General features: G+C 69.2%; 46 protein-coding genes and 1 pseudogene (2 of these 47 running past the window's edge). 33 read left to right on the top strand and 14 right to left on the bottom strand.

Going from position 1 to position 57,671, the window contains the following annotated elements; all coding sequences use genetic code 11:
- The 8 genes from ACGFNP_RS22485 to ACGFNP_RS22450 form a co-directional block, all read left to right on the top strand.
- Positions 1-608, top strand: partial view of an amino acid adenylation domain-containing protein gene (locus ACGFNP_RS22485; RefSeq protein ID WP_393321513.1) — the 3' portion only. Its footprint begins 11,218 nt before the window's first position; only the last 608 of its 11,826 coding nucleotides appear in the window; the start codon falls outside the window, past its left edge; its stop codon occupies positions 606-608.
- Positions 605-8,542, top strand: coding sequence for an amino acid adenylation domain-containing protein (locus ACGFNP_RS22480; protein WP_393321510.1), 7,938 nt, complete (start codon positions 605-607; stop codon positions 8,540-8,542). The genes ACGFNP_RS22485 and ACGFNP_RS22480 overlap by 4 nt, the downstream gene beginning before the upstream one ends.
- Entirely contained in the window at positions 8,539-9,603 is a 1,065-nt protein-coding gene (locus tag ACGFNP_RS22475; protein WP_393321507.1) for a pyridoxal-phosphate dependent enzyme, read from the top strand. Before ACGFNP_RS22480 ends, ACGFNP_RS22475 begins: the two co-directional genes overlap by 4 nt.
- Entirely contained in the window at positions 9,600-10,508 is a 909-nt protein-coding gene (locus ACGFNP_RS22470) for a 4'-phosphopantetheinyl transferase family protein (protein ID WP_393321504.1), read from the top strand. Before ACGFNP_RS22475 ends, ACGFNP_RS22470 begins: the two co-directional genes overlap by 4 nt.
- 823 nt (positions 10,509-11,331) lie before the next feature.
- The gene (locus ACGFNP_RS22465; protein WP_358335966.1) at positions 11,332-11,904 is read left to right on the top strand and encodes an RICIN domain-containing protein; all 573 of its coding nucleotides are present in this window, start codon (positions 11,332-11,334) and stop codon (positions 11,902-11,904) included.
- 456 nt (positions 11,905-12,360) lie between these two features.
- On the top strand, positions 12,361-12,507 hold the full coding sequence (locus tag ACGFNP_RS22460) for a hypothetical protein (protein WP_393321501.1): 147 nt from the start codon (positions 12,361-12,363) through the stop codon (positions 12,505-12,507).
- A 42-nt stretch (positions 12,508-12,549) separates the two neighbouring features.
- Positions 12,550-13,044, top strand: coding sequence for a hypothetical protein (locus ACGFNP_RS22455; RefSeq protein ID WP_393321498.1), 495 nt, complete (start codon positions 12,550-12,552; stop codon positions 13,042-13,044).
- A gap of 126 nt (positions 13,045-13,170) precedes the next feature.
- Entirely contained in the window at positions 13,171-13,650 is a 480-nt protein-coding gene (locus ACGFNP_RS22450; protein ID WP_393321495.1) for a helix-turn-helix domain-containing protein, read from the top strand.
- Between the two features lie 525 nt (positions 13,651-14,175).
- Here the strand turns inward: ACGFNP_RS22450 and ACGFNP_RS22445 are convergent.
- Positions 14,176-16,254 (bottom strand): hypothetical protein, encoded by a 2,079-nt coding sequence (locus ACGFNP_RS22445; protein ID WP_393321492.1) that lies wholly within the window; start codon positions 16,252-16,254, stop codon positions 14,176-14,178.
- A gap of 128 nt (positions 16,255-16,382) precedes the next feature.
- Here ACGFNP_RS22445 and ACGFNP_RS22440 point away from each other — a divergent pair, with 128 nt between their 5' ends.
- Positions 16,383-16,736: a hypothetical protein gene (locus ACGFNP_RS22440; protein ID WP_393321489.1), complete on the top strand. Its 354-nt coding sequence runs from the start codon at positions 16,383-16,385 to the stop codon at positions 16,734-16,736.
- A 19-nt stretch (positions 16,737-16,755) separates the two neighbouring features.
- On the opposite strand, the gene ACGFNP_RS22435 is transcribed toward ACGFNP_RS22440, so the two are convergent.
- From ACGFNP_RS22435 to istA, 3 genes are all read right to left on the bottom strand, one after another.
- Positions 16,756-17,193: a hypothetical protein gene (locus ACGFNP_RS22435; RefSeq protein ID WP_393321486.1), complete on the bottom strand. Its 438-nt coding sequence runs from the start codon at positions 17,191-17,193 to the stop codon at positions 16,756-16,758.
- 207 nt (positions 17,194-17,400) lie between these two features.
- Complete coding sequence (locus ACGFNP_RS22430) at positions 17,401-17,625, bottom strand: hypothetical protein (RefSeq protein ID WP_393321483.1); 225 nt, start codon at positions 17,623-17,625, stop codon at positions 17,401-17,403.
- A gap of 481 nt (positions 17,626-18,106) precedes the next feature.
- Positions 18,107-19,318, bottom strand: a complete 1,212-nt coding sequence (istA, locus tag ACGFNP_RS22425; RefSeq protein ID WP_393321480.1) for an IS21 family transposase — start codon at positions 19,316-19,318, stop codon at positions 18,107-18,109.
- Positions 19,319-19,423: 105 nt separating this feature from the next.
- Here istA and ACGFNP_RS22420 point away from each other — a divergent pair, with 105 nt between their 5' ends.
- A complete protein-coding gene (locus ACGFNP_RS22420) occupies positions 19,424-19,717 on the top strand; it encodes a hypothetical protein (RefSeq protein WP_358335993.1) in 294 nt (97 codons plus the stop codon).
- Between the two features lie 190 nt (positions 19,718-19,907).
- Here the strand turns inward: ACGFNP_RS22420 and ACGFNP_RS22415 are convergent, their stop codons facing one another.
- A complete protein-coding gene (locus tag ACGFNP_RS22415) occupies positions 19,908-20,678 on the bottom strand; it encodes a recombinase family protein (RefSeq protein ID WP_393321477.1) in 771 nt (256 codons plus the stop codon).
- A gap of 136 nt (positions 20,679-20,814) precedes the next feature.
- Between ACGFNP_RS22415 and ACGFNP_RS22410 the strand changes: the two genes are divergently transcribed.
- From ACGFNP_RS22410 to mihF, 3 genes are all read left to right on the top strand, one after another.
- Entirely contained in the window at positions 20,815-21,870 is a 1,056-nt protein-coding gene (locus ACGFNP_RS22410; RefSeq protein ID WP_358335999.1) for a hypothetical protein, read from the top strand.
- Entirely contained in the window at positions 21,867-22,781 is a 915-nt protein-coding gene (locus ACGFNP_RS22405; protein ID WP_358336002.1) for a hypothetical protein, read from the top strand. Before ACGFNP_RS22410 ends, ACGFNP_RS22405 begins: the two co-directional genes overlap by 4 nt.
- Before the next feature lie 222 nt (positions 22,782-23,003).
- A complete protein-coding gene (gene mihF / locus ACGFNP_RS22400) occupies positions 23,004-23,315 on the top strand; it encodes an integration host factor, actinobacterial type (protein WP_393321473.1) in 312 nt (103 codons plus the stop codon).
- Between the two features lie 24 nt (positions 23,316-23,339).
- On the opposite strand, the gene ACGFNP_RS22395 is transcribed toward mihF, so the two are convergent.
- Positions 23,340-24,293, bottom strand: coding sequence for a recombinase family protein (locus tag ACGFNP_RS22395; RefSeq protein ID WP_393321470.1), 954 nt, complete (start codon positions 24,291-24,293; stop codon positions 23,340-23,342).
- A gap of 734 nt (positions 24,294-25,027) precedes the next feature.
- Here ACGFNP_RS22395 and ACGFNP_RS22390 point away from each other — a divergent pair.
- The gene (locus ACGFNP_RS22390) at positions 25,028-27,853 is read left to right on the top strand and encodes a BTAD domain-containing putative transcriptional regulator (RefSeq protein WP_358336010.1); all 2,826 of its coding nucleotides are present in this window, start codon (positions 25,028-25,030) and stop codon (positions 27,851-27,853) included.
- A gap of 4 nt (positions 27,854-27,857) precedes the next feature.
- Here the strand turns inward: ACGFNP_RS22390 and ACGFNP_RS22385 are convergent, their stop codons facing one another.
- Complete coding sequence (locus ACGFNP_RS22385; protein WP_393321466.1) at positions 27,858-28,052, bottom strand: hypothetical protein; 195 nt, start codon at positions 28,050-28,052, stop codon at positions 27,858-27,860.
- Positions 28,053-28,462: 410 nt separating this feature from the next.
- Between ACGFNP_RS22385 and ACGFNP_RS22380 the strand changes: the two genes are divergently transcribed.
- From ACGFNP_RS22380 to ACGFNP_RS22360, 5 genes are all read left to right on the top strand, one after another.
- On the top strand, positions 28,463-28,696 hold the full coding sequence (locus tag ACGFNP_RS22380) for a hypothetical protein (RefSeq protein WP_358336016.1): 234 nt from the start codon (positions 28,463-28,465) through the stop codon (positions 28,694-28,696).
- Positions 28,697-29,029: 333 nt separating this feature from the next.
- Positions 29,030-30,157, top strand: a complete 1,128-nt coding sequence (locus tag ACGFNP_RS22375; RefSeq protein ID WP_358336019.1) for an ATP-binding protein — start codon at positions 29,030-29,032, stop codon at positions 30,155-30,157.
- On the top strand, positions 30,150-31,271 hold the full coding sequence (locus tag ACGFNP_RS22370) for a hypothetical protein (RefSeq protein ID WP_393321462.1): 1,122 nt from the start codon (positions 30,150-30,152) through the stop codon (positions 31,269-31,271). The genes ACGFNP_RS22375 and ACGFNP_RS22370 overlap by 8 nt, the downstream gene beginning before the upstream one ends.
- On the top strand, positions 31,241-31,930 hold the full coding sequence (locus ACGFNP_RS22365) for a response regulator transcription factor (RefSeq protein ID WP_358336025.1): 690 nt from the start codon (positions 31,241-31,243) through the stop codon (positions 31,928-31,930). The genes ACGFNP_RS22370 and ACGFNP_RS22365 overlap by 31 nt, the downstream gene beginning before the upstream one ends.
- 502 nt (positions 31,931-32,432) lie before the next feature.
- Complete coding sequence (locus ACGFNP_RS22360; protein ID WP_393321458.1) at positions 32,433-34,424, top strand: BTAD domain-containing putative transcriptional regulator; 1,992 nt, start codon at positions 32,433-32,435, stop codon at positions 34,422-34,424.
- 514 nt (positions 34,425-34,938) lie between these two features.
- On the opposite strand, the gene ACGFNP_RS22355 is transcribed toward ACGFNP_RS22360, so the two are convergent.
- Complete coding sequence (locus ACGFNP_RS22355) at positions 34,939-36,252, bottom strand: alginate lyase family protein (protein WP_393321455.1); 1,314 nt, start codon at positions 36,250-36,252, stop codon at positions 34,939-34,941.
- A 1,163-nt stretch (positions 36,253-37,415) separates the two neighbouring features.
- Between ACGFNP_RS22355 and ACGFNP_RS22350 the strand changes: the two genes are divergently transcribed.
- On the top strand, positions 37,416-38,288 hold the full coding sequence (locus ACGFNP_RS22350; RefSeq protein ID WP_358336034.1) for a peptidoglycan DD-metalloendopeptidase family protein: 873 nt from the start codon (positions 37,416-37,418) through the stop codon (positions 38,286-38,288).
- Between the two features lie 147 nt (positions 38,289-38,435).
- Positions 38,436-38,990, top strand: a complete 555-nt coding sequence (locus tag ACGFNP_RS22345) for a histidine kinase dimerization/phospho-acceptor domain-containing protein (RefSeq protein ID WP_358336097.1) — start codon at positions 38,436-38,438, stop codon at positions 38,988-38,990.
- 16 nt (positions 38,991-39,006) lie between these two features.
- Here ACGFNP_RS22345 and ACGFNP_RS22340 read toward each other — a convergent pair whose 3' ends face one another.
- From ACGFNP_RS22340 to ACGFNP_RS22330, 3 genes and pseudogenes are all read right to left on the bottom strand, one after another.
- Positions 39,007-41,829 carry a BTAD domain-containing putative transcriptional regulator gene (locus ACGFNP_RS22340; RefSeq protein ID WP_358336037.1) on the bottom strand — a complete coding sequence of 941 codons (2,823 nt, stop codon included), beginning with the start codon at positions 41,827-41,829 and terminating at the stop codon, positions 39,007-39,009.
- A 47-nt stretch (positions 41,830-41,876) separates the two neighbouring features.
- Positions 41,877-41,975: pseudogene (locus tag ACGFNP_RS22335) on the bottom strand (hypothetical protein); the annotation flags it as partial.
- A gap of 195 nt (positions 41,976-42,170) precedes the next feature.
- Positions 42,171-42,293, bottom strand: a complete 123-nt coding sequence (locus ACGFNP_RS22330; protein ID WP_393321450.1) for a hypothetical protein — start codon at positions 42,291-42,293, stop codon at positions 42,171-42,173.
- A 181-nt stretch (positions 42,294-42,474) separates the two neighbouring features.
- Between ACGFNP_RS22330 and ACGFNP_RS22325 the strand changes: the two genes are divergently transcribed.
- From ACGFNP_RS22325 to ACGFNP_RS22315, 3 genes are all read left to right on the top strand, one after another.
- The gene (locus tag ACGFNP_RS22325; RefSeq protein WP_358336040.1) at positions 42,475-43,029 is read left to right on the top strand and encodes a dihydrofolate reductase family protein; all 555 of its coding nucleotides are present in this window, start codon (positions 42,475-42,477) and stop codon (positions 43,027-43,029) included.
- Positions 43,030-43,317: 288 nt separating this feature from the next.
- Positions 43,318-43,584: a hypothetical protein gene (locus ACGFNP_RS22320; RefSeq protein ID WP_393321447.1), complete on the top strand. Its 267-nt coding sequence runs from the start codon at positions 43,318-43,320 to the stop codon at positions 43,582-43,584.
- A 32-nt stretch (positions 43,585-43,616) separates the two neighbouring features.
- Entirely contained in the window at positions 43,617-44,309 is a 693-nt protein-coding gene (locus ACGFNP_RS22315) for a hypothetical protein (RefSeq protein WP_393321444.1), read from the top strand.
- A gap of 69 nt (positions 44,310-44,378) precedes the next feature.
- Here ACGFNP_RS22315 and ACGFNP_RS22310 read toward each other — a convergent pair whose 3' ends face one another.
- Positions 44,379-44,840 (bottom strand): hypothetical protein, encoded by a 462-nt coding sequence (locus tag ACGFNP_RS22310; protein WP_393321441.1) that lies wholly within the window; start codon positions 44,838-44,840, stop codon positions 44,379-44,381.
- A gap of 439 nt (positions 44,841-45,279) precedes the next feature.
- Here ACGFNP_RS22310 and ACGFNP_RS22305 point away from each other — a divergent pair, with 439 nt between their 5' ends.
- From ACGFNP_RS22305 to ACGFNP_RS22280, 6 genes are all read left to right on the top strand, one after another.
- Positions 45,280-45,732 carry a hypothetical protein gene (locus tag ACGFNP_RS22305; RefSeq protein ID WP_393321438.1) on the top strand — a complete coding sequence of 151 codons (453 nt, stop codon included), beginning with the start codon at positions 45,280-45,282 and terminating at the stop codon, positions 45,730-45,732.
- A 292-nt stretch (positions 45,733-46,024) separates the two neighbouring features.
- A complete protein-coding gene (locus tag ACGFNP_RS22300; protein WP_358336057.1) occupies positions 46,025-46,192 on the top strand; it encodes a hypothetical protein in 168 nt (55 codons plus the stop codon).
- A gap of 80 nt (positions 46,193-46,272) precedes the next feature.
- Entirely contained in the window at positions 46,273-48,735 is a 2,463-nt protein-coding gene (locus tag ACGFNP_RS22295; protein WP_358336060.1) for a DUF4135 domain-containing protein, read from the top strand.
- Entirely contained in the window at positions 48,732-50,000 is a 1,269-nt protein-coding gene (locus ACGFNP_RS22290; RefSeq protein ID WP_393321434.1) for a hypothetical protein, read from the top strand. Before ACGFNP_RS22295 ends, ACGFNP_RS22290 begins: the two co-directional genes overlap by 4 nt.
- A complete protein-coding gene (locus ACGFNP_RS22285; protein WP_393321431.1) occupies positions 49,997-51,208 on the top strand; it encodes a JmjC domain-containing protein in 1,212 nt (403 codons plus the stop codon). Before ACGFNP_RS22290 ends, ACGFNP_RS22285 begins: the two co-directional genes overlap by 4 nt.
- A complete protein-coding gene (locus tag ACGFNP_RS22280) occupies positions 51,180-52,541 on the top strand; it encodes a lanthionine synthetase C family protein (protein WP_358336069.1) in 1,362 nt (453 codons plus the stop codon). Before ACGFNP_RS22285 ends, ACGFNP_RS22280 begins: the two co-directional genes overlap by 29 nt.
- A 370-nt stretch (positions 52,542-52,911) precedes the next feature.
- Here ACGFNP_RS22280 and ACGFNP_RS22275 read toward each other — a convergent pair whose 3' ends face one another.
- Entirely contained in the window at positions 52,912-54,090 is a 1,179-nt protein-coding gene (locus ACGFNP_RS22275; protein ID WP_393321427.1) for a phospholipase A2, read from the bottom strand.
- A gap of 87 nt (positions 54,091-54,177) precedes the next feature.
- Between ACGFNP_RS22275 and ACGFNP_RS22270 the strand changes: the two genes are divergently transcribed.
- Both ACGFNP_RS22270 and ACGFNP_RS22265 read left to right on the top strand, forming a co-directional pair.
- On the top strand, positions 54,178-54,597 hold the full coding sequence (locus ACGFNP_RS22270; RefSeq protein WP_393321424.1) for a hypothetical protein: 420 nt from the start codon (positions 54,178-54,180) through the stop codon (positions 54,595-54,597).
- 678 nt (positions 54,598-55,275) lie between these two features.
- A complete protein-coding gene (locus tag ACGFNP_RS22265) occupies positions 55,276-55,917 on the top strand; it encodes a reverse transcriptase domain-containing protein (RefSeq protein WP_393321421.1) in 642 nt (213 codons plus the stop codon).
- On the opposite strand, the gene ACGFNP_RS22260 is transcribed toward ACGFNP_RS22265, so the two are convergent.
- The gene (locus ACGFNP_RS22260; protein WP_393321418.1) at positions 55,878-56,798 is read right to left on the bottom strand and encodes an IS3 family transposase; all 921 of its coding nucleotides are present in this window, start codon (positions 56,796-56,798) and stop codon (positions 55,878-55,880) included. The genes ACGFNP_RS22265 and ACGFNP_RS22260 overlap by 40 nt on opposite strands.
- Positions 56,799-57,338: 540 nt before the next feature.
- On the opposite strand from ACGFNP_RS22260, the gene ACGFNP_RS22255 reads away from it, so the two are divergent.
- Positions 57,339-57,671: the 5' end (the start) of a BTAD domain-containing putative transcriptional regulator gene (locus ACGFNP_RS22255; RefSeq protein WP_358339985.1), read on the top strand. 2,298 nt of this gene lie beyond the right edge of the window; 333 of the gene's 2,631 nt are visible here — the first part of the coding sequence; it begins with the start codon at positions 57,339-57,341; its stop codon lies off the right edge, out of view.

Here is a 57,671-nt window from a genome sequence, read left to right as displayed (position 1 = left end):
TCCGCGGCTTCCGGATCGAGCCCGGCGAGATCGAGGCCGTCCTGGCCACCTGCCCAGGGCTTCGTACCGGCGTCGTGGAGGCCAGACGCTCCCCGCTCGGCGACCTGCGGCTCGTCGGCTACGTCGTCGCCGAACCCGGCCTCACCCCCGCCGACCTGGCCGCCCACCTGCGCGAACGGCTGCCCGACTACATGGTGCCCGCCGCCTGGGTGGAGCTGCCCGCCCTGCCGTACACCCCGAACGGCAAGACCGACAGAAAGGCCCTGCCCGACCCCGACTGGAGCCGCCCCCAGCCCGCGAGCCGCTACACCTCGCCGCGGACCGAGATGGAGGAGTACGTCGCCGACCTATGGGCCACGGTCCTCGGCCTGGAACGGGTCGGCCGCGACGACGACTTCTTCGTCCTGGGCGGCAACTCGCTGCTCGCCTCGCGGGTGCTGCTGCGCCTGCGCGAGGCGTTCGACCTGCCCCTGTCCCTGCGTCAGATCTTCGAGGCGCGCACCGTGGCCGCGCTCGGCGAGCTCTTGGAGAACGCCATCACGGAGGAGATCTCCCACTGGACGCGGGAGCAGACGATGTCCCTGCTCGCCGAAGGAGACCAAGCATGACAACCACGATGCCGCCGGACGCCGGGCTCTTGGTGCGCCGCTACCTCGACCGGAGCCGGCGCTCCAGGCCCGCGCCCATCGTCGCCCGCACCGACCGTGACAGCCCGCCGCCACTGTCGGCCGGCCAGCGCCGCCTCTGGCTGCTCGACCGGATCCGCCCCGGCGGCACCGAGTACCTGGTCCCGGTGGCGCTGCGGCTGCGCGGCCCGCTGGACGCCGCCCGGCTGCGCGCCGCGCTCGACGGCCTGGCCGGCCGCCACGAGATCCTGCGCACCCGGTACGCGGAATCCGGCGGTGAGCCGTACCAGCTCGTCGATCCGCCCGGCCCGGTGCCGCTGACCAGCGTGAACCTGTCGGCGGAGCGGGAACTGCGGGTGCGCGGCATCCTCGCCGCGGGCACCCGCCGCCCGCGCCCCGCCCTGGACGCGCTGCTCGCGCAGGAGGGCGAACGGCCCTTCGACCTGGCCGCCGAGTGGCCGCTGCGCGCCGCGCTGTTCGCACTGCCGGGCGGCGAGCACGTGCTGCTGCTGACCGGCCACCACATCGCCGTGGACGGCGTCACCATGGACGTGCTGGTCGACGAGCTGTGCGCGGAGTACGCCGGCGGCGTCCCGGCCGCGCCCGCCCTGCAGTACGCCGACTACACCGACTGGCAGCGGGCGTTCCTGGCCGGTCCGGCCGCCGCCCGCCAGCTCGGCTACTGGACGCGGCGGCTGGCCGGCGTCGCCCCGCTGGAGCTGCCCGCCGACCGCACCCGCCCCGCCGAGTGGGACGCCGCGGGCGACGTCGTCACCTTCGATGTGCCCGCCGCCGAGGCCGCTGCCGCGCTGGCCGAGGGGGCGCGCCGCTCGGCGACGCCGTTCATGACGCTGCTCGCCGCCTTCTGGGCGGTCCTCGGCAGGTACGCGGGCACGGACGACGTCGCCGTCGGCACCCCCGTCGCCGGCCGGAGCAGGATGGAGTTCGAACGGCTGCCCGGCTACTTCGCCAACACGCTCGTGCTGCGCGGCGACCTGTCCGGCGAGCCGTCGTTCGGCGACCTGGTCGGCCAGGCGCTGACCGCCGTCACCGAAGCGTACGACCACCAGGATGTGCCCTTCGAGCGGATCGTCGAGGAGCTGCGCCCCGGCCGCGACCTGGCCGTCAACCCGCTGTTCCAGGCCCTGCTCACCTACCGCGAGGACACGGCGGCCGCTCGCGCCGCCGGGTCGCTGGCCGTCGTCGAGGAGCCGGTCGGCTGGTCGCCCGCCCGCGTGGACATCGCGCTCGACATCACCCTGCGGCCCGACGGGTCGCTGCGCGGCGCGCTCGTCTATCCGACGGCGCTGTTCACCCGGGCCACCGCCGAAGGGATGGCCGGGCACCTGGTCACGTTCCTGCGCCGGGCCGGCCGTGCCCCCGGCGTGCCCGTTCGCGAGATCGCCCTCACCTCCACGGCCGAACGCGAACGCCTGCTGACCGGCTGGAACGCCACCACCGTGAACCGGCCCGCGCACTGCCTGCCCGACAGGTTCGCCGCCCGCGCCGCTCGCGACCCCGGCGCCGTCGCCCTCGTCACCCCCGCCGGGACCATGACGTACGGGGAGCTCGACGCCGCCGCCGGGACCATGACGTATGGCGAGCTCGACGCCGCCGCCAACCGGCTCGCCCAGCTGCTGCGCTCGCGCGGCGCCGGACCCGAGAGCCGGGTCGCGGTCTGCCTCGACCGCTCGGCCGATCTGGTGATCGCGCTCCTCGCCACCGTCAAGGCGGGGGCCGCGTACGTGCCGATCGACCCCGAGTACCCGCGCGACCGGATCGCCTACCTCGTCACCGACTCGGCCGCCCACGTGGTGCTGACCAGCGCCGCGCACGCCCACCTGTGCCCGCCGGACGCCGTCGTCCTCGACGGGCTCGACCTGGCGGCGTTCCCCGCGACACCGCCGCCGGTGCCGCGCGACCCCGACGGCGCCGCATACGTCATCTACACCTCCGGCTCGACTGGGCGGCCCAAGGGCGTCGTCGTCTCCCACCGGGCCATCGCCAACCGGCTGGACTGGATGCAGGACGCCTACCGGCTGACCCCGGCCGACGCGGTGCTGCAGAAGACGCCGTTCGGGTTCGACGTGTCGGTGTGGGAGTTCTTCTGGCCGCTGGCCGAAGGTGCCCGGCTGGTCGTCGCCGCGCCCGGCGGGCACCGCGACGGGGCGTACCTGCGCGACCTGATCGTCGGCGAACAGGTGACGGTCTGCCACTTCGTGCCGTCCATGCTGCGGTCGTTCCTGGACGTGCCCGGCGTCGGGGCGTGCACCTCGCTGCGGGACGTCATGTGCAGCGGCGAGGCGCTGCCCGCCGACCTGGCCGGCCGCTTCCACGACCTGCTCGGCGCCCGCCTGCACAACCTGTACGGGCCCACCGAGGCGGCCGTGGACGTCACCGCCTGGGCGTGCCGGCCCGGGTGGGCCGAGGCGCGGGTGCCCATCGGCGGGCCCATCGACAACATCGCCGTGCACGTCCTGGACGAGGCGATGCGGCCCGCGCCGGTCGGCGTGCCGGGGGAGCTGCACATCGGCGGGGTCGGGCTGGCGCGGGGGTACCTGGGGCGGCCGGGACTGACGGCCGAGCGGTTCGTGCCGAACCCGTACGGGGCGGGGCGCCTTTACCGGACCGGTGACGTCGTGCGGCGGCGGGCCGACGGGACGCTCGACTACCTGGGGCGGCGGGACCATCAGGTGAAGATCCGGGGGCACCGGATCGAGCCGGGGGAGGTCGAGTCGGTGCTGCTGGAGCATCCGGGGGTGGGGGCGGCGGCCGTGATCGTTCGCGACGACCGGCTCCTGGCGTACGTGGTCGGCACCGCCTGCGCGGACGGTTCTCGTACGGACGGTTCTCGTGCGGCGGGGGCTGGTGGCGGAGGGCTGGACGGTCGGGAGGTGCGGGGGTGGCTGGCCGGGAGGTTGCCCGCCTACCTTGTGCCGGCGTTCGTGGTGACGCTGGACGCGCTGCCCGTCTCCGCGCACGGCAAGCTCGACCGCGACGCCCTTCCGGCGCCCCGGGCCGCCGAGGCGGAGGACGCGTTCGTGGCGCCCCGTGACCCGGCCGAGCGGGCCGCCGCCGGCGCCTGGGCCGCCGCGCTGGACCTGCCCGTTGTCGGTGTCCACGGGAACTTCTTCGAGCTGGGCGGCGACTCCATCCGGGCGCTGCGGGCCATCGCACTGCTGCGCGAGGCCGGCTGGGAGGCAGGCGTGCAGGACATGTTCCGGCACCAGACCCCCGCCGCCCTGGCCACTGTCATGACCCCCGGAACGTCCGCCGGACACGTCCCCTCGGCGCCCTTCGCCCACGTCCGTCCCGCTGACCGGGCGCTGCTGCCCTCGTCGGCGGCCGACGCGTACCCGCTCACCCAGGTGCAGGCCGGCATGCTGGTCGAGCTGGCCGCCGACGGCGAGCTGAGCCCGTACCACAACGTCACCTCCTACCTGGTACGCGACGACGGGCCGTTCTCGCTCGGGGCCCTGTCCACGGCCGCCGAGACGCTGGCCGCCCGGCACGACGTGCTGCGCACCTCCTTCGACCTGGTGGCGTACTCCGAGCCGATGCAGCTCGTGCACCCCGCCGCCCGTGCGCACATCACCGTCGAGGACCTCACCGCGCTGCCCCCCGCCGAACAGCGGGCCGCCGCGGACGCCGCGCTCGACCGGGAGCGGCGGCAGCCGTTCGACCTGGGGCGCGCGCCCCTGTGGCGGCTGTACGCGCAGCGGCTCGACGAGCGGCGATGGCGACTCGGCTGGGTGGAATGCCACCCGATCCTCGACGGCTGGAGCCACAACTCGCTGCTGACCGAACTGCTGGAGGTGTACCGGGCGGTCCGCGACGGCCGGCCGGTGCCCGAGCCGGCGTCGTGCGCGGTCCGGTTCGCCGACGCCGTCGGGCTGGAACGGGCCGCGCTCGCCTCGGCCGAGCAACGCGACTTCTGGGAGAGCCGGGTGCGCGGCTTCGAGCGGCTCCGGCTTCCCGAGGCGTGGACCGCGGCTTCCGCCGATGATCCGTTCCCCTACGACCTGCGGGTGCCGGTCGGGGAGCTGATGCTGGGGCTGCGTGCGCTGGCGAAGGCCGCCGGGGCGCCGCTCAAGAGCGTGTTCCTGGCCGCGCATGTGCGTGTCATGAGCATGGTGACCACACAGCGGGCGTTCCGCACCGGGCTCGGAGTGAACGGGCGGCCCGAGGTGGCCGGTGGGGATCGGGCGCGCGGCATGTTCCTGAACGTCGTCCCGTTCGCGACCGGCATCGGCCCGGCCACCTGGCGCGGGCTGGTGCGGGACGTGTTCGCGGAGGAGACGGCGCTGTGGCCGCACCGCCGCTTCCCCGCGCCGGAGATGCAGCGGCGGTGGAGCCCGGACGAGCCGCTGATCGACGTGCTGTTCAACTATCTCGACTTCCACGTGCTGGACCGGGAAGCGCTCGACCTGGCCGAGACCGACGACCGCAGCGCCACCGACTTCGCGCTGGTGGTGTCCACGGAACCCGGTGCGGTGGTGCTGTCCGCCTCGCCGCGCGCCGTCCGGCCGGCGTGGGGGGAGCGGCTGGCCGCGCTGTACGCGTCGGTGCTCGCGGCGATGGCGGCCGACCCGGACGGGGACGTGCAGGCCGACCTGCTCCCGCCGGCCGAACACCGCCTCGCCCTGGCCGGCGGGAACGCGCGGGCCGGCCTGCTCCCGCTGGCCGAACAGCGCCTCGCCCTGGCCGGTGGGGACGCCGCGCCGTTCCTGCCAGGGCTGTCGATCCACGAGCTCTTCGCCGCCCAGGCGGCCCGGACGCCGGACGCGATCGCGGTCGAGTTCGCTCCGGTCTCCTGCGGAGGCGGGCTGGAGCGGCTGACGTACGCGGAGCTCGACTGCGGAGACGGGCCGGAGCGGTTGACCTACACCGAGCTCGACGCCGCCGCGAACCGTCTGGCGCACCGGCTCGCCGGTCGCGGCGTGCAGCCCGGAGACGTCGTCGGGATCTGCCTGGACCGCTCGCCCCGCCTCATCGTGGCCGTCCTGGCCACGCTCAAGGCGGGCGGCGCGTACCTCGCCCTGGACGCCACTGACCCGCCCGCCCGGCTCGCCGAACTGCTGGCCGACGCGGCGCCCCGTCTCGTGATCACCTCCGCGGGCCTCGCGAGCGCCATCGGGCACCCGGACACGATCCTCCTCGGCGAGGCCATCGGCGGCAGCGACCCGGCTGGGCCGCCGCACGCGCCGGTCACGCCTGACGACCTGGCGTACCTGATCTACACCTCGGGCTCGACCGGCCGGCCCAAGGCCGTGGCAGTCCCGCACCGGGGCGTGATCCGGCTGGTCACCGGCCAGACCTACGCCGAGTTCGGCCCCGGGGAGACGCAGCTGCTGCACTCGCCGATCACGTTCGACGCCGCCACGTACGAGATCTGGGGCGCGCTGCTGCACGGCGGCCGGCTGGTCGTCGCGCCGCCCGGCCTGCTGGACGCCCGCGAGCTGCGCGAGGTGATCAGCCGGCATGGAGTGACCTGCACGTTTGTCACGCACGGACTGTTCAAGCTGATGGTGGACGGCGACCTGACCGGCCTGCGCGGCCTGCGCACCCTCATCACCGGCGGCGAGGCCGTCTCCGCCGAACACCTCGAACGCGCCCGCCGCGCCCTTCCAACCACCCGCCTGGTGAACGCGTACGGACCTACCGAAACCACCACGTTCGCCACCTGCCGTCCCCTCGATCCCGGCCGGCCGGTCACCGGGCCCGTCCCCATCGGCTCGGCCATCGCCCACACCACCGCGTACGTCCTTGACCACCTCAGCCGGCCGGTCCCTCTGGGCGTGCCGGGCGAGTTGCACATCGGTGGCCCCGGCGTGGCCCACGGCTACCTCGGCCGGCCGGCGCTCACCGCCGACCGGTTCGTCCCCGACCCCTACGGCCCCGAACCCGGCGCGCGGCTCTACCGCACCGGCGACCTGGCCCGGCTGCGGCCGGACGGCGGGTTCGACTTCCTGGGGCGGATGGACGACCAGCTCAAGATCCGTGGCCATCGCATCGAGCCGGGCGAGGTCGAGGCGGCCCTGAACCGGTATCCGGGCGTCCGCATGGCCGCCGTGGCCGCCCGCGAGATCACTCCGGGCGACCGGCGACTGGTCGGGTACGTCATGCCGGGCACCATCGACGTGTCACAGCTGCGCGCCCACCTCGGCGGGCTGCTGCCGGCGCACCTCGTGCCCGACCACCTGGTGGCGCTCGACGCGTTCCCGATGACGGCGAGTGGCAAGGTGGACCGCGCCGCCCTGCCCGCCCCCGGAGGGAGCCGTCCCGACCCGCGCACCGCGTCCGCGCCGCCCCGGGACGGGCTGGAACGTGCGGTGGCCGAGGCGTTCGCGGCCGTTCTGGGGGTGGTCGCCACCGACGACGGCGGCCACCTGTTCGGCGGACAGCGCGGCGGCGTGGACGCGATCGGCAGGGAGGACGACTTCCTGCAGCTCGGCGGGCACTCGCTGGCGGCCATGCGGGCGGCGGCGCGGCTTGAGGCGGGCGCGGGTGTCCGAGTGACGGCCCGCGACATCATGCTCCACCGCACGGTCGCCGCCCTCGCGACGGCTCTCGCCTCCCTTCCCAGAACGACGGCCGCCTCGCCTGGTACGGACACCATTCCGCAGGACTTGGCCGGGGCGACCGCCGGTGCGGACGCAGCGCCCTCGACCGACGGCGCGGGCGTGATGCCCTCGGTCGGTGGCGTGGGCGCGGTGCCCTTGACCGGCGGTATGGACGTGGCGCTCCTGACCGGTGGCGCGGACGCGGCGCCCTCGACCGGTGGCGCGGGCGCGGTGCTCTCGACCGGCGGTATGGACGTGGCGCTCTCGGTCGGTGGTGCGGGCGTGGTGCGGGAAGCACCGGGCCGGGCGGCAGTGTGGTTTCGGGCGTCGGGGGAGCGGGCGCCGCTGTTCGCCGTGCATCCGGGCGGCGGCAGCGTGCACTGGTACCGCGAGCTGTCCCGGCGGCTGCCAGGGGACCGCCCGTTTGTGGCGCTCCAGCATCCCGCGCTCGTGAACGAGGACGCCGCCGCCACCCCCGTCCGGCGGCTCGCGGAGGCATACCTGACCGAGGTGCGGGCCGCGCAGCCTGCGGGGCCGTACCGGCTGTTCGGGTGGTGCGGCGGGACCGGGGCCGTGTGGGAGATGGCGGCCCGGCTGCGCGACCTGGGCGAGGAGGTCGAGCTGCTGCTGCTCGACCCGTGCCTGCCCGCCGTCGACGAGCCGCTGCACCTGCGGCTGCTCAGACGCGGCGAAGCACTCCTCGCCGCTCTGGCCGACGGTAGCGACGGTGGCGCCGACAGCGACGGCAGCGCCGTCGGCGGCGATGGCGCTGGCGGCGACGGCAAGATGCGGGCCGAGCTGGCTGAGGTGCTGACGGCCGTCGTGGACGACAACGACGGGCGGCCGATCACCGAGAAGGATCTGCACGAGGACTGGGCGCCCCGGCTGCGGCTCTGGCGTGGCATGGCCGAGGCCGCCCAGCTCGACCGGCCCCGCCCCGCCGCCGTGCCCGTCGAGATCATGCTCACCGATGATCTGATGGGTGACGGGCACGACGCCAAGGGCGGCCTCACGCACGAGGCGTACCTGCGCGAATGGCGCCGGCTACGCGGCGGGGACGTGCCGGTCGGCCGGTTCCGGCACGGCCACTTGGACGTGATGGCCCCGCCGCACGTGGACGAACTGGCCGCCCACATCGCGCGCTGGCTTGACCGAGCAGATCAGACAGAGCAGGCACACCGAGCCGACCAGACGAGGCAGGCGCGCCTGGCCGATCAGACTGAGCAGGCGCAGAGAGCGGATCAGACGAGGCAGGCGCGCCTGGCCGATCAGACTGAGCAGGCGCACTGGGCCGGTCGGGCGGGTCAGACGGAGCAGGCGCACCGGGCCGACCGGGCGGGGGAGGCCCGATGAGCGCGCCGTCCCCCGCGGCCGTCTCCTCCGGGAGGGCGGCTCTCGGGACGCGGGGCGGGAGCGTGCGGGAGGAGCTGCGGCGGCTCGGGGCCGATACGCCGCCCACCCCGCTCGTCTGCGTCCGTGCCGAGGTGAAGGGCCGCCGGGTGACCGTACGGCTGAAGCTCGAAGGGGCCGGTACCTGGGGCTCCATCAAGGACCGTACCGCTCTCAGCCTGCTGCGTTCGGTCGCCGACCGGCTCGATGTGCCAGGCGCCGCCCTGGTCGAGTCCACATCCGGCAACCTCGGCGTCGCCCTGGCGTCCGCGGCCCGCGCGCTCGGGATCTCGTTCACCGCCGTGGTGGACCCCAGCCTGTCGCCCGTGCTGGCCGAACGGATGACTGGCCTGGGCGCCGTGCTGTCCGAGGTCAGCCGGCGCGACGCCCAGGGCGGCTACCTGTCGGCCCGCCTGGACCGGGTCGCCGGGCTGCTGGCCGCCGACCCCGCCCTGATCTGGACCGACCAGTACCACAACCCGGCCAACCCGCTGGCCCACTACCAGGGCACCGGCCCGGAGCTGCACAAGCAGGCACCCGGGTCGATGGACGCGGTGTTCGTGGCCGTGTCCACCGGCGGTACCCTCGCCGGGCTCGGCCGGTACCTGCGCGGGCGGCGGCCGAAAGCGCGGGTGATCGCGGTGGACGTGCCGGGGTCCCGGGTGTTCGCCGATCCGGCGGGCACCCGGCTGTTGACCGGTATCGGGGCGTCGCGGCCGTCGGCGTTCCTGCGGCCGGGGGACTGGGACGACGTCGTCATCGTGGACGACGCCGATGCCGTCTCCCACTGCCACGCCCTGGCCGAGACGACCGGGATCAGGCTCGGCGGCTCCAGCGGGGCCGTACTCGCCGCCTGCACCCGGTATCTGGCCGAACATCAGGAGATCACCTCCCCGGTCTGCGTCTGCCCCGACTCCGGCGGCAACTACACACAGACGCTGTACGCGCCCGCGTGGCTGGCGGACCGCGGCGTCGAGGTGACCCGCGACCTGCCCGCCGCGTTCTTCCTCCGGGAGCGCGCATGAGCGCCGCACCGGTGGAAGAAACCCCGGGGGACCTGCCCTTCTCGGCGCGGGCTGCCCTGTCCGTGCCCGCAGGAGCGCAGGTCGTGTCCGCAGGCACGCGGATCGTGTCCGCAGGAGCGCAGGTCGTGCCCGTGGGCACGCGGGTCGTGCGCGCCGGTGCGCCCGTCGTGAGTGTGTGGTGGGCGCGCGTCGAGGACACCAGGGACAGCCTCGCCGCGCTGCTCGACCCCGCCGAACGGGCCAGGTACGAGGAGTACCGCCGCCCCGCCGACCGTGCCAGGTTTCTCACCGCCGCCGCATTGCTGCGCCTGGTCGTCGGCCGGATGCTCGGCGTGGCCCCCGAACTGGTGCCTCTGGACCGGTCGTGTGACCGGTGCGGGCGACCGCACGGCCGGCCACGTCTGCCCGCCGGGACCGGCGCCCCGTCGTCGGCACCCCCCTCGGCCTCGACCCCCGTCCTGTCGGTTTCTCACGCCGGGGACTGTCTGGTCGTGGCCGTCGGCATCGGGGTCGATGCGGTCGGCGTGGACGTTGAGGCGATCGACCACACCCTCGACATCGGTGAACTCGTCGGCGTCGCCCTCACCGAGCTGGAGACCCGGGCTTTGGACGCGCTCGACCCGCCCAGCCGGCCGTCGGCGTTCCTGCGGCTCTGGACCAGGAAGGAGGCGGTGCTGAAAGCCCTGGGAGTAGGCCTCGACCACGCCCCCGACCAGGTGGACGTTCTCGGCACGGAAGAGCCGGTGCGCGTCCCGACCGAACAGGGGGAGGCGACGCTGCTGTCCCTCAACCCGCCCAGCGGATACCTCGCCAGCCTGGCGGTGATCCCCGGCCCGGTGCCGGTCGTCGAGCGCGACGGCACAGGCCTGCTCGCCGGCAGAACCCAGAAGGAGGACATCTTGTGATCAGCACAGTGGTCATCGTCGGGGGCAGGACCGGCCTGCGACAAAGGCTTCCATGGGGCGCTTCGCGCTAGAGGGGCTTAGGCGCGCCGGAGCCGCGACCTCTGGAGGACCTCCGCTTCGCTCCGGGCGCCCCATTTTGGGCGTGAGCTGCGCCCACGCGTCCCTGTTACCGCTCGAACCAACGGAGGATCTCATCGACCGGTGCATCGATCACCCTGGCATCCGCTGGAAGATCACGATCGTCGCCTGTTGGGGGCAGGTGTGCGTGCACCTGCGGACCTGATGGTGGCTTGCTCGAACACGGCGGTGCAGGTGGAAACCCGCAACGGGACGATCAACGAGGGTGGCCAACGAGGTGGCGGTCCCACAACTACCTCCGACCGTTCCAGCCCGAATGTGACGGTGAAGCCCTGCATCCCGCCAGGAAGCACCTGATGGGTAAATGCCGAGATCGCATCGGCCCGGAACAGGCTGAGGAACTCGTCGGGAAGCTCGTTGTTCTGGGCGTGTTCTATTTGTGGCGATAACCTGCTTGATCGCGTCAAGCTCGGCTTCGCGGGACGGTACATCGATGTCGGGACTCACCCGACGGACATCGGAAAGTGATCGAAGCCCGCGCCATCAAACAAGCCTCCGGAGCGAGGCGGAGGCCCTTCTACCTGTTGTTGACCTCACGGATGCCAGACCAGGCATAGTTCCACCAGCAGGCACGAGAGGGAACGTCGTTCGGTGCGCGTGGTTCCAGCGCTTGGAACCAGACGGCACGCCTCCAAGGCAGACACGCGATCAGCGTGTCAAAGGTCAAGGACTGCAAGGAGCGAACGTGCGCCGACTTCTCTTCACCGTCCTCACCGGGCTGGCCGTGCTGATGGTCCTGGCGATGACGCCGGCGGCCGATGCCGCCGTCTTCCCTTTCACAACGGTTCGCAACAACGCCATCGCGGTTCCCTCCAGGTGCATCGGCCCGTTCAACGGCGGTTCGGCCGACGGCACTCCCATCGTGTTGATGGACTGCAGTCAGCTCTGGCACGGCTTCGCGCCCGTCAGCTCGACGGACAACTCCATACGCCACTCCAGCGGGAAGTGCCTGAGCCTGGCCAACACGCAGAACCCGACCCCCGTCGGCACCTCGCTGGTGCTGCGGCAATGCGCCAACGGCCCCACAGGCGATCAGCAATGGACGTTCGTCGCGGTGCGCCCCGGTGCGCCCGACGGCCTCTGGGTCCTCCGCCAGCACTTCTTCGGCTTGTGCGTAGGTCCGTCCGGCGGCAGCACGGCGAGCGGTACCCGGCTGGTCACACAGAACTGCGCCTTCGCCGCCACCACACAGCAGTGGCTGCTGGAGGGTCTGCCGAACAGGTACGGCTTCTCCTACGACGACGGGACAACCCCCTGACCTGGGCGTACTGACGATCAAAAGGGCGCCGCGATGCCGGTCGAAGGCATCGCGGCGCTGCTCCCCTTCACACCGCCCAAAGCACGTCACCGCGCCCATCCCAACCACCCCGCCCTCGTCGGCCGAGGTCCCGGATGCCTCCCAATATGGCCCCATGCCGCGGACCACTGTCCACAGCCGGAATCCCCTCTGCGGGACGACACGAAGCGATGCAGAAAATGCGACATCGAGCGACGCAAGTCACAACCACGCCGGAGCACCGTCGCGCCACATCGGATACCGGTCTTGATCTCTTGGACCGAGAGCGAAGCGAGCCTGTAGCCGTTGTGAACGTCCGCGGGTGCGAGGGCCTGTCCGCTTGTGGCCACTCGGCCATTCTGGGGTGGACGGGTGGGGATGCAGCGCTGATGATGTTGGACAGTACTGTCATGATCATCGGCCGACTGGGAGAGCCGTATGAAGACCCGTACCTGGACTCGCCGTGCCGCCGCTTTGGCTGCCAGCCTGGCCGCCGTGCTGGCGCTGGGCATCACTCCTGCGCATGCGGATACCGTGATCCGCAAGCCGCAACAACCATCACCGCAAGGGTCCATGGCGCGGTAAGGCGCGGCGGTACATTGTCCCCCTGTCCGGCAGGACGGGGGGATGTTCCGTCTTCATGGCCACTCGTCCGGCGGCAACCTCCGCCGCCGGGGCGAGAACGTCTCGGCCTGGGAGGTCGAACGCATCCTCAACGGATGCCCCGGCGTCGCGGACAGTGCCGTAGTCGCCGTCCCGTCACAGCTGGGCGAGGATGACATCAAGATCATTGTCCGCACGGCCGAACCTCACGCGCTCACCGCCTCGCACGTGTACGACTGGTGCAGGGAGCGACTCGCGTACTACCAGGTCCCGCGCTACATCGAGATGGTCCGCGAGCTCCCTACGGCCCCACGCAACGGGTACGAAAAGGGCAACTGTCGCGATCGGCCGAGGTCATCTTCGACGCTGAAGCGCGACTGGAAGCAACCTCTGAGGCTTCGCGCGATGCGTCCACGCACACGAAACCGCCCCAGCCTGCCGATATTTCGGCAGACCAGAGACGGTCTGGTGGAACAGTGGAGGTGCTTACCGCTTACTCGAACACCGCACCGCAGGTAGACGAGGTACGCCAGGCATTGAGGGTTTTTCATCCCGCTTCTCGGAGTTGAAGGATAAAGATCGCTTTGACGAGCTGACCTGCGAGAAGGGGGCAGCATCGGAGTTTGCGCAGGATGCGCCTTCGCGGTGCCGGCCGCACGGCATGACGCCGGCACCCTTCCGCCCGACATCGTCTACGGCAGCGGCGCCGTCAACGAGATCCTGTTCGTCGAGTGGTGGCGGACGCGGAAGGAGAGCCTGTCCGCCGGCACCACCCTCGCCGACGCCGCCGAGAGGGTCGGCGTGAACGAGAAGACGTTCCGGACGGCGGTGCACGAGGCCGAGGCGGCGGGCGAACTCCCGGAGGTGGCGAAGGTCAGCGACCGCCGTTACGACGAGGACGCTCTGCTGGCGTGGTGGCAGGAGAAGACCTCCCCGGAGGCGGTGGCGAGCGCGGGAACCACCATGAAGGACCTCGCCGAGACGGCCGGGCTGAAGGTGGACCAGGTGCGCTACCAGGTGCGCAAGGCCGAGGAGGCGGGCATCCTGCCCGAAGGGGTGCGGCTGGCGAGCGGCAGGTTCAACAAGAAGGCGGGCCTGGCCTGGCTGGAGTCCCTCGGGCTGTAAGTCGGCGTTCAACAAGTACCGCTTACGGTTGTGGTTACGTTCGCGACGATTAGTGCGAGCAGTAGCGCATCCAGTAACTCGTCTTGTAGCGCGCCCATTGCGTTACGCATCTACTGTCTGTTCGCTACCATCGGGCTAGATGAGATCTGGTTCAATCCATCTCACCTGGTGTGAGTGCCCCCGCCGTAGCTGACAGGCCTGACGGGGGTCACCCTACTGCGGGATCAGGTAGCTGTTTCGGCTACCTGATCCTGTTGACCAACAGGTCTACGAGGATGAGCCCGGCCCGCACTGCGAGCTGCGCCCACTCCGTCCACCTCGACTGGTCGTTCTTCTTGCACCGTTTGCGCATCGTGCCCCTTTCCGGTTGATGGCGATCGGAAGGATCGGCGCCATCGTAAGCAGCCGACCCCCCGATTGACTGCTGCCGGGACCCGCTTGCGCAGCGGACAGGCAAGAGCTTAGACGTGCGCTCGCACGTCGGGGGCAATAACGCCTACTCGACGGCGCCTTTTAGCGCCGCTGTCAACCATCTCGCTCAGGTTCATGACCAGGCCCGTGAGTTGGTTCTTTCCAAGGCATCGCGCTCGGTGCCTCCAGTTGGAGCAAGACGCAATCCGATCTACTCCGGCACGATGGCCCGCCGTGGAGTACGCGGCGATGTTCCAGCGGGCAGAGACGTGCCCGCTCTGCACGCGCGTCATCCTGCTGAGCACGCGTGACGACCAGGAGGCGGCTGCAGCTCTGGCTCTGCACTTCCGCTGCGGGTGCGACGGATGACGGCGCTGGCCGTCCCCGCTCCCCACGACCTTCCCCGCTGTGACTCCCGCATCGCTTCAGGGATGCTGTCGGAGCTGATGGCGCTTGCGCCGGCAGTGCGGCGCCGCGCCCTTGCATGCTCGCACCGCCCGATCTCGTGCAGGTCCTGGCGGTCGCGGGGCGCGAGCTCGGCACCCCGTACGGCGTGTGGCTCGGCGACCCGGTCGGCTTCGTCGAGCAGGTGCTCGGTGAGGCGCTGTGGTCCAAGCAGCGGCAGATCCTCCAGGCGATCACCACGCACAAGAACGTGGCTGTGCCCGCCGGGTTCTTGCGTTTTAAGGCGATCATGCTGACTTCTTGAGCGCTGGGTGGCGGCGAGCTGGGGTGCTGGTGCGCCCTCGCGGCCGTCCCGGGCCCGCCTTGGAGGGTTTCGGAGGGGTAGCGGGGGTGCCGATGATCGGTAGTACGCGGGCGAAATCCCGGCGGACTCGTCTGGGTGAGAGCCTGCGGTGGTGGCGGCGTTCCCAAGGGTAGCGTTGATCTTGGGCGAGGCCGCGGGCGAGCAAGGAGCTGAGCATAAGCGGCGAGCAGCACCCAGGTCCAGCGTTCGGCCTGTTCCGGGTGGTGGGGGGCGACATCGGTCCAGCTCAGCACGCTTTTCAGGAACTTCAGGTAGTGCTCGATATCGAACCGGCGAAGATATGATCTCCAGCATCGGTCCAGGTCGGGGATGCCCTGGCCGGACCAGAACAGCCACATCGGCTTCGGGGTGGGCTTACGTCCACCGGGTAGCCGTTCGACCTGGACGCGGATGAGGGTTCCGGACAGGATCGGCGCTTCTGCTCGGTGGGCGAAGTGGTCCTTCTTGTCCAGCTTGGGGTGCAGGCCGTCCCAGGCGGTGACGGTGACCTGGCCGTAGTGCTCGTCGGTGAGGGTGAGCTGCTGGTCGGGCTCGCCCCAGGACTCGGGCCGGGCGCAGGAGAACTGTTCGCCGTGGCGGCGGGGTCGTCCCGCACGGCCGCCGTTGCCGGGCGGGCGGGGTGGCGGGTCACGGTAGAGCAGCCGGTCATTGCGGATGCGCACCAGCACTTCGATGTCGTCGTTGCCGTGCACGGTGTGCACCCCGCACAGCTGGTGGTGGGTCCCCTCCGGTAGGTCGGCGCAGCGCTGGGCGTGCTCGCCGGTCACATCGTGCTCGCCGTGCAGTTCGTAGACCAGCACCGCCAGGTCGTATCCGGCGTCGTGGACGAACAGCTTGCGCCCGGTGCCTCCTGCCGTGCGCAGCCGTGCAGCCATGGCGCGGATCTGCTCGGCGGCGGCCAGCGTCTGCGCCGGCCCGCCGGTGGGCACCCGGACCACGTCCATCGGCGCGACCCACGAGTCGTGCTCGAGGTTGAGCTGTGTCACATGCTGCCAGGCCCAGCCGGGCACCCCGCCATCCACCCCACCCGGCCCGGACAGGTGGTGCCACTCCCGTCCGGGGCTGGTCTCGGCGTACGGGCGCGGGTGGGTGCTGGCGTCCACGGCGAAGGTCAGCGGCCACTCGGGCGGGCGACAGGCCACCAGTAACTCGCCCACCCGTTCCGGATCGATCCGGCCTCTGGCCAGGGCGTCATACAGGCTGCCCCAGCTGCGGCGAAAGACCGGCTCCAGGCTCAGATACGGCAGCGAGGTGACCGTCGGCGCGGACAACACCGCGTCGGTGAGCTCGAATAGCGCGTCCGCGCGCATGGTCAGGCAGTCATACCAGCCCGCGCGGAACTCCCGCAGCCTCGCCGTGGACTCCGCCACCGGCGATGAACTCTTCGTCGCGGCCACTCCCGCTCGCAGCGGCGTTACCGTCATACTGGACTCCACGGCCATCGGTTTGATCTTCATTTCTTCGCAGAACAGAAGATCGGCGATGGCCGCTCTCATGTCACGACGGCGTGCCGCTCCGCCACCAGATCGTGATCAGCCAGGACGAGCGACCTGTGACGAAAGTCCGCCTGCTCAAGCAGACCCTCGGCTGGACCAAGCCCCGCCTGCGTGACCCGCACGCCGCCGACACCTGGACCTGGCTCATCCTCACCGCGCATACCCAGCTGCGCCTGGCCCGCGGCCTGGTGAGCGATCTACGCCGCCCGTGGGAGAAGCCCGCCGTCCCCGAGCGACTCACCCCCGCCCGCGTCCGCCGAGGGTTTCGCAACCTCCACACCAAGGCCCTGCCCCGGACCTGCGCCGGCGGGGCGTCGTGGGCAGTGGTCGGCCGGGTGCTCGGGGTGTCCAAGCAGGCCACCCAGCAGCTCGCGGGCCGTTTGCGCTGGGCGGTGTCAACGCGGCGTTGACCCGGCAGGGAACGGCGCGTCAGGACCACGTGTAGGAGACGGCGGAGAGTTCCGCGAACATGTCTCCACCGACTCTGAATGAGGCGATGTACTGCCCCTTGCCGATCCCCTTGCCGGATATGGACTTGAATTTCGTCGCGCTTGACCCGTTTGTCGAGCACTTGGTGTTGCCGAGGTTGAAATTGCCGCTACTGGCGAAACTCTTGTGCTTGGGGCGGAAGATCACCAGTTCGCCGTTCACACAGTACTTGGTGCTCTTCGAATAGGAGACAGTAGCCTTGATGACGTTTGTCGCCTTGTGGACCGTGAGGCAGACCTTGACGTTCGCTTTCGTCTTGCACGTGGTGACCGACTTCGGCTTCGAGGCGGGGTCGTCTGCCGACGCGGGCGTGGCAGTCAGGGCCGACATGGTGACGGCCAGTACTGAGACGCTGAGCGCTGTTCGGATCTTGGACATGCTGCTCCCTCTCCTGGTAGCGGAACGAGGAGTCATGCTAGGGATCAGCGGTATGTCGTCGGTATGCCGCGTCGCTCGCGGTGCAGCGTGGTCGGTGGCGCGGCACCCTGTACGTGACGGTCGGGTTGGGGCGGGCGTCGCAGATGCGGGTGTCCCGCCCCGGCTGGCGGCGGCGTCCGGGGCGCACGCGATCCGCGCCCTCGCGGGCTATCTCGAGACCACGCCGGAGCGGTCGAGTTCGATCAACCGGCCCGCTCCGCCACCGGCTTGAGGAGTGCTGATCCCGATGTCCGCCGACCTGTCGCCCGGCTGGAATCCGAACCAGGCTGCCCGCTCCCGCTGAACGCGCTGCGGGACGCCGGGTGGACGGTGGTGGTGCCCGCTGGTCGGCGTGCGGCCGATGGGAGCTCGCAGCCCACGAAGCGGCTTCACAACCGTTGGAAGGTTAAATCGCAAGGGGTTCGGCCTCGAAAAATTCGTTAGTTTGTTCGATATCATACCCATTGCTAATGGCCGCATCGTTCGTACTGCTGAACTTGTTGAAACTGCGTTCGAGATAATGGCCTGACAAGAAGGCGGCAGCCAGGTTGTGCGCCGGGCGCGGGCAGCGTGGAACAGGGTGGAGCCAGTCTTAGGGAACGAAGCGCGGGCTCGATGAGCATGCCATCCTCGCGGGCTACCTCCTCGGCGATGGAGGCACCGGCAAGGACATCAGGTTCACGCAGCAGCCGGGCCCCGCCCTGGACGAGTTCGCGGCCGTGGTCGAGTGGCTTGGCTGCCGCATGCAGAAGCTGAGCAGGCCCTACGACTACGCCGTGCGCGGGCTCACCGGCCGACATGCGGGCGTTTCCGCCGTTCGCGCCGCTCGACCTCGACCCGCGCCACATGACGGAGGTGGACTCGGCAAACCGGATCATCCGGGTGTTCGTGCTGTCGAGCGTCCCGCGTCCCGAACTGGCCCGCGCCTACTTCGACGCCATCGCCCGCCATCTGGAGGGCAATTGGCTCCTGGAGGTGATCGCAGCGCACGGGGACCCCGCCGAGCACACTGCGCACATAGCGCAGTGGTGGTTCCCGGGCCCGGCTGAGCCCGTCCCGGCGCGTCCGGTCGCGTCGTCTCCGTTGCAGCCCGCCATCCCGGCCTGACCTGGGGTGTGGCGCGGCCGCTGGGCCACGACATACGGGGCAGGCGGGGCCGCAACGCCATGTGGTCGCGGACCGCCCTCACTCCGATGACCTCGCCGTGGGTCCCGTGGACCTTGGAGCGCCGCAGCGGAACCCAGGTGACAAAGGCGGCGTCGAGCTCCTCGATCGAGGAGAATGCCCGCCCGGCCAGGACATGGTCACGGACGATGGCGACCTGCCGCTCGACCCGGCCTTTGCCGGTGGGCCGGCAGGCGGCCAGCACATCGGGGTCGAAGTCGTAGTGTCCAGCGAAGGCGACCGCCTCCGGATGCAACGGAACAGTCTCACCCGGGGCTACGTGGCGGCGGACCACCGTCTTGGTGCGGTCGTAGACGATCGACATCGGCACCCCGCCGAAATGCTCGAACGCCCGGCGGTGGCAGTCGAAGAAGCTCGCCAGATCCTGGCTGGTGGTGAAGCAGCAAAACGGGTCGCGCGAATAGGACAAGGTCATGTGGAACGAGTAGACCTTCCCGATGCCGACATGGGCCAAGATCTTGCCCTCGTCGCCCCAGTCCACCTGGGCCTGAGCCCCCGGCACCACCTCGAATCGGCGATGCAGTCCCGCCAGTTCGCCCGGGCTGATACCGAGTTCGGCCGCGATCCGCGGCCGCGCCTCCTGCAAGTAGATCTTGACGCGCTGGTAGTTGCCGGTGAATCCGTAGTCTGGCACCAGACGCTCGTGGATCACCGCCCCCTTGAGCAGGATCTCCGCCCGCAACATGGCGTCGATCAGCGGCGCGACCTCGTCCACCACCCGCTGCCGTGGCCGAGTGCTGGGTGCCCTCTTCGGCGGCACCATCGGAACCTCGCCCGACAGGTACTTGGCGACCGTCCGCCGGTTCAGCCCGGTCGCGGCCGCGATCTCCCGCAAGCTCATCGCGCCGGACTCATTCAGGCTGCGAAATCGCCTCAGTTCCAACCAGCGATGCGGGTCCAAGACCACATTTGTCGTGGTCGAACCGGGCGGGCTGGCCGCCTGAGCCGAGGCGCGGTAGTTGTCACAAAGGCAGGATTCCTGTCACCGCAGCTCTATCCTTGCCCGGTGATCAACCTTCAGATCCGTGGCGACGGGCCCGAGGTCATGGCGAGGACCAGACACGGCCTGTCTTGGAGCGATGCGTTGGCCAACCTCGACCGGGCCCAGTTTCCGATGTTCGGCCATCTGATCCCATATGGCGACACGATCTTCAATCATCGGCAGATCGATACCCTGCTGGACGAACTACTACGACTCCCCGCAGGGCTGATCACCGACGCCTTCGCCGAAGCGCTCCGCGAGCTGTGCAGCATGGCCCAAGAGGCACCACACCGCTATCTGTGGTTCGTCGGAGACTGACACGCCCCGCACCGGCGGTGACAGCCATCGAGCTTCGGCTCATGCGGTTGGCTGTTGGCGCTGGTGACAAGTAGCGCGCCGATTTGGTGACAACTACCGTGCCTCGATGCGTCCGGAGGCCCAGGCCAGCAGCCGCCTGCGGTGACAACTATCGCTGCGGCACGCCGCCGGGCGCCGTGAACGCGGCTGATCACCGGGACGTGTCCAGGGCACCGAACTCGGCGCGGGCGGCCTCGACGGCCTCGGGGTATGCCTGGCGTTTGTCGTGTTCGGCCAGGGCGCGGTAGATGCTGGCCAGGCTGGGGTTGCGGCCCTTGCGCTTGCCGGTGGGGATGATCAGATCGGGCTGGATCGACTCCACGGACTCGCCGGCGGCGCGGCGGCGGAGCACGGTGTGCAGCATGTCGTCGGTGATGACGGGTGGGCGGCCGCCGTGTTTGCCTTTGCGAGCGGCCGCGTCGAGGCCTTCGAGGGTGGCTTCGCGGACGTTCTCGCGTTCGGTCTCGGCCATCGCGGCGAAGAAGCCGAACAGGATGCGGCCCAGGCCGGTGGGGTCGTAGATGCCGGGCAGCGGCCCGGCGAGCATCTCCAGCACCAGGCTGTGTGCGGTGAGGTGGTCGGCCAGGGCGGTGAGCTCGGCGGCGTCGCGGCCCAGGCGTTTCATCTCATAGACGGTGAGGATGATGCGGCAGTACGGGGCGTGCGCCTTGATCTGGCGGGCCAGGGTTAGGCGGCCTCGAACTGGGGGCGGACCCGCATCCGGCTGCTGATCTTCTCGGCGAAGATCTTGTCCCGGCCGATGCCGTGCGCGGCCAGCGCGTCCAGCTGGGACTGCAGTTCCTGGGTGAGGGTGGAGCAGCGAGCTTAGCCCGATGCGGATGTCGGCGCTCGGAGTGTCCGGCGCGACGGTGGCCGGGGCCCGTTTATGAGAACCGCGTAGGCTCGCGAGGCACGTTCTCAACCAAGATCAACGCGGTTTTGGGGCTCATGCCACGATTTTACGGCCACCCTAGAAGACGCGGGCGGCGCGCAGCCGGACCGGCTCTTATCGGAACGGATATACCCGGAACATACCGGCTGGCGCTACATTTCGCGCCATGCGCGCGATCATCGCTGTGTTCCTCTGGCTCAACCCGCTATCCGCGGCGGTCCAGCCGAGATTCCCCGTGCCGATGGACTTGTGTGCGGCGGTCGACGAAGCCTTGGTCAAGCGGCTCGTGCCAGATGCAAAGGCGAGGCATGACGGGCTCGACTGCGCCTGGACGAGCCGAAGTGTGGGCCTGACGGTCAAATCGGTCAGTGCGAACGGGAAGACGCTGGACTACACCTCCGAGGCACTGCACGAGCTCCACACAATTGGTAAGGACGTGGAGCCGTGGGACCGCACCTCCGCGCAGGCGCACGAGGCCTATCGGAAGCGCCTGGCCGACGACCTCCGCCCGTCCCGGCTGACCATCTGGCAGGAGCCCGACATCGGGGTGACCGGCGACAGGCGGCGCGGCGTGACCACGACGGCGGCGCGTGCGGTGCAGGGCGTGGGCGATGAGGCCCACGAGGTCGATTACCTCACCCCCCGCACGAAGCGGCCGGAGCGCGTCTACGTCGTCTTCCGCGCCGGCAACCTCCTGCTGGAGGTCGCCTACACCGGGATCGACGGCCGCGTGAGCGCCGAGCGTCTGCGTCAGGGAGCGGTGTCGGTGAGCAGTCGCATGGCCGCCACGCTCGGCCGGATGAGCCCGCCGGAGCAGACGCCCGCGACAACACCCGGCACCTACGCGGAGACGCCGATTGCGTGCGCCATGCTCACTCCGGCACAGATCAAGCAACTGAAAGCCGGAGACATGAAAGCGACCGGCTACCAACCCGACCGCTGCGAGTGGGGGCTGATGTTCGCGGATCCGCTGTTGACAGTGCAGTTCTCGGCACCCCAGAGGGGTCCGGCGGGCGATGGCATCGCTCAGGCGAAGGAGATGTTCGCCGGATGGAGGACACAGGAGTCGACCGCCGCGGACATCGGCGACATCGGGGACGAGGCGTTCGCCTCCAAGTCTGCGGTGGTCTTCAGGAAGACCAACCTGATCGGTCTCGTCACGGCGACGCCCCGGGCCCGCGCCGAGCAGGCCGCCCGGTGGATCGTGGCGGCTCTGCCATGATCAGGATCCTCGCGGCCGTTCTCGTGCTGCTCACCGCCGCCTGCTCGGCGGATCCGGCGCCCGCCAGGCCCATGCAGGCGTCCAGCACGCCGCAGGCGGGACCCGGCAGGTATACCCGGACGCCGGATCCGTGCTCTCTGCTCACCGCTGAGGGGGTGGAGCGGTTGGTCCCGCTGGCCGAGCAGAGGTACGACAAAACGGAGTGCACCTGGTCGACCCCACGTCATCTTGCGCCGGCGAACTCGCACTACACGCTCACGCTCGTCGTCCACCTGGCCACCGACGTCGCGGCGGCGGGCACGTATCTGAAGGAGCAGACCGAATCCCGCCCCGCGTTCGGGAGGTTTTATGTCAAGGGGAAGGCATCCGCTGTTTCGGGGGTGGGTGATGAGGCGGTCACCCTTGAGACGTCAAGATCCACGCTCCTGGTCTACCGGCTCAGCAACGCGGTGATCACCATTCAGTACGGCAGGGCCGTACAGGATGAGGCCCTGCAGGCCGACCCGCGGCAACGTGACAACGCGAGGAAGGCGGCGCTGTGGGTGGCGCAGGCCATGGATCGGCCCGCGCCCGCCGTCAACCCGTCGGACGGGCGGTTCGCCGCGGCGCCGTACGCGTGCGCACTGCTCGAGGACGGCGTCCCCGTGTCGGCGACCGTGTGCAACGACGGCGGTGTGATCGTCCAGGTACGGCTCGCGCCGCCGTGGCAGGGCAAAAGCGGGATCGCCGTGGCCAAGGAGATGATGGCCCATTACAGAAGCAAGCCGTTCAAGCCTGTGAAGAGCCTCGGGGATGAGGCGTTCCTCAAGAAGGACATCATGTGGGTCCGGGTGAGCAACCTCGTGCTGAAGGTCGGTAACGGCACGAGAGCCGACGTCGCCCGGGTCCTGGATCGCCTGCCGCCACCGTGAGCTGATTTCAAGACCGGTGAGTGGCTGTCTCGATTCCTCTCTTGGAGCCATCAGTACGCGGGCAACACCACGATGGGCTGGCCTGCCAGTAGGAGTGGAACGGCGAACCGGGTTTAGTGTCACATCTGTTGACGCTGTGCGGGATGATGATCGGCGGCGGTCCCGTCGTGATCTCTGGCGGGAGCCACTGGCCAGCCGATATCTCTACAGGAGAGGTGCCTGATGGCCCTGTCGGCGATGACGGCGGAGCAGCGTGCGAAGGCGTTGGCGAAGGCGGCCCAGGCGCGTACGGCGCGTCGTGCGCTGTTGGCGGAGGTGGCGTCCGGCGCGGTGAGTGTGGCGGAGGTGTTCGAGCGAAGCGGGCAAGATCTGGTGGGCAGGACACGGGTGGCTCCGGTCCTGCGGGCCGTTCCCAGGTATGGGCCGGCCCGGGTCGCGGCGTTGTTGGCCACCTCCGGGGTGCAGGAGAAACAGCGTGTTGGCGCGCTGAACGACCAGCAGCGCGAGCGACTCTTGCGGGCTTTGATCAGATGACAGCGCCGAGACTGATCGTGCGAGCTATCGGAGCTCCGCGTTCGGGTGAGGTTGGCTCTGCAGGCGATGGCGAAGTTCGGCCTCCTGCGCCGTCAGCGCCTGGCCCGGGCGTCGGATGCGGGCCGGGCGGGGTCGGGGGATGTCTTCGCCTTGCAGGAGGGCGAAGTCGGCGTGGGCCGCCTCGACGGCTTCGGGGTAGGCCTGCTGCTTGGCGTGTTCGGCGAGTGCGCGGTAGATGCTGGCCGCGCTGGGGTTGCGGCCCTTGCGCTTACCGGTGGGGATGATCAGGTCACCTCGGATGGATTCCACCGTCTCGCCGGTGGCGCGGCGGCGCAGCACGGTGTGCAGCATGTCGTCGGTGATGACCGGGGGCCGGCCGCCGTGGTTGCCGTTGCGGGCGGCGGCATCGAGTCCTTCCAGGGTGGACTCGCGGATGGCTTCGCGTTCGGTCTCGGCCATCGCGGCGAAGAAGCCGAACAGCATCCGGCCCGGCCCGGACGGGTCGTAGATCCCGGCCAGCGGCCCGGCAAGCATCTCCAGGACCAGGCCATGCGCGGTCAGGTGGTCGGCCAGCGCGGTCAGCTCGGCGGCGTCGCGGCCCAGCCGCTTCATCTCATACACCGTCAGGATGACCCGGCAGTGCGGGGCGTGCGCCTTGATCTGCCGGGCCAGCGCGAGCGCCGCCTCGAACTGCGGGCGCACCTTCACCCGGGTCGAGATCTTCTCGGAGAAGATTTTCTCGCGACCGATCCCGTGCGCGGCCAGCGCGTCCAGTTGCGACTGCAGTTCCTGGGTGAGCGCGGAGCAGCGGGCGTAGCCGATCCGGATGTCCGCTGACGGCCCACTGAGCGGCGCGGGCGGTGGTGTGCCCGGCCGCCAGGGCTGGCCCGGGTTCCGGTCGGCCGGGGTGATCACCCGCAACAGCTTCGCCAGCCGGACCACCTTGGTGAACCGGCCGGTGTGGTAGGTGCCGGCCACCGCGCCCGAACGCGACCGGCACGGCGAATTCGGCGCTACCGCGCATCGCGGACACGGGTGACGCTCGACCTCATCAGCGTCACGGGTGTGTTCATCGGCGATAGCGGACAGATGGGCGGGTTCGCGGGGTTCCGGGGCCTGAGCCATGCCCCAGAGGCTCTCACAAACATTTCCCAAAATGCGAAGATCTGCCGCCTTGCATGAGAACGAGTTCTGAGAAGAGATCAGCCCCCTCCGGCGATCAAAACCGGCACCCTCGGGCCGTCTGGCGATCTTCTCTGACAATAGACCGTTTATGAGAGCGGGTCCGAGGGGTTGCCTGCCGGCGGCTGGCAGTCTTCAGTGGCGCGCAGGTGCCGGACTGCTTGGCTGCGGGTGAACGCGCCGGGTGCGGGACTAGCTCGCACGGCGCGTTCAAGTGGTCTCATCCGGCCGCCCCGGTGGAGCGGGCCGCGTACGGCGAAACTGTAGTAACTGCCCTGCTACTCGTTGGCGACATCGGGTCGATGATTCTCCTGACCAGCCGGTACGGATGCCATGGGGCAGTCCGGCCTCTGGTCTCTCCTGGTGATCGGTAGCCTGCAAGTCACATGTAAGCCTGCACGTCTAGACATACATATGTGAACTAAGACGCCGAAATTCGCGTGAAGACGGCGTTCCATCCGTCATCGCCGTGAACGAGCCCGATCATCTCGTTACAATGCCGACTCCGCTGAAGGATGGGAGCGCTCCGCATGGCGCTGGAGATCAGATTCCTCGGCCCGTGGCAGGTCCTGGCCGCTGACGAGCCGGTCCGGCTCGCCGGGCAACGACGAATCGGCGTGCTGGCCAGACTCGCCCTGGACGCCGGGCAGGTCGTACACGCCGAGCGGATCCTCACCGACATTTGGGGACAGAGCTCCGCGGCGACCGTGGCCAAACAACTCCACATCGTGATCTCCAAACTCCGCGAAACCCTCGGACCCCACACCACCGAAGAGATCATCCAGACCATGCCCGGCGGCTATCGGCTCGCGCTCGAACCCGACCACATCGACGCCCACCTGTTCACCCGCCTGGCCAAACGCGCCCGCACCGCCCAGGCGCAAGGGGGCAGGGCCGCCGCGGACGCCCTGTTCCGCACAGTCCTGCAGTTGTGGCGAGGCGAACCACTGGCCGGACTGACCGACCCCTGGGCACGAATCGAAGCCACCCGCCTGGAAGAAGAACACCGCACCGTCCTGGAAGACCACGCCGATCTCCGCCTCGCCGCTGGCGACCACCACGCGCTGGCCGCCGACCTGGCCGTACACGTGCGGGCCCACCCACTACGCGAACGCCCCGCCGCCCAACTCATGCTCGCCCTGCACCGTGCCGGCCGCCCATCCGAAGCGCTCGCCGTTTACCAGGACACCCGCCGGATCATGGTCTCCGAACTCGGCCTCGAACCCGGCGCCGAACTACGCCGCCTGCACCAGGCCGTCCTGGTCAAGGACCCCGTCCTCGACCTGACCACCCCGGCCCAACAGGTCACTCTCAGCGAGCCGTACATCCCGGCCGAACTGCCCGCCGACACCCACGCCTTCACCGCCCGCGCCACCGAGATCCACCGCCTGCGCACCGCACTCGGCCCAGCCGACAGCCCCACCCACGGGCCTGCCATCACCGTGATCGACGGACCCGGCGGCATCGGTAAATCCGCCCTGGCCGTTCACGTCGCCCACGCCATGGCCGCCCGGTTCACCGACGGCGTCATCTACCTCAACTTGCACGGATCCACCGCCGGACTCGACCCACTGACGCCGGCCCAAGCCCTGCGCCACCTGCTGCGCTCCCTCGGCCTGGACGGCGCCGCCGTCCCCGCCGACCTGGGCGAGGCCGCCGCCCGCTACCGCTCCCTGACCGCGACCTGCAACCTGCTGGTCATCCTGGACAACGCCCGCGATGTCCACCAGATCCGCCCGCTCATCCCCGCCGGCCCCGGCTGCCGGGTCCTGATCACCTGCCGGGACCCCCTGGCCACCCTGGACAACGCCCGCCACCTCCACCTGGGCACCCTGAACGCCGCCGACGCCGCCGCGCTATTGTCCCGCCTGGCCGGACCCGACCGAGTCCGCGCCGAACCGCACGCGGCCGAGCGGGTTGTCCAGCTGTGCGGCGGCTTCCCCCTCGCCCTGCGGATCGTCGGCGCCCGCCTGGCGGCCCGCCCCGACTGGACCCTGTCCGACCTGGAAGGACGGCTGGCCGACGCCACCCGCCGTCTGGACGTGCTGGAGTACGCCGACCTGGCCGTCCGCGCCAGCATCGCGGTCAGCCACCACCACCTCCGAGAAGAACCCGCCGGCCGTGACGCCGCCCACCTGCTGCCCCTGCTCGGCCTGCTCGGCCTGCCCACGCACACCCCCGCCGTCACCGCCACCCTGACCAGCTGGCCCCACCACCGCGCCGAAGCCGCCCTGGAACGCCTGCAGGACGCCCGCCTCCTCGAGGCCGCCGGGCCCGACCGCTACCAGTTCCACGACCTGGTCGGTCTATATGCCCGCGAACGGGCACACCAGGACCTGCCGGAGGAGGAACGCACCGCCGCCGTCCGGCGCGCGCTCCACCACTACCTGACCACCCTCTGGATGGCGAGCACCCTCCTCAACAAGGATCCCGTAGTGCGATGCCCCGTCGAGTTGCCCGACATCACCTTCAAGGAACCGGCCGAGGCGAGACGATGGGTCCAGGATGAGCGGGACAACCTGCTCGCCGCCGCGCAGCAGGCTTTGGCCGGCCCCGACCCGGCGACCGCCATCGGCCTGGCCATCGGACTCCACTGGCCTTTCTGCTACCAGGGCTGGCACACGCAACTGGCTGACATCTACGCGCACGCCATCGAGGTGGCCGATCGCATCGCGGCATGGGAGGACAAGGCCCAGCTCCGCAGCTTCCTGGGTTGGGTCTACCGGGACCAGGGCCGCTACGACGCCGCGATCGCGCAACTGAAGACGGCTCTCACCGACTGGGATCGCGCGGAACTGCCCCGAAGGAAGGTGGGAGCCCTCAGCAACCTCGGTGTCATCCACACGATCGTGGGCCGTCTCGACGACGCGCTCGCTTACCTGGAGTCGGCTCTGACGCTCAACGACGACGCCGAACGCCCTGGGGCCCCGGCCGTGCTCCGCAACAACCGGGTGCATGTCTACTACCGGCAGGGGCGCTTTGACGAGGCGATCGCCGAAGCACGCCAGTTGGTGGAGCTGTGGCCGAAGACGGACCCGCTCGCCGGTGCGGGCTCGGCACACGACTCGCTGGGCGACATCTACCTCCATGCCGGTCGGCTGACCGAGGCGGTGGACAGCTACACGACGGCCGCGCGGCGGTTCCGCGAGTCGGGATACCACCTGAAGGAAGCCAGGTCACGCTGGTGGTTCGGCATCGCGCTGCACGACCTCGAACGGCACGGCGAAGCACGGAAACAGTGGGAGGGCTCCGTCCGCCTCCTGCGCGACGCCCGCCTGCTCACGCCAGGGGAGGCGACCGAGATCCTCGCCCAGCCCGTGCCGGAAACACCCCAGCCGATCAAGAACATGCTCTGACCCTTCATTCCGGTGCGTGTCCCACGTTGGTGCGTACCCTGCTCGCGACCGCATGAGCACCCGCGACGAACCAGCCCGCCGACCACGCCGATCCGCCGCCGCTCGACACCATGGTCGAGGACGACGATGAAGGTAAGGAGGCATAGGTGCGGCTGCCGGTCGATCCGTCCGAACCCATGGCTTGCTGGCTGGCGATCATCTAGGCCAGCCTGCGACTTCCCCCGCTTTGCGCGAGGTTGCCGCAACCGTGGCGCCCGCGGGTGTGGTGGGCGGTCATCGTGGGGACGGACGATAACGGGGTGAGCACTGCGAGTGAAGGACACGCACAAGCCAGGCCGAACAACGCGAGCCCCGGCGGCCGGACCGCGACATTGGCGGGGCGCGCCCTGGCCATGAGCCGGTACGAGATACTCGCGCCGCACCTGCACGAGGAGGTGCCGCTGGCACGGTTGGCGGCCGACCAGGGCGAGGGTGGCCCCTCCTACCGGACCTTGCAGCGGTGGCTGGCCGGCTACCGGCGCGCCGGCCTGGACGGCTTGGCTCGTGCCAGCCGCAGCGACAAGGGCCTACGCCGCTTCCCGGACGAGCTGGTGGCGTTCGTCGAGGGGCTTGCCCTGCGCAAAGCCTCGCCCCAGCGCGGCAACGATCCACCGGCAGGCCGAGAGCGTCGCCAAGGCACGCGGCTGGCCGGTGCCGGGCTTCTGGACCGTGCACGGCATCGTCGCCGACCTCGACCCTGCGTTGGTCACCCTCGGCGTGGACGGCACCAAGAAGTACCGGGAGTCCTTCGAGCTGGTGTACCGGCGCGAAGCCAAGAGCCCGACGGCACCTGGCGGTTCCTGATCGACGATCCGACCTTCGGCTTGAGCCATCACCACGAGGTGGAATCGATACAAGGAGCACAACACCGTCGAGCGCTGCGTCAACAAGCTTCGCCAGCACCTGCCGTGGCCACCCGCTTCAACAGACGTGAGCGGACCTACCAGGGCACCCTCGACGTCGCATCGATCTGATCCGGCTCGAAGAGCCAGTCACATGATCACGGCTGAAGCTCCGAGGACTTCTCCCTTCGGCTCAGCGTCGGTCGCGGCAATCACCGACATTCTTGGATGGACAGGGCGACTCGTTAGGCTGCGTCACAACGAGGTCGCGAGCGGGTGAGTTGGGAGGTGACGGGTGGCTGGGGAAGCGGCGCGGCTGCTGGTGCGCTTCGGCCGCCGGTATGCGGCCGCAGTGCGTCTGGCGACGCTGGTTCCGATCTGCGGGATCGCCCTGTTCCGCGCCCCTCCCGAGCACTTGACGAGTACCGCGTACGTGGTCGGCGTCGCGGCCGCCTGGACCTGCGGATACGCGTGGTGGCTGCGCGCGGGCCGGAGAAGCCTGCCGGTGGCTCTGGACGTGGTCGTCCTGCTGGGGCTGTTCGCGAGCGTCTTCTGGACCGGCGCCGTTGAGGACACGAACACCGGGTGGCTGCGGCTCCTCGTCACCTTCGCCTGTGTGACGTGCCAGTGGCACACTGCGCCCTTGGCGGGCGGCGCGGCGGCGCTGGCGGCCGGGGGCGGGGCGGCGGTCCTCCTCACCGCGGCGGGAGCGGCGGACGTGGACGCGAGCCTGATCGGAGGGACAGTGTGGATGGTGCCGGCGGCCGCGCTGTCCAGAGCGGCTTGGGCGCTCGTCCAGCGCGCCGCGAAACGGGCCGACCGAATGGCGGCCGAGGCCGTGCGGGCGCGCGGCGAGTCGCTGGTGGCCGCGGCAGTTCGTGCCGAGGAACGCGAGCTCGCCAACGCATTACACGACACGGCGGCGACGACCCTGCTGATGGTCGGCATCGGGCAGGTGCGTTCGGACGCGGACTGGCTGGCACCGCAGGCACGCCGCGATCTGGACAGGCTGCGCTCCGACAACGAGCGGGCACCGCAGCACGCCGACCTCGTCGATCTGCTGCGCGCCGACCTCGATGCCACGCATCTGACCGTGGAGTTCGACGCCCCTGCGCAGCTGCGGCTTCCGTTCGACGTCGCCAGGGCGATCGCCGACGCGGCGCGGGAAACCCTCACCAACGTACGCCGCCACGCGGGCACGACGCGCGCGACCGTCCGGCTGCGCGGGGACGCGCGGACGCTGCGACTCGACATCGCCGACCAGGGGAAGGGATTTTCGCCGACGGACGTGCTGGCCACCCGCCGCGGCATACGCGAGTCCGTGCGCGGCAGGATGAGCCGCCTCGGCGGCACGGCCACGATCACCTCCGCCGAAGGCGAAGGCACCCTCGTACGGCTGGAATGGCATGGCGGCCATGAGTGACACCCTCGAAGAGGTGACGCGCGCGCAGCTGAGGCACGGCCTGCGGATCGCGGCGCTGCTCGTTGCCACGGCGATCGTGTTCGGGCTCGGACTGGCCAACTTGCTGCACCACTTGGACACCCATGAGTCACCACTCACGCAGCTGGCCGCCTTCGCGGCACTGGGAGCAGTGCTCGCCGGTGAGGCCACGCTGCTCGTTCGAGGGCGTTCGTGGAGCCGGCTGCGCGGGCCCGCCATCGCCATTGTGCTCGGTGCGTCTGCTCTGTCGTATGCGACCCTGCCGGAAGGGCGCACATCGACCACCGTGGATTGGATTTTCGGTGCTGCCAACTGGGTGGGCATCGTCGTGCTGCTCGACCGTCCGCTGCGGACCGCAGCGTCGTTCCTGCTGGCCCATGAGCTCGCTGCCCTGCTCAACCTGGTCCTGCTCGATGACCCCAGCCGGCAGGCACTGGCTCGGCTCGCCACCGGCTCGGTGACCGTGATCGGCTTCCCTCTGTGTTTGGCCGTGGTGGCGGCCGTCCTGCGCGGTCTCAGCGCGGCGGCGGCGGCCTCCCGCAGGGAGATCGAGCAGGTGCGTGTCGCCGAGGCCGTCGCCGCGGAGTCCCACCGCCGCAGGCAGCAGCGGTTCGCCGAGCTGTCGGCGACCACGGTCCCGCTGCTGGAGGGGCTTGCGGACGGCTCGCTCCGCCCCGAGGACCCGGTGGTCCAGCGGCGGTGCGCCATCGAGGCGGCCCGGATGCGGAGGCTGTTCGCCGAGGGCGACACTGTCGCGAATCCCCTGTTGCACGAGCTGCGCCACTGTATCGACGTGGCGGACCGCAAGGGCGTCGTGGTGGAACTGGACGCACGCGGCCAGTGGCCGACGCCGCCCGTGGCCGTTCGGCGCGATCTGACCGAGGCGGTGCTCATCGTGCTCGCCACCGCCGCCTCCCGGGCACGGGTCACCGTCGTGGGGAGTGCGGACCTGGTATCGGTCAGCGTGGTCGCGAACTGCGGTGAGGTGAACGTGCCGAGCCCGGTGACACCCGGCGTACGGGTCGAAGCGTTGAACACCGACGATATGGTCTGGATGGAGGCCCGATGGCAGCCGATTCGGCAGCGGACGAGCTGATCACTGCGGTGATCATAGATGATCATGCGGCCATCGCCGCAGGCGTGCGCTCTTGGTGCTCCGAAGCCGTGCCGCCGATCAATCTCATCGATGCCGGGGACCGGCTCGCTGATATATGGACCGGACCCGGTGCCGTCGCCGACGTGGTGATCTTCGATTTGGAGTTGGTGCCGCGCAGACCGGACTTCGGCGAGCTTCGCAGGCTGGTCGACAGCGACAGGCGCGTGATCGTGTATTCCCAGCACACCGACGATGCGACCGCGATCAAATGCGTAGACCTCGGCGCGCTCGCCTACCTGACCAAGCGTGAGGGACCTGACCACCTGGTACCCGCCATCCGGGCGGCCGCGCTGGGCGAGCCCTACACCCCTCCGTCGCTGTCCGGGGCGCTCATCGCCGATGACGACCCCGGCCGGCCGCGCCTGTCCCAGCGCGAAACCGAGGTGCTGCGGGCGTGGTTCGTGTCCTCGTCCAAGGAACTCGTCGCCGCGAAGCTCAACATTACTGTCAAGACCGTTGACACCTATATCGCGCGGGTGCGGGTGAAGTACGCCAACGTGGGACGGGCCGCCCGTACCAAGAGCGAACTCGTCGGCAGGGCCCTCGATGACGGACTCATCACGCTCGCCGAGCTCAACCAAACGGTGACCCCGATGTAGGGCGTTCACCGGACACCGGCCCGCCCTGTGCCTTCGTAGAGTAATGATCAGTCGCGGCGCAGCCGCGCGGATACCCTCTGCGACGGGGCAGCGGGGATGGATGTGAAAGTAATGGGGGAAGGTTCCTGCCTTGCCGTTGATCTTCGCGACGGGCGCGTTCACGGTTGCTCGCACAGGTGAGGATTCGTGTGCGAAGTGATCGACTAGTTCTGGTCGATGTCGAACGCGGAGACGGGCACCGGCACCTCGACGGGGGGTCGGCGGTGGCGTTGATGAGAGACAGCGCCACCGCCGGGCGATGACGCCGTTCCAGCCGGAGCCGTCCATCCAGCCGCGGTGGACAGCACGATCGTCGGGATCGAGGCGTGGCGCTTGAGGCTTTCGCGCCCTGCGTCGAGTCACCGGGCAGGAGAGCCGTCGGCACGAGCCGGCTGTCCTGCACCTACCAGCAGATGTGTCCTTCCCTTCATGTCGGCTATCCAAGAAGACAGGGAGAGCCCTGATGGGACTGGAGATCAAATTCCTGGGGCCATGGGAGGCCACAGCGAACGGTGAGCCGGTGAAGGTAACCGGTGAACGGCGGGTTGGGGTCTTGACCAGGCTGGCACTGAGCGCTGGGCAGCCGGTCCCCGCGGAGGAACTCCTTACCCAAGTATGGGGCCAGAGCACAGCGACGACGGCAAACAAACAACTGCACATCGTAGTGTCGAAGCTGCGCAGCTTACTCTCACCGCACCAAGACGACGACATCATCACGACCGTCTCCGGCGGCTACCAGCTGAATCTCGCGTGCGAGCGCATCGACGCCCACCTGTTCACGCTCCTGGCCCACCAGGCACGTGCCGCATGGGCCCAGGGCGAGATCGCGAGGGCGGACGCACTGTTCCAGCGGGCTCTGGCTCTGTGGCGGGGTAACGCGCTGCCAGACATGACCGCCTCATGGGCCCAGGTCGAGTCCGCCCGCCTGCAAGAGGAGCACCTGACCGCACTGGAAGACCATATCAACCTCCGTCTGGCGGCCGGTGATCATCACGCGGTGGTACCGGCGCTCATGGCCCACGCCGAGGCCCACCCGCTGCGGGAACGCCCTCGCGCCCAGCTGATGCTGGCGCTGTACCGGGCCTCCCGATCGTCCGAAGCCCTCGCGGTGTACCAGGAGACTCGCCGCGTCATGGTCGATGAGCTGGGCATCGAACCAGGAGCGGTGTTGCGTCGGCTGCAGCAGGCGGTGCTCCGGCGAGATCCCGCACTCGACCTCACCTCCCCGGCGCAGCGAACCACGCTCACCGAGCCCGTCATCCCGGCCGAACTCCCCGCCGGCACCCGGACGTTCACCGCGCGCGCCACCGAAATCGCCTGGCTGCACAAGACGCTCACCGACACCGGGCGCGGATCGCCAGCCGTCGCTGCGATACATGGCCCCGGCGGGATCGGCAAATCCGCGCTGGCCGTCCACGCCGCGCACGCCATCGCCGATCACTTCGCTGACGGCGTTCTCTACGTCGATCTGCGCGCCGCCACCGCCGGGCTCCAGCCGCTGTCGCCGGTCGAGGCTCTGAGCCGGCTGCTGCGCTCACTCGGGCTCGACGGCGCCGCCATACCGCCCACCCTGGACGAGGCCGTCGCCCGATACCGCTCCCTTACCTCGACGCGCAACCTGCTGGTCATCCTCGACGACGCGTTCGACGCGAGCCAGGTCCGGCCTCTCATTCCCACCGGGCCCGCGTGCGCGGTCATCATTACCAGCCGCCAGATCATGGCTTCACTCGATATGCCGAGCCATCTGCACCTGACTGGGCTCGACCACGCCGACGCGGCCGCGCTGTTCGCCCGCCTCGCGGATCCCGGCCGAGTCTGTGCCGAGCCGGAAGCGGCACGCCAGATCGTACGGCAATGTAGCGGCCTTCCCCTCGCGCTCCGCATCTCGGCGGCACGCCTGGCTGCTCGCCCCGAGCGCAAGCTGTCCCATCTGGCCGATCAGCTCGCCAACCCAGGCCGCCGCCTCGATGCCCTCCAACACGCCGACCTGTCGATGCGGGACAGCATCGCGGTCAGCCTCCAGCACCTTCCAAATGAGCCTGCAGGTCACGACGCCGCCCACGCATTCTTCTTGCTCGGCCTCCTGGAAACCTCCACCCACACGGCGGCTGCCGCGTCCGCTCTCACCGACTGGCCGGAATACCGCGCGGAAGCCGCGCTCAACCGTCTCTTGGACGTCCGCCTTATCGAATCCGCCGGGCCCGGCCGCTACCGGATGCACGACCTGATCCGCCTCTATGCCCGCGAGCAGGCCGCCCATCACATGCCTGAACCTGTGCGCATCACCGCCACCCGCCGCGCGTTCCATCACCCGCCAACGCCGGTTCCGGCACACCTCTCGCCGCGCGCCTGCTTTAGCGCGTCATGTGGCGCACATACGCCGACATGGCCCGCATGGAGGAACTCCTCACGACCAGCGACCTGCACTGCACTTCGGTGCGCCCGACCCGGCTGACCGACCAGCTCGCCACCGGCCGCCCCCATCTCCATCGGCGCCACCGACAAGGTGGGCGCCACCACCGCCCGAGCCGACCTCACCGCCTTCATCCGCACCGCGGTCGCCGTCTCATCCTGAGGCTCCCGGGGTTCAGATGGGAGGAGACCTCCGTGCCGGCCAGCGTCAGAACGCCAAAGCGTCCCAGAGTCTCCGCAGTTCCCTCCGGACACGCGATGAAGACCATCCGGCCTGAGGGCACTCCGGTCTGTGGCTGTTCTCGTCTACGATCAAGCCCCACATTGGGGAGGCTCACAAGGCCACGAACGCCTAACAGATGGTTTCCTCGCCTCAGCGTAGGGCCATGTACACGGCCCTACAGGACCGCTCTCAGCCTTGATCGTTCGTGCGCCCATGGCTCTTGCTGATGCGGCGACAGGCCAGCGGTCGGCGTGTTCGTTGGGTATGGCGGCGCGGCGCGCCGCCGCAAGGCGGTGTGGGATCGCGCTGTGCTCCTCATCCGGGCCGGAGGCCCTCAGAAGTACGGTGTCCAGCCGGAGCCGATCGCGGTGGCGGGGCCGAACTTGTTGCCGCCTTCGCCGTTCCAGATGGTCAGCGTTCCGGTGGCGGCGGAGAAGAGGTCGCCCACGCCGTCGGCATTGAAGTCCGACGTGGCCGATGCACCCATTTCGGCGTAGTGCGGGTTCTGCGCGTGGGTGAGGGTCTCCCAGCCCAGGAAGTGGGACACCCCGGCGGGGCGGTTCTGCTCGACCCACTGCTTGGCGTAGGGAATGTCGTCGTATCCGAGACGTTGGTGCAGCGCGTTGTAGCCGACCTCGAAGTGGTCCCCGAGGTCCTTGGTGACCTTTCCGCCGCACAGCCAGGACGGCGCCGTCCCGCCCAGTTGCAGTCGAGCGTGGAAGTCCATCGCGTATCGCAGCCGGTGCTTGGCCGTGGCGTACAGGTCCACGCCCTGGTGGCTGGCCGTCTCCGCGACGTGGGAGATGGCGGCGAGGCCCCATCCGGTGTGCCAGAAGTCGCGGCAGGTCTCCTGGGTCAGGCCGTCTACGAACTTGGTCTGCCCGTGCCAGTAGTCGATGATCTCGGCTTTGGTGTTGTACGTGCTGCCCGGTGGTGCCTTGGGCAGCGAGCCGTCCGTCGCGAGGTAGATGTAGGCGGGCAGCCTGCCGCGCCAGGTTGTGACCGCTCGGTCGAAGGAGGCACGGTCGTCCAGGTGCACGGCGATACCGATGGCGGCATCCGTCATGATCAGTTCCCAGTTGCCGTTGTGGTTGGGGCTTCCGGCGATCACGGTCGGGAGATACACGGTGCGCAGCTTGCCGGCGAACCGGCCGGCCTGAGTCCAGCCGGTGTAGGTGTGCTTGATGAGCTCGGCGGCGCGGGAGAAGCTGGCGCCCGCCCAGCCGGTCTGCAGCGGCGCGTTGCTCCCGGTGTGTTTAGTGATCACGGCTGACCAGGCGTCCATGATCTGGATCGCCTTCTTCGCGTAGCGGGAGTTCTTGGTGAGGTACCACCGCAGGGCATGCGTGTAGGCCGCCATGGCGTCCTTGCGTTCGTCCGAGCAGCCGTTGTCGGGATTCGACGACGGGCCGCACTCCACGACGGCGCGGGGCTTGGCCGTATAGGACAGCGAGGCATAGGAACTGCCTTGCAGGGCGTTCCAGGCAGACTTCCACGGCTCGTTGCCGAGGTTGGCTCTGACGAAGTCGAGCTGAGCGCGGCTGACCAGGACGCCAGGATGCTTGAACACGGCAGCCTGTGCAGGCTGCGGGACGGATAAGGCGGCGACCACGAGCATGGTGGCGGCAAGAGGACGAGCGAGACGCACGGGCTTCCTTCCAAGACGAGGACGCCCATTCCGTCAGCCGCCGGCTCAGCCAGTCAAGGCGTTCATGCCGTGAACATAGGCCCGATATACCCGCCGCATACCGGACCCACGGCTGGGCACCTCGCGGGTTCAGGATTTCGGCCAGACGGTGACGAGGGCGAGGCGGGCATGCTGGTCCTGACAGGGGGATCAACGGCGAAGCGGGAGTGCTGGAGCCGGTTGGCTAGGTAGGCAAGAACAATTGTTCTGGCACGACAGCGAACACAGGGCCTTAGCAAGATCAAAGCCCAGGTCTCGGATTCCACTTCGACCTGGTCTTTCGCGTTGAGAGCGGGTGACGGGGATCGAACCCGCCCTCCCACGGCTCGTTCGTCCTCGGCTTCGCCTCTGGGCGCTCCAGCTTGACCTACTCCTCAGAATGGACGGCTACCTCAACGACCTGCGATCCATCTGCTGAAGATCCGTCGTCGCAGGCATGATCAGCGAATACCACCACGCCGCTTAACCTCAAGACGTCCGCGGGGGGAGCGGGTATATGTGAGGGCTGGCCAGACATAGAGAATCGCGCGTGCGGTCGCCGGCCGAAAGCGATCGTCGGGCCAGTGGCGACCTACATGACGAAAGCCTTATTCGCATTGGTCTGACCGAAAACCAAAAACCTCCCATGGCTGCGGCGCATGAGCAGCCGCTGCCGCTCGGGCCATCCGCCCCGGGTGGACAGACCGGTCAGCTCCGCGACATCGCACTCGTCCTGGACGGTGCCGTCCTGGCCGATCGACGCGCTCCAGGCCAAGGCGGGTAGCCGGGCGATCGCGATCTCGTCGGCCTCGGCATCTTCCAGCCGACCAAGTACCGAACCGTCCGCCGGGTGGTGTTCAGCCCTTGTAGATCTTCCAGCAGGTCATGGGTCGCTCCGGCCCCGTCGATGCCCATCGGCTGCCACTGCAAGTGGCCGCGACATACCACGTACATACCGTCGCAACTTACGCTCGCACCCGGTGCCGATCCCGAGCATTCCCGCGCGAACACCCACCGCAGGAAGAGTCCATTTCACCGACGCTGAGTCACCGTCTCCGGCTCCTCCGGTGACAGGCATGCCCGAATACGAATCGGCGCCCCACGTCAGGACCCTCCTGAGAAAGGGACCACATGAAGAAGAGATTATGTCTCACCAGTCGCCTCGCGAGCATGGCCGTGGTGGTCACGGTCGCGGCAGGCGGCCTGATGGCCACCTCCGCCCCTGCCGCAGCCGCACCGGACTTCCAGCTGCCCTTCCCTGCGGGCAGAAGTGGCGGCTGAACACCTACGACTCCACGCACGCCCCTGCCCTGGACATGGTCCGCGAGCCGCAATCGGAAACCGAGGGCTCGCTGCTGGTCGCCCCGGCCGCCGGCACGGTGAACCGGTCCGAGTACCACAGCAAGGCCGGCAACATGATCCAGATCGACCACGGTGGCGGGCACTTCACCACCTACATCCACCTGCAGTCCCGTGCTGTGGACGTCGGCACCAGGGTCACGCGGGGACAGACCATCGGCAGGGTCGGTCACACCGGTCCGACGTCCAACGGAACTCCGCACCTGCACTACGAGCAGGGCTACGACGCCGACGGCGACGGCTCCGCCTCCTGGGGCTTCGAGGGCGCCGAGTGGGTCACGGCCAGGTTCGACGGCAAGGCGTACGGCCCCGCCCCCGGTGGCGAATGGCGCAACGTCGAAAGCCGTAACGGCTGCTCTTCAGCTCTGTCCGGCGCGGATTTCGACGCTGATGGCGTCGGCGACATCTTCTCGGCCGCCACCGGAACGCTGAACATCTGGAACGGCAAGGGATCCAACACCTTCACCGGCGCCATCGAAGTCGGGCCCGGATGGGGACCCTACGACGACACCCTGATGTCTCTCGGCGACGTCAACAACGACGGCCACAGCGACATCGCCGCCACCAATGACGGCACCCTCTACGTCTGGAACGGCAAAGGCAGCAACACCTTCGGCGCCGCCAACGCCATCGGCCCCGGCTGGGCCCCCTCCTTCTAGTCTGGGTGCGAGGGTGCTGGAGGACAATCTGCTGCCTAGCACGGTGTGGCGCAGGTTTTGCGTTCTTCCATCCCAAGACGGCGCGCCCTCGCATGAGCGTGACGATGCCCCTGTCGGAAGCCGGGGGTATCGGACCCTGATCGAGAGCTGGCGCGAAGAGGGGGCGCGCTAGCAGTTGACGAGTCCGGGCCAGCCCTAGCGGCGGGTCACCGTGGCCGACGCGCGACCGTCGCCTCCCGGGACGAGATCGGCCGCCTGGCCAGGGCGTTCAACGCCATGGCCGACAGGGTGGAGAAGGGAGACGAGCTGCGCCGCCTGTTCGCCGCCGATGTTGCCCACGAACTACGCACCCCGCTCGCAATCCTGCGCAGCCAGATCGAGGCCATCCAGGACCAGATCGCCGAACCGACCACCCAGACCATCGCCTCACTACACGAAGAGACCTTGCGGCTCGGCCGGCTCATCGCCGACCTGGAAACCCTCGCCTCCGCCGACGCAACCGCGTTCACTCTGCAGCACAAACCCCTGGCATTGGAGGCGCTGGTCCAGGAGACGCCGCACAGATGCAGCCCTCACGCTCGCCACAGCGTGGCCGGCCACCGTATGTCGTGGTTCCGGTTCAGCCCACACGCGATTACATGGACAAGTCGAAGAGCAGGTTCCTCTCCGAGCAGGTCGTCTACAGGGCGATCACCGATCTGATCAACGCGCTCCCACGCTAGAAGTGCTTGACGGGGTCGGGAGGCTGAGGGAGGTCCTGGGCGAGCAGGACCTCCAGCTCCTCCTCGGTGAGGAGATGGACGTCACACAGAATCCGAGCTGACTGGTGCCAGTACTTCCGTGCCTCTTCCTGCCGTCCGAGATCGTGCAGGGTGTCGCCGAGTCCCCACAGGGAAATGGCCTCCACCGCGCGGTGACCGGCCTTGTGGTTGAGGTAGGCCGCCCTCCTGTATCCGGCCTCGGCCTCGACGAGTCTGCCGGCGCGTCGGTAGGCATTGGCCAGCGTGTCGGTCGTCGCTCCCTCGCCGTGGGGATTGTCGAACTCCGCCCAGATCTCCAGGCTTTTTCGGCCCGCGTCGATCGCGTCGTCCAGCCGGCCCATTCTGATCAGCACCGCGGCCCGGCCGTTGAGTATGAACGCTTGGGAGTGGCGCAGGCCGCTCGCTGTCGCTGTCGCTGTCGCCTCGTCCTGGGTGGCAAGCGCGTCGTCGAACCGCCCCAGCTTGCCGTAGGTCGTGCCGAGGTTGTGGAGGGTGCCCGCCTTACGCAGGGGCAGACCTGCTCGATCCCAGCACACGAGGGCACGCTCGAACTGCTCGACCGCAGGCTCGAAGCGACCTTGGTTCTTGTGGATGCAGCCCAACTGGTTGTGCCTGCGGGCTTGGCCCGCCCAGTCACCAGTCTGGACGGCCACGTGCAGGGCGCGGTGATGGATCTCGGCCAGATCAGCGACCCAGCCTCTGTGGCTGAAGGGTCCGTTGAGACTGGTGGCGAGGCCTTCAACCGTGCCGGGATCGTCGGTGCGGGTGGCGGCCTGCCGGGCGACGGCGATGAGGTTGTCGCGCTCCAGCTCGATCCAGTCGATCGCCTCCTGCGGTGTGTCCAGGCGAAGGCCCGGCTGGTCGGCGCGAAGGTTTCTGACGTGGGGGGTGGGGTTGAGCAGAAGGCTGGCCGTCCTGGCTGTGGCGAGGTAGTGGTGCAACGCGCGGCGGGTGACGGCCACCCGATCGCTCTCCTGGACGATGTCGTCCGCTTGTTCGCGGGCGTAGAGGCGGACGAGGTCGTGCATCCGGTAGCGGCCCAGCCCCGCCGATTCGAGCAGCCGGGCATCCAGGAGGCGGTCCAGCGCGGCCTCCACCGTGCGCTCGGGCCGATCAGCGAGAGCGGCGGTGGCTGCTGGGGTGTGGGTGGGCGTGTCGAGGAGGCCGAGCAGGGCGAACAGGTGGGCGGCGTCCTGGCCGGCGGGCTCCTCCTTGAGGTGATGGAGGCTGACGGCGATGCCGGCGCGGACGGCCAGGTCGGCATACTCCAGCGTGTCCAGGCGGCGGGTGGCGTCGGCGAGCCTGTCGGCGAGGTAGGACAGCGTCCAGTCGGGGCGGGCGGCCAGACGTGCCGCCGCGATGCGGAGGGCGAGGGGCAGACCCCCGCAGAGCCGGATGATCCGCCCTGCGGCCTCCGCCTCGGCGTGCACCCGGCCGGGACCGGCGATCCGGGCCAGCAGCGCGGTGGAGTCGGACGGGTCGAGCCCGGGCAGGTTCAGATGGCTCGCCCCGTCGACCGAGGTGAGAACCTGCCGGCTCGTGATGACGACCGCACACCCCGACCCGGCGGGAATGAGCGGGCGGACCTGGCGGGTGTCGAGGGCGTTGTCGAGGATGATCAGCACGTTCCGTGCCGACGTGAGGGATCGGTAGCGGGCCGCGGCCTCGTCGACCGTGGTCGGTACGGCAGAGCCGTCCAGGCCGAGCGAGCGCAAAAGCTGGCCGAGCGCCTCGATCGGCGACAGAGGCCGGAGGCCCTCGGTGGCGCCGTGCAGGTCGATGTAGAGAACGCCGTCGGTGTAGCGGTCGGCGACGGCGTGCGCCAGGTGTACGGCCAGCGCGGATTTGCCGATCCCGCCGGGACCGCCGATGGCGACGATCGCCGGCGTGCCGGCCCCCGAGTCGGTGAGCGCTTTGTCGAGCCAAGCGAGCTCGACATCGCGGGCGGTGAAGGCGCGGGTGTCGGCGGGCAGCTCGGTCGGGGCGACGGCGTCGCCGAGCGTGGCGTCCTGCACCGGAGCGGTCAGATCGAGGACGGGGTCGCGAGCGAGCACCGCCTGCTGGAGCCGGCGCAGCACGGTACCCGGCTCGATGCCGAGCTCCTGGATCATGACGCGGCGAGTCTCCTGGTAGACCGCGAGCGCTTCCGACGACCGTCCAGCGCGATACAGCGCCAGCATCAGCTGCGCATGCGGCCTCTCCCGCAGCGGGTGCGCCTCGATGCGGACGCTCAGATCCGGTATCACCGCGTGGTGATCGCCCGCCTCCATCCGCAGATCGACGTGATCCTCCAGAGCGGTGAGACGTTCCTCCGTCAGGCGGGTGGCCTCGATCTGGGCCCACTCCGCCGACATGCCCGCCAGGGCCTCTCCCCGCCACAGGGCCAGAGCCTGCCGGAACGACCTGTCCGCCGTAACGATCTCTCCCCTGGCCCGGCCGGCGCGCGCTTCGCGCACCAGCCGCATGAACAGGTGAGCATCGACGTGTTCAGGTGGCACGTCCAGGCAATATCCACCCGGCGCGGTTACGATGACCTCGTCGAGCGCCCAGGGCGCAAGGAACTCGCGAAGCTTCGACACCACGATGTGGAGCTGCTTCGGCGCCGTCGCCGCCCGGCTCTCCCCCCACACATCGGTGAGGAGCTGGTCAGTGGTGACCACCCAGCCGGCGCTCAACGCCAGCCGCGCCAGCAGGCCGATCCGCCGGCTGCCGGTCAGCGGCAGCACGTCGCCGCCTGCCGTCAGCTCCCACGGCCCCAAGATCTTGATCCCCAGTCCCATCGCACAGCCCTCCGTAGGCAGGACCAGAGTTTAATCGGTCATGACCGTTACCCGCTGGAGGGCCTCTTCCGCGATCTCCTGAGCGGCAGATGACGAATACATCCGGAACATACCGCGTGTTGGCACGCTGTCGCCGTGTCGTGACTCTTCGCTGTACCGTACTCATCCTTGTCGCTTCCCTCCTGGTGTCAGGTGCGCGGGCCGCTTCGGACGCGGCTTTCTTCGATGTGTGGAGCGATGGGAGGTGGACGGTTCAGCCACGGCTGGCATACGGGCGTACGGAGGTGCAGGCGGCGGTCCAGAGCGGTGACTACACCCTGGCCAAGGAACGGCTGCTCGAGCTACATCCGCTCCTGCCCGTCGGTGACGGCGGGAGTGCTCTCGCCCCCGGCTGGCCGGGGGTTCTGGAGCTGACCGCCGACCACATCTGGACCCTGGGCGACGGCGAGCGGCCACGACGACACCGACATCCTGGAAGGCCGCTTCGCCTTCGGCCTGGAATCGGTACTGAGCGGCCTGGCCGTCCGGCACCCCTACGGCCCTGGTCCATCCGGAAAAGCACAGTTTGGCGCCCTGCCTGCGATGAGTTCCGGCGCTCCATCGGGTCTCCACTCTGGACGACCGCTACGACCAAGGAGGAGTTTCATGGGCAAGGTCATCTACTGGATGAACACCTCGATCGACGGCTACATCGAGGATCCCGACGGTGGCATGGACTTCATGGACCCGGCCGAGGACTTTCGCCAGGCGGCGAACGACCATGTGCGCCGGACCGCGGCGTTCCTGTTCGGGCGGCGGCTGTATGAGGCGATGGAAAAGCCCTGGACGCAGGACCTCGGCAAGGAAGGCGCCCCGGCCGTCGAGCGGGAGTTCGCCCAGTTCTACAAGGAGACGCCGCGGTACGTCTTCTCCGACACCCTCCAGACCGTCCCCGCAGGAGTGACGATCGTCCGTCGCAAGGACGCCGTGTCCGTGGTGACGCGCCTCAAGCAGGAGATCGACGGCACCCTCCAGCTCGGCGGCCCCGAGCTGGCCACCTCCCTGCTGGACCTGATCGACGAGTTCTGGGTATACGCGTTCCCCGTGATCGTCGGGGGCGGCAAGCCGTACCTGCCCGTGGGAAAAGAACTGCGGCTGCGCCTGGTCGAACACCGTTCCTTCGCCTCCGGAACCATGTTCCGACGCTATGTACGGTCCTGACCGACCAGGGGCGGACCCCGCGCGGGCGTACCCACGAGGCGCCAGCGGCCGTACGCCCGTGCGCGATCCCAAACGAAGTGGCGCCCGCATCACTGAACCCGCGACCCTTCGGCACCACCTTGCACAGGTTCGCGCGAACCTGTGCGCTTTGTTGATGCCGACGTGACTGGTCGTGATGATCAACCTCGCGCTGCGGTCCCTGGTCGCCGCGTTCGCCTCCGGCAAGAACCTCGTCGACGAGGCCGCCGCCCGCTCCGCAGTCAGCGAGGTGGTCGACATTGGAGCCGCGTGCTCGGCGCGGTCGGCCTCGGGGGCGCCGCGGGAGCGGCGGGCACCGCGGCCCTCGCCGACAAGAGCCACCCCGACCCCGAGCAACCATCCGACGAGGCCGGTGGGCCCCCTTTTGACCGCTGGCGCGCGGTCGATGACTCCGCGCCGTCCATCGAGACCACCGAGACCGGCCCCGATGCCTTGCACACCGCCACCGCGACGCTGACGCCCCCGACGAGGCACCCGCCGCCGGGCAGGTCACCACCCGCGTTCGGCCGCTGCTGATCGCCCTGGCCGCCGCGACCGTCGGGCTGGCGATGCGGGCGCTGGGCTACGTGCAGGGCTGGCAGCAGGCGCCCGCCAGGTCGCTGCTGTTGTGGACCAGCGGGCTGATCGTGATCATCGGCACCTTAGCGTGGACGATGGTGCAGTCACACGCCTCCGACCGGGCTCGGCTGCTGCTGTCGCTGGCCTTCGCCCACCTGCTCTACTTCTCATGGTTGTTCAGCAACCCGCTGATGGCCACCCGCACCGAGGAGTCGTTCCACCTCAGCACGCTGCTCGACCTCGTCGAGAGGGACGAGTTCTTCGCCGGCAACGACCTGCTGGCGGTGTCGTCGTTCTACCCCGGCCTAGAGCTGGCCACCACCGGCGTGCACTGGCTGACCGGGCTGCCGCTGGTCGGCGCGCAGATCCTGGTGGTTCTGCTGGCGCGATCGGTGCTGGTCATGGCGCTGTTCACGCTGGTGCGACGCGGCGCTGGCTCCGGCACAGCGGGCGGGCTCGCCGTGCTGCTATACGCCGCGAGCCCGCAGTTCTACTTCCTCGAGGCCCAGTTCTCCCACCAGGCGGTGGCCACGGCGCTGCTGGTGGCCCTGGCGTGCTTGCTGGTGCGCAGCTTCGACCGGGGGGCGCCCGCCTCGGCGCGGCGGCGCGACTCCCGCAGGACCTATTTACTGCGGCGGTTGCGGCGGCGACTCGGCTGCACGAAGGTACGCGCGGCCCGATAACTCCGAAAGCTCTCGGCCATCTCTCGCCGAAACTGACAACCATTGGCGACCCGACTGCCACGCCTCAGATCAGGGGTAGAGCGTGTAGGTCTTGGTGTTGTTGCACACGATCGTGCCCGGGAGGCAGCGCTTGGCCCTGATCGTAATCCGGTCGAGGTTGGTGCGGGTCGTGGACCATGTGAAGTTCTTGTTGCCCTTGTTCCGGCCGGCCTCCTTGTACTCGCCGTAAATTTCGTTGCCGTTGCTCTTCTTGAAGGAGACCTCGACCACGGTCGTCCAGGCGTCGCTCTTGGTGTCCGTCACGCTCCCGCGCGCCTCGCCGTAGCCGTTGCTGCAGAGGTTCAGGACGTAGCTGACGAAGCCGTCCTTCGTGTTCAGCTTGCTCCACTTGTCCTTGCAGCCGGCCGAAGAGAGGCTCAAGGAGGCGGTGGTGGTGGAGGCCGTGGCGGTCGTGGCCGGCGTCAGTACGGCGAAGGCCGCAGAGACCCCGACAACAGTGGCAAGCATCTTCGAGGGGGAGAGCTTCCGCATGAAATTCGATCCTTGTCTGTCAGTTAACGAGAACTTCGCGGTGCTCCGCCTGTGATCAGAGCACCGCGAAGAATGCTAAACACCGGCGGTATAGCAGTGGTATGTCCACAGCAAGTCGTGGGTCGAACCCCCCAGCCCTGGTGGAGCGGCCAGATATCTCTGAAGGCTCGCGGCCACTTACCGTGATTCGAGTTCTTGAGCCCCACAGGTCAGCCCGCTTCGAGTTCGCCGTCCTGTCGATGAGGTGTGCGGAGTGGCGTGGAACGCGACCGCCGTCTTGCACCACCTCGTACGCAGGACGCCGCCGCGTCGCCCTGGAGGCCTCTCGGGCGCTTGGTTGACATTAATCACAGGGTGAAATGTCCCGTTTTGCGCGACAAGTCCGTAACGGGGCGACAGAATGCGGGACCACCAGCCTCTCCCGCCACCGGAGGAACCCATGCGCAGACCCCTGGGGGTACTCGCCGCCGTCGCCAGCCTCGCCGCCTGCACCCCGTCCGCCGACCAGCCGCCAGGTGGAGCGGCGGGAGCGGTGCCCGAAGTGACCGCACCGGCCTCGACGCCGACACAGACCGGGGAGCCGACTCCCCGGTCGACCCCTGAATCGGACGAGTGCCGCGTGAGCGTGCTCAGGCCGGACATCTCCGCGCTCAGGATCCGGACGTCGGCCGCCCGCCGTGGCTGTGTGCGCCCGGCACTGCTGCGCATCCAGGTCAAGCGCGCCGTCCCCGGCGCCGATCCAGTCGTCAAGAGCGGCGCCACCAGGAAGAGCCGCATCGCCCTGCGACTGCCCTGCGAGCCGGGTACGTACTACGTGGTCGCCACCGACTACCGGGGCGGCACAGCCAGGTCCAGCTTCGCCCCGCTCCGCCACCGCATCCTCCTGGCCTGACGCTCCGTCACCACCGAAAGAGAGACAGAGCCGAAAGAGAGACAGAGCAGTTAGTTAGGTGGACAGACCCTCCTCCGCATAGCTGGAACCAGCTGAGCCCTGGACCGTTCTCGTTGGAGCCGCACTGCCAGGGACTGGCCGGCTCATCACAGAAGTAGACGGGGATATTGGTGGCGCGGGTGAACTCGTTTATGGACATACCGGCGACATACCGCCCGTCTCTAGCGTGACTTTCGTTCCGCTGGTAATTCGGCAGGAGCAGTTGTCACCCACTGCGAGAGAAGGGGTACTCATGCAGGCTGTCAACGAGAAGACCGTGGTCTGGTCGGAGCAGACCACCGATGAAGTGTTCGACCTGGTGATCGGCGATCTGGAACTGGAGATTCCGCCGCTCGCATCACCGACGAACTCGGGCAGCGGCACCGCTTGCGGCACCTGCGCAGGCATCTACTGCTGTTGACACATGCCGGGTGGTGCCGCTGACGGCGGCACCACCCGGCTGTGCCTTGCGCTCCGCAGCAACGAGTTGGGAGGGAAGTTTTGCTGGATGCGTCAGCGGACGTCGAGCCGCTCTGGGAGACCTGCACCCCGACCGGCGACGCCGATGAGGACGTTTCCGCCGTACTTCCGCCGGTGGCACGGCGATTGATCGGCGCGGTCCGCGAAGGCACGGCGGGGGGGCTATTCCCCCCTGTCGTCACCGCTGGCCCTGAAGGCACGGTCAAGCTCGACCGGTTGCTCGGTGGCGCGGCGGACGCACGGATGCTCGCGCACGCGCTCGCGGACCAGCGGTTCACGCCGCTGCTGGCGATGCTGGAACGGCTGGACGACTGGTGTGTTCGCGCCACGCGGCAATATTCGACGGTCATAGCCGGTGGAGTGCTGGATGTTACCAACGCAGACCTCTTCGGACCGGTGGTGTCCGAGGCGTTCGTGGCGTGCGCGACCGGACGAGCGCATTACGCCCGCGACCGGGTGGCGGAGTGGGCGGAGCGTTGCCAGGCATTTCTGACGCTCTTCCTCGACCGGTTACTGCGGGACATGCGCGTCTGCTGGCCCGAGGAACCGGCCTTTCAGGGACCCGTCCTCGGTTTGTGGGCACATGGTGAGGAAACCCACAACGGCCGGCAACGGGTGTTACGGCTGGACTGCGCAGGTGGTGGCCGGGTCGCGTACAAACCGCGTCCGGCGTCCGGTGAACTGCTGTTCACCGCGCAAGGAGGAGCCGGCTCGCCGGCGTCGGTGTTCGAAATGCTCAACGACGCGCCCGCGGCGTCCGGTGAGGTCCGGCTGCCGGTGCTTTCGTGCTGGTCCGGTGCCGGCCCTGGTTACCTGTGGCAGGAATGGATCGAGCCGCCGGCGCAGTGGGGACCGATCCGCACGTCCGGGGAGTGGCGGCTGACCGGCACCCGGTTGTCCCCGCAGGAGGCGGCGCGGTTCTGGCACCGGACCGGCTCGCTGGCCGCCGCGACGTTCGCATTCGGGATCACCGACATGATCGGCAGCAACGTGGTGACCGGGACCAGGCCCGGCGAGCATGAACCGCTGCTGTATCCGATCGATCTGGAGATCTACTTCTGCCGGGTTTCCCGGCTCTACGACACGGGTCTGCTGCACGACCGGACCGCCGAGGTCGACCAGCACCACGTCGGCTTCGAGAGCACCCCGCGATGGTGCAGCGCCGAGGGCCCGGTGGTGTGCTGGCGTGCGGAGACGACGGGGGCGCTGCGCCTGTACCGCCGCCGGCGGTCCTACACCAGGGAAGAGACCAGGACCGTCGTCGCGGACACCGAAGGAAGGGCCGGGTACGGCCACTACCTGCCGGCCATGCTGCGTGGCATGTTCGACGCCTGGACCCTGATGTGCCGGCAGCGGCCGGCCATCCGGCAGTTCCTGTCGACCGCCGCCTCCGGCCACTACGTCCGGGTGCTGCGGCAACCCACGTACCGGTACTTCGACGCGCTGGTGCCGCGATGGCTGTCCGGCGGCGGCGCCGCACCGGTGCCCGCCGAGCCGGACGTCCACTTCGACCGGGCGGAACTCGACCAGCTCCGGCGTATGGACGTGCCCTACTTCGTTCGTTCGCTCGACGGTGGCCCGGTGCTGCGGATCGAGCCGCCGCCGCGGCCGTTCGAGACGGCCTCGTTCGCGACGGCTGCGGTCGCGGCCCGGCCGGAGCCCGAAGGCGGCTGGCCCCCGCTGCCGGAGCTGCTCAACGGCGCGAACCTGGAGCTGGCCGGTCTCGGAGTGGCACTTCGGGACGCGGTGGAGCACGTGTTCGACGATGTGACAGAGCACGTCGTCACGGACGAGTCGCTGGGCGTCCGGCTGCACCTGCAGAGTCCTGCCGAGGGCCAGGTCGGCTTCGACTGGCCGGAGGTTGGCAGGCGGGTCACCTACATCTGGAACCGAGAGAAGGTACGCCTGCGCATCGACGCGGTGGACGCGCCGGAGGTCCCGGTCGAGCCGGCGCCGGCCGGTGAGGTCCGGCGCCGGCTGCTGCGGCTGGACCGGCTCGACGGTGCCATCCGGATGCCGTGGGCGGACGGCGGCATGGTCGATGGCACCGCCGAGTGCCGCTTGCGGACCCTGACCGACGCCAGCATCGCCTGGCTGTCCAAGGTCGTGACCGACCATGGGTGGCCGGGGCACACGATGGTCGGTGCCGCGGCGGCCGCCGCGGCGAGTCGCCTCGTGCAGCACACGAGAGGGCACCTGGACTTTCGCCGGCACTGCCTCGAGCTGATGCGGCAGGCGGCAGCGGGCGGCGATCTCCCATGGCGGGAGGTCGCGTACCTGACCGACGAGTTGCGCCTCGCCGACGGACTCCCTCAGGTGTACGGCACGAAGTTCGAGCCCGTGGCCGGAACGCTGGTGCCGTGCCCGATCGAGGAGCCGGACGACGTGGACCACCGACGCGCCGCGATGGGCATGGAGCCGCTGGCGGACTACACGGACCGGATCCGGCAGCGGTTCCCCCTGACGGGGAAGGAAGCATCATGACACTGATCCACGAGGTGTCACAGGCGTCTGGCAACGTCGACTGGGCGCTGTTCGGGCAGCGGTACTGGGCGAGGCAGCCCGCCCGGCTGTGTGTACGGCCGCCGGTCGGCCTCGACCAGATCCACGCTCTGACCGTTCAGTCGTGCGCCCCGTTCCGCGCCGGCACCCGGTTCGGAGTGATGCCCGACGTCCGGTTCCTGGCCGGCGACGGCTGGCTGCGCGCGCCGGGCGAACGGCTGCCGAACACCACCGACCGAACCCTGGACGACTACCTCGACCGGCTGGACGCCGACCTGTCCGGGCAGGGTTACTTGCTCACCGTCCGGCAGCCGTTGCTCCTGGACTACACGCTGTGGTCCGCGGTACGCGACGCGATCCGCGGGCTGTGGCAGGCGGTCGGCTGGCCGAACCTCCCGGTCGTCGCCGAGGTGCTAATCGGCGACCGGTTCACCCAGCACGTCGGCGCGACCGAGGCGCCGACTCACGCTGCGCTGACCTGGGTGCTGCGCGGGCGGATGGGCGTACGGCTGTGGGACGAGCGCCGCGGTTCCCCACCGGCCGCGATCGCCGACCCGGACCGGGACCTGGACGGTGTGCGAGCCGTGAGCGCCGATGCCGGGGAGTTGCTGTACTGGCCGGGCGACCAGCGGCACGTGGACACCTACCACGAGCGGTGCGTGGCGCTGCGCCTGCGGATTCCGACCGACCGGCGGCTGCCGTTCACCGAGTTGCGGGATTTGCTCGCCGACCTGGTGCACGGCCAGCAGGGCAACGACGAGACCGTGCCGTACTTCCCGTTCGGCCCCGGCTCCCGCGTCGACGGACAGGGCGGGGTGCTGCCTCATCTGTCCGCGCTCGGCGACGAGCTGCGCACGGTCGCGGACGGCGAGCAACTGCGCAGGATACTGCGGGTCCGCTGGGCGGCGCTGCGTTCCGCGGCCGGTCTCGAACCGATTCCGGTGCCGCGCGACGGCGTCCCGATGACGCCGCGGAGCCGGATCTACCGCTCGGGCGAGATCGTCCGGATGCCTCACGGGCCCGGACACGAGGTGTGGGCGATCAACGGGAACGTTTTCACCCTGCCGAGAGCCGCGAGTGACCGAGTGTTCGCCGCGCTTCGCGACGGCGAGGAGACGAGCGTTGCCGAGGTGTGCCGCGCCATCGGCGTCGCTGATGACAACGAGAACGTGCTCGCGTTGCTGAACAGACTGTACCGGCTGCGCGGCATAGAGGTGGTCGAGATGAACGAGGTGCCCACGCGATGACGCTGACGATCGAGAAGTCGTTCGACTGGGACGTCTTCGTAGAGGGGTACTGGGACCGGAAACCCGTGCTGTACAAGCAGATCGGCGACGTGCCGTTCGCCGAGGCGGAGGTGTTCGAGGCCGCTGTGCTCGGCAGTCGGCCGCCACATCCGCTCGCCGTGCCGGGAAATGTGCAAATCCTCGTGGAGCGGCGGCAGCAGACACGGCCGGGCGAATACCTGCCGGAGCTGTCGGACCGCTCGCTCGGCGGCTACGAGCGGCGCGTGTCCGACCGGTTGCGGGGGCAGCGTTACGCCCTCGTGGTGCACCGCTTCCACTCCTTCTCCCACCCTCTGTGGACGCGCGCGCAGCGGTTCTACGCCGGTCTCTGGGAGCGGGTCGGCCAGCCGACGCACACCGCGGGCTCCACGATGTTCCACGGCTCCTACGAGCACAGCCCCGTCGGCGTGCACCAGGATCGCTTCGCCACCTTCATGTTCTGTGTGCGTGGCACCAAGCGCATGCGGTTCTGGGACGAGCGCCCGTGGTCGGATCCGGTGCACACGGTGCTGGACTACCAGCCGTACCTGGCCTCCTCGTTCGTCGCAGAGGTCGAGCCGGGAGATCTGCTGTACTGGCCGTCGCGGTACTACCACGTCGGGGAGAGCGTTGGCGAAGCACCGGCGACGAGTGTCAACGTGGGCATTCCCCGCCGCGAGCACCGGCCGTACTACGAGATCAAGGATCTGTTCCGGGGCACCGTGCCGGCGGCGTCGGCCCCGTTGTTCTCCCCGGATGCCGGTCCGGGCGGGCAGTTGGCCGGTCAGTTGCCCACGGCCCTGGCCGACTCCGTGGACGCCTTCATGGAGCTTCTGAGCCAGGACTGGTTCGCCACTCGGGCCACCGATCTGGCCCTGCGGGTAAGAACGGCGGGCGGGTTCTGGCCGACCCAGCGGCCCGCCGAGCTTCGCCCGCTCGACGACGACACCCCCGTCCGCGGGTGCGCTCCCCTGCTGGCCGCGCCCGGCGACGGCGCCCGCGGATACGCCGCGAACGGCAACGTCTCGTCCGGAGCGGCCACCGCCAAAGCCCTCGCGGTGCTGGACCGGCTGAACGGCGGCGAGGTGGTACGCGTCGGTGAACTGCCCGTGCCGCAGCGCGGTGAGGTCCGCCACCTGCTTCAGGAATTGGAGAGCTTCCGTGCCGTCACCCGCGTCGACACCGACTGACCACGTACCGGCCCACCAGCAGGCGGCCGCTGATATCGTCGCCGAGATCGCGGACCGGCTGGCAGAGCCGGACCGGGTGGCCGAGATCGCGGGCGCGCCCGACAACCTCATGCGTTATCCGGGCAACTCGCAACCGGTGTGGGATCCACTGCTGCTTTCCGACGGTCACCCCGGAGTCGCGCTGCTGTTCGCGGAGCTGGCCGCGCAGGTGCCGGAATTGCGCGACCGAGCGCACGCGCACCTGTCCGCGGCGCTCGGCCGCGGGATCCGGTTGCTGCCGCAGTCGCTGTTCAACGGCATGGTGGCGCTCGCGCTGGCCGGGCACAACGCGGCCACCGCATTCGGCGGCTACGCCACGATGCTGGAAGGACTGGACCGGCACATCACCGACCAGGTCCGGCAACGCGTTCGAGCCGACCGGGAGCGGCTGCGCGCCAGAGAGCCGGTCGGCACGTGGAACTGCTACGACGTCCTCGGCGGCACCGGCGGAATCGGCCGCTACCTGCTGGCGCGGTACGAGTCGGCCGCCGAGCCGGCAGCGCGGCAGGCAGCGGGGCTCGCCCTGACCGACGTGCTCGAGTCGCTGGTGGCCGCGGCGACCGCCGACGACATCGCGCGACACGGCACCCGCCTGCCCGCGTGGTGGATCACCGAAGGACTCGAGCACGGTCTGGCCGAGCACGTCAACTTCGGTCTCGCACACGGTGTCTGCGGACCGCTCGCGCTCCTCTCCGTCGCCTGGCGGGCAGGATTGCGGGTGGAGCGTCAGGACGAGGCCATCGAGCAGATCATGGCGTTGCTGTCCCGCTGGCGCACGACCGACGAGGCCGGCCCTCGCTGGCCGCACCTGATCTCGCTGGCACACATCGAGAGCGGGGAACCGCCGGAACGCGGGCGGGACTCGTGGTGCTACGGCGCCGCAGGTACGGCCCGTGCCGTGTATCTGGCCGGCGCCGCGCTGGACCGCGCGGACTGGCGCGCCGACGCGCATGCCGCCCTTCGTGGTGCGCTGAGCGCGGCGAGCGACGAGCTGATTTACGACTCCGCTCTGTGCCACGGGTGGGCGGGGCTGCTACAGATCGTGCTGCGCATGGCCCACGACAGTGCCGACCCGGGCTACCACGCCGTCGCCGACGAGTTGGCGATACGGGTGATAGACGGGTACGACCCGCAGGCGCCGTTCGGTTTCCGGTACCGACACTCGCTCGCGGCACGCGACCTCGACCGCCCCGGCTTCCTGGAAGGCGCCGCGGGCATCGCCCTCGCCCTCCACACGTACGCCATGGAGGACATCCCGATGACGTCGTGGGACAGCGCCCTGCTGTTGAACTGACAGCACGGGAATGGCGCCGGGCGCTCTCGCTCCAGTCGCGGGACGGTCAAGCTGAGCCGTCCCGCCCGCGAACGCAGCGACCACAATGCCGAACCCGGCCTGGTGGCGATGACCATGGCCGAGATCCGGCGCCTGTTCACATTTCTGATCGCCGCGCCCATCCGCAGTGTCACGTTCGTCGTTGGCTGGTCTCGCCGGCGACGGCGTCATCAAGCCCGTGCCCGAGACAGCCACTACAAACGACAAGCTGTGCACGAAGCATGAAGATCACGATCCACGACTGGATCACTAGGTTGAGGGTGTCGAGGATGACGTTGCTCGAGGCGCCGGGGTCGGTGGCAGTGCGGCCGAGCCAGCTGCGGTGGTGGCGTTACTTCCCCTTCCACCGGACAGCCGCGTAAAACTGCGCCGCCGCAGAATTGCAGCTTGGCTTCAGGTGCGCCTTCATGCCGCTACACGTCCTGAGCATGTCCTGCAGGAGCGCCCGATCGACGCCCTTGCGATAGACATCGGTCCACCTCTTGGTGCTGACCAGATCCTTGAGGTTGCGGTAGCCGAAGTCGTGTCGCACGCACGGGATCGCGAAGATCTTCGCCCAGGATTTGACGCCCGGTATTTTCCCCGCGTCCTTCACTGTGCAACCGTCGTTGTTCCAGCTGAAGTTGTACTGCTTGACGGAGTCCTTGTTCCTGTTCGCTCGGAACTTTGCCCACGCCCAGAAGCTGTCCTCCGTCGGCAACGTGAGCTGGACTGCCACGGCCAGCTTCTTCGCCTTACTCGGCTCCGCGTTCGCCACTGCCGGAGCGCTGATCAGGGTTAGCGCCGCCGCGGTGCCCACGAGCCCGCTCGCGATGATCCTCGTCCTTTTCACTGCCGTCCCTTTCTCTGAGTTGAGTCGGCCATCAGATTGGCGGCACGTGACGCGGCAGGACAACTGATCATGAGCGCGACGACCCGCAAACATACCGCCGACATACCGGGAGGGAGAGGGACGCTGGTGTGGGCCTTCCAGAGCCCAAAATTTCGTGATTATGGGGACAACGTCTGGAGTCGCCGGTCGAGCCGCTACGGAAGGCACTTCTACGGCTGGGCACTGATCACCTTCGCCTCCCCGCATCCAGGCCGGCGTTGGTTGCTGGTCCGCCGCCACCGGCGGACGGTTGAACTGCTGCACGATCGCGGTCGCCCGGCGACCGCCGAGCAGCGCAGCCGGCTGGCCGTCTTGAGCGGGTCGAAAGATCTGTCGACGGCACGCGAGAGCTCCACCGGGGCGCACCCCGAGGAGAACCGCGCCGAGCCCTTCGGCCTCGCGTACGGTCCGCTTGATCGGCAGCGCGTAGCAACCGCGCCCCTTGCCCGGGAAGACGGAGGTCTTCCAGCCGCTCCCTCCGATCGTGACCCGCACCCGCAGCGAACCGAACCCACGCCGCGACCCGCCGGTCATGTCCTGAAGCGCCGCGGATTCCTCGACGGGCAAGATGACGAAGGTCCAGCTGTCAGCCCGCCGAGCATCCCAGATCCATAGCTCGGCATCGAAGACGACCTTCAACGGGCACAGCATGGCACGCGGGTGCGACATACCTCCGACATACCGCCGCTGGCAAGAATGGTGATCACGACCTACGGGAGGGAAACCATGAAGATCCTGGGTAACGTGGCTGTCGTCGCCGCCATGGGCCTGGCCACATCGATCACGGCGGCGCCCGCCATGGCATCCGCCGACCAGTACCTCATCGCACGCTGCAAGGACGGCAACTTCGGCATCGAGATCACCACCCGCTACCGGACGTCCGGGACACAGCACGTGTTCAATCAGCTGTCCTGGCGGATCGCCGGCAATGTCGGCAGCAAGAACACCGTCCGCTTCTACTTCATGCAGGACGCCCAGCCGGACATCGTGTTCAAAGCCTTCAAGTACACGGGCGGCAAGACGGGCTCGCGGAACATCTGGGTGACCAGGCCGAAGCCGCACAAGGTGTTCGTGAGGTTCGGTGCCCGGTTCGACACGAGCGCCTCCTCCGACCCGGGCTGCACGTACCAGACCCGTGGCATCTAGCCTCGATCTTTCGTGCGCCCAGCAGAACGGAGGTGAAGCCGTGACGTAGCGGCTGATCTTGTTGTTCGTAAGCTCGTCGTCGCTTGCCGGTGGAAGTCCGGTCCGGGTAGCTGCCAGGAGGCCCGGTAGCAGGCTGGCGGCTTCGTCTGGAAACGGGCGGGGTCGAAGCCCAGCGTCAAAGGCCCTTTCAAGGGGGAGCAACGATGCGGTCCGTAGCATGAAGCGAAGCCTGCGGCGTCGTTAGAGGTCCCGGCCATTGGCCGGGAACAAGGGAGAGCCGAGCCTTCGAATCCAGGGCGAAGGCCACGGACGCGGTGAAGTGCCTGGAAGCGCAGCCGCCAAGGACTCCCCGGCGTATGGGGCGCGGAACGTATCGACAGTGACGGCGGGAACTGGGGAGGCCCTCCCCGGCCCGGTAACCTGCGGGAATGGTGTTGCCGGAGCGTGGCGTCCTATAACCGGTCAACGCCGGGAAGTGGAGTGCCGGCCGGGTGGGCGTCGGAGGCGGCCGTAGTACTGCTGGAGCCGACCGGACAACACAACCGGCGGTGAGGGAAGGGCCGCTGCTTCGTCGATGCGCAGCGACTGTGATGGAGGGGCCCGGTGAGTGCCGGTCAGGCTAGTCCCGCCGCAAAGGGGTCACGGGAGCCACGGGTTCCGCGTGATCCGGTCCGAGCCTTGCAGCATGCGCTCTACCGGGCGGCCAAGGCCGATCCCGGACGTCGATTCCACGCGCTGTATGACAAGGTCTGCCGCAGAGACGTGCTGCAGCGCGGGTGGGTCGCGGTGCGCGCCAACAACGGCGCACCCGGTATCGACAAGACCACCCTGGCCCAGATCGAGGAGTACGGGGTTGCCCGGCTGCTCGACGAGATGGCCGATGAACTGAGGGAGGGGCGGTATCGGCCGCTTCCGGCGCGCCGGGTGTTGATTCCCAAGCCGGGCACGGCCGAGCAGAGGCCGCTGTCGATTCCCGCGGTTCGTGACCGCATCGTGCAGGCCGCATTGAAGATCGTGTTCGAACCGGTCTTTGAGGCGGACATGCTGGGCTGCTCGTTCGGGTTCCGGCCGAAGCGCTCGGCGCACGACGCCTTGCAGGTGCTCATCGATGAGTGCTATCGCGGGCGTCGGTGGGTGGTGGAGACGGACATCGCTGACTGCTTTTCGGCGATTCCGCATGATGAGTTGATACGAGCGGTCGAGGAACGCGTCTGTGACCAGTCCGTTCTCAAGCTCCTGCGCGCGATCTTGCGTGAACCGCCCCGGCTTCGATGGAGAGCTCAGGGGTTGATTCCAACGGTCTCGTTGGGCTGGTGTTGAGCGTAGTGGAGGGCTTCGTACTCCTGCGGCGGGATGTTGTCGATCGAGGAGTGCAGGCGGGTCGTGTTGAACCACTCGACCCATTCGGCGGTGGCCAGTTCCACCTCGGCCAGGCTGCGCCAGGGCCCTCGGGGTTTGATCAGCTCGGTCTTGTAAAGGCCGATCTGCGATTCCATCAGCGCGTTGTCCAGCGCGTCTCCGACCGTGCCGATGGAGGCGTCGATGCCGGCGGTTATCAGGTGAGCGGTGAAGCGGAAACAGGTGTATTGGCTGCCGGCGTCCGAGTGATGGACCAGGCCCGGCCCGGCGGGTCGTCCGGTGCGGTCGCGCCGCCACAACGCCATGTCCAGGGCGTCCAGCACCAGGTCGGTGCGCTTGGACAGCGAGGCCGTCCAGCCGACGATCGCCCGGGAGTACACATCCACGACGAAGGCGACGTAGACGATTCCGCACCAGGCGTGAACGTAGGTGAAGTCGGCGACCCAGACCGTGTTCGGCCGGGGCGTGGTGAAGTCCCGCCTAACCAAATCGGCCGCCCGCTGGTGGTCGGGATCGGCCATGGTGGTGCGGATCTTCTTGCCGCGGCGGGCTCCTTGCAGGCCCAGGGCGCGCATCCGTCGCTCGACCGTGCATCGGGCGACCTGGTGGCCCTCGCGCAGCAGTTGCCGCCAGACTTTGCGGGTGCCGTAGACGCCGTAGTTGGTGGTGTGGATGCGTCTGATGTGGTCGTCCAGCTCGGCGTCGCGGACCTGCCGGGCCGATGGCGGCCTGTTCTTGGCGGCGTAGTAGGTGCTGGGCGAGATGGCAAGGCCGTGCTCGGTCAGCACGTGGCAGATCGGCTCGACACCGAACATCTCGCGGTGTTCGTCGATGAAGATCACGAGTGCGTGTGTGGCCGGTCGAGCTCGGCCGCGAAGAAAGCCGACTTAGATTCAAGGAGTCAAGGCAACACATTGGGCCGGGGTTCGGTAGCCGAGGCAGTTTGACGTCATCGCCACATGGTTCGACGGCCGTTCAAGGACATCGCCCTGCCCCGCGTGAGGGCTCGCGGCCGAAAGAACCCCCCAGCAAGTACGGCCCCCAGCGCCGGGCGGCACCTCGCGACCGCGCAGACGCACCCCTTCCACGCCCAGGTCACGATCTTCGAGAAGGGATTTGCGACTCGCCCGCGCCAGTGAACGCACGGGTGTTGACAGACCTGGGGTTCAGACGTCATGCAGGCGCGGCGATGTCCCGGATGGTCTGTACGCCCGATAGGGGCGTGCGGACCACTCCGCAACATCCGTGCACTCGACTTCGGAAACTGACACCTGCTCACTGGCCGGGAACGGTGTGGAATCCCGGGCGCGAGGTGCGGTGGAGCTGTGGGATCGTGGAGGCTTTGACGCCACGTCCTGCCCGCCGCACCCGGGGGATTTGTCATGGAATTTCGGATTATGGGGGCATTGTCGGTACACGACGGCGCCGAGGATCGCACCCCCACCGCTCCGAAGCACCGTGATCTGCTGGCGATGTTCGTGCTCAACGCCCGCCGCCCGCTCACCGTCGAGCGGCTGCGACAGCTGCTGTGGCCGCTGGAGGAGGGCGACCGGTCAGACTCGCTGATCCGCGGCTACATCGGGCGGCTCCGGCAGCAGATCGGCAAGGACGTCATCACCACCGTGTCCGGCACGTACACGCTGGCCATCAACGACGATCAGCTCGATGTCGGTCGCTTCCGCCGACTCATTCAGGAGGGGCTGTCCGGGCGCGAC

The organism is Nonomuraea sp. NPDC049269 (assembly GCF_043197155.1).
Classification (GTDB): Bacteria; Actinomycetota; Actinomycetes; order Streptosporangiales; family Streptosporangiaceae; genus Nonomuraea.
Note: the sequence above shows the minus strand (reverse complement) of the source record. Positions and strands in the feature narration are given on the sequence as shown.

Coding starts and splice junctions, on each gene's coding strand:
- ACGFNP_RS22480 (WP_393321510.1), top strand. CDS start 605: ATGACAACCACGATGCCGCCGGACGCCGGGCTCTTGGTGCGCCGCTAC.
- ACGFNP_RS22475 (WP_393321507.1), top strand. CDS start 8,539: ATGAGCGCGCCGTCCCCCGCGGCCGTCTCCTCCGGGAGGGCGGCTCTC.
- ACGFNP_RS22470 (WP_393321504.1), top strand. CDS start 9,600: ATGAGCGCCGCACCGGTGGAAGAAACCCCGGGGGACCTGCCCTTCTCG.
- ACGFNP_RS22460 (WP_393321501.1), top strand. CDS start 12,361: ATGAAGACCCGTACCTGGACTCGCCGTGCCGCCGCTTTGGCTGCCAGC.
- ACGFNP_RS22455 (WP_393321498.1), top strand. CDS start 12,550: ATGTTCCGTCTTCATGGCCACTCGTCCGGCGGCAACCTCCGCCGCCGG.
- ACGFNP_RS22445 (WP_393321492.1), bottom strand. CDS start 16,254: ATGACGGTAACGCCGCTGCGAGCGGGAGTGGCCGCGACGAAGAGTTCA.
- ACGFNP_RS22435 (WP_393321486.1), bottom strand. CDS start 17,193: ATGTCCAAGATCCGAACAGCGCTCAGCGTCTCAGTACTGGCCGTCACC.
- ACGFNP_RS22410 (WP_358335999.1), top strand. CDS start 20,815: ATGCGCGCGATCATCGCTGTGTTCCTCTGGCTCAACCCGCTATCCGCG.
- ACGFNP_RS22405 (WP_358336002.1), top strand. CDS start 21,867: ATGATCAGGATCCTCGCGGCCGTTCTCGTGCTGCTCACCGCCGCCTGC.
- mihF (WP_393321473.1), top strand. CDS start 23,004: ATGGCCCTGTCGGCGATGACGGCGGAGCAGCGTGCGAAGGCGTTGGCG.
- ACGFNP_RS22390 (WP_358336010.1), top strand. CDS start 25,028: ATGGCGCTGGAGATCAGATTCCTCGGCCCGTGGCAGGTCCTGGCCGCT.
- ACGFNP_RS22385 (WP_393321466.1), bottom strand. CDS start 28,052: ATGATCGCCAGCCAGCAAGCCATGGGTTCGGACGGATCGACCGGCAGC.
- ACGFNP_RS22370 (WP_393321462.1), top strand. CDS start 30,150: ATGAGTGACACCCTCGAAGAGGTGACGCGCGCGCAGCTGAGGCACGGC.
- ACGFNP_RS22365 (WP_358336025.1), top strand. CDS start 31,241: ATGGCAGCCGATTCGGCAGCGGACGAGCTGATCACTGCGGTGATCATA.
- ACGFNP_RS22360 (WP_393321458.1), top strand. CDS start 32,433: ATGGGACTGGAGATCAAATTCCTGGGGCCATGGGAGGCCACAGCGAAC.
- ACGFNP_RS22350 (WP_358336034.1), top strand. CDS start 37,416: ATGTCTCACCAGTCGCCTCGCGAGCATGGCCGTGGTGGTCACGGTCGC.
- ACGFNP_RS22340 (WP_358336037.1), bottom strand. CDS start 41,829: ATGGGACTGGGGATCAAGATCTTGGGGCCGTGGGAGCTGACGGCAGGC.
- ACGFNP_RS22325 (WP_358336040.1), top strand. CDS start 42,475: ATGGGCAAGGTCATCTACTGGATGAACACCTCGATCGACGGCTACATC.
- ACGFNP_RS22315 (WP_393321444.1), top strand. CDS start 43,617: ATGCGGGCGCTGGGCTACGTGCAGGGCTGGCAGCAGGCGCCCGCCAGG.
- ACGFNP_RS22310 (WP_393321441.1), bottom strand. CDS start 44,840: ATGCGGAAGCTCTCCCCCTCGAAGATGCTTGCCACTGTTGTCGGGGTC.
- ACGFNP_RS22305 (WP_393321438.1), top strand. CDS start 45,280: ATGCGCAGACCCCTGGGGGTACTCGCCGCCGTCGCCAGCCTCGCCGCC.
- ACGFNP_RS22300 (WP_358336057.1), top strand. CDS start 46,025: ATGCAGGCTGTCAACGAGAAGACCGTGGTCTGGTCGGAGCAGACCACC.
- ACGFNP_RS22290 (WP_393321434.1), top strand. CDS start 48,732: ATGACACTGATCCACGAGGTGTCACAGGCGTCTGGCAACGTCGACTGG.
- ACGFNP_RS22285 (WP_393321431.1), top strand. CDS start 49,997: ATGACGCTGACGATCGAGAAGTCGTTCGACTGGGACGTCTTCGTAGAG.
- ACGFNP_RS22270 (WP_393321424.1), top strand. CDS start 54,178: ATGAAGATCCTGGGTAACGTGGCTGTCGTCGCCGCCATGGGCCTGGCC.